49 protein-coding genes and 2 pseudogenes (1 of these 51 running past the window's edge) are annotated in these 57,119 nt (G+C 67.8%); 31 read left to right on the forward strand and 20 right to left on the reverse strand.

The window, feature by feature from the left end:
- Window positions 1-296, reverse strand: partial view of a hypothetical protein gene (locus ACM6LU_RS18705; RefSeq protein WP_414938983.1) — the 5' portion only. 928 nt of this gene lie to the left of the window's left edge; the window shows 296 of its 1,224 coding nt (coding positions 1-296); it begins with the start codon at window positions 294-296; its stop codon lies off the left edge, out of view.
- The gene (locus ACM6LU_RS18710) at window positions 293-658 is read right to left on the reverse strand and encodes a hypothetical protein (RefSeq protein WP_414938984.1); all 366 of its coding nucleotides are present in this window, start codon (window positions 656-658) and stop codon (window positions 293-295) included. The genes ACM6LU_RS18705 and ACM6LU_RS18710 overlap by 4 nt, the downstream gene beginning before the upstream one ends.
- 106 nt (window positions 659-764) lie before the next feature.
- On the opposite strand from ACM6LU_RS18710, the gene ACM6LU_RS18715 reads away from it, so the two are divergent.
- From ACM6LU_RS18715 to mptB, 6 genes are all read left to right on the forward strand, one after another.
- The gene (locus ACM6LU_RS18715; protein WP_414938985.1) at window positions 765-2,561 is read left to right on the forward strand and encodes a hypothetical protein; all 1,797 of its coding nucleotides are present in this window, start codon (window positions 765-767) and stop codon (window positions 2,559-2,561) included.
- A 349-nt stretch (window positions 2,562-2,910) separates the two neighbouring features.
- Window positions 2,911-4,695 (forward strand): ABC transporter substrate-binding protein, encoded by a 1,785-nt coding sequence (locus tag ACM6LU_RS18720; protein ID WP_414939155.1) that lies wholly within the window; start codon window positions 2,911-2,913, stop codon window positions 4,693-4,695.
- An 8-nt stretch (window positions 4,696-4,703) separates the two neighbouring features.
- Entirely contained in the window at window positions 4,704-5,735 is a 1,032-nt protein-coding gene (locus tag ACM6LU_RS18725) for an ABC transporter permease (RefSeq protein WP_414938986.1), read from the forward strand.
- Window positions 5,732-6,637, forward strand: a complete 906-nt coding sequence (locus tag ACM6LU_RS18730) for an ABC transporter permease (protein WP_414938987.1) — start codon at window positions 5,732-5,734, stop codon at window positions 6,635-6,637. The genes ACM6LU_RS18725 and ACM6LU_RS18730 overlap by 4 nt, the downstream gene beginning before the upstream one ends.
- The gene (gene nikE / locus ACM6LU_RS18735; RefSeq protein WP_414938988.1) at window positions 6,634-8,283 is read left to right on the forward strand and encodes a nickel ABC transporter ATP-binding protein NikE; all 1,650 of its coding nucleotides are present in this window, start codon (window positions 6,634-6,636) and stop codon (window positions 8,281-8,283) included. Before ACM6LU_RS18730 ends, nikE begins: the two co-directional genes overlap by 4 nt.
- Window positions 8,284-8,366: 83 nt before the next feature.
- Entirely contained in the window at window positions 8,367-9,926 is a 1,560-nt protein-coding gene (mptB, locus tag ACM6LU_RS18740; RefSeq protein WP_414938989.1) for a polyprenol phosphomannose-dependent alpha 1,6 mannosyltransferase MptB, read from the forward strand.
- Between the two features lie 453 nt (window positions 9,927-10,379).
- Here mptB and ACM6LU_RS18745 read toward each other — a convergent pair whose 3' ends face one another.
- The 4 genes from ACM6LU_RS18745 to ACM6LU_RS18760 are packed head-to-tail and all read right to left on the reverse strand — an operon-like array spanning window position 10,380 to window position 14,310.
- On the reverse strand, window positions 10,380-10,796 hold the full coding sequence (locus tag ACM6LU_RS18745) for a TIGR03668 family PPOX class F420-dependent oxidoreductase (RefSeq protein WP_414938990.1): 417 nt from the start codon (window positions 10,794-10,796) through the stop codon (window positions 10,380-10,382).
- Window positions 10,797-10,810: 14 nt separating this feature from the next.
- Window positions 10,811-11,437, reverse strand: coding sequence for a class I SAM-dependent methyltransferase (locus ACM6LU_RS18750; RefSeq protein ID WP_414938991.1), 627 nt, complete (start codon window positions 11,435-11,437; stop codon window positions 10,811-10,813).
- 48 nt (window positions 11,438-11,485) lie between these two features.
- The gene (locus ACM6LU_RS18755) at window positions 11,486-12,373 is read right to left on the reverse strand and encodes a S66 peptidase family protein (RefSeq protein WP_414938992.1); all 888 of its coding nucleotides are present in this window, start codon (window positions 12,371-12,373) and stop codon (window positions 11,486-11,488) included.
- Window positions 12,370-14,310, reverse strand: a complete 1,941-nt coding sequence (locus tag ACM6LU_RS18760) for a S9 family peptidase (RefSeq protein ID WP_414938993.1) — start codon at window positions 14,308-14,310, stop codon at window positions 12,370-12,372. Before ACM6LU_RS18760 ends, ACM6LU_RS18755 begins: the two co-directional genes overlap by 4 nt.
- Before the next feature lie 133 nt (window positions 14,311-14,443).
- Between ACM6LU_RS18760 and ACM6LU_RS18765 the strand changes: the two genes are divergently transcribed.
- From ACM6LU_RS18765 to ACM6LU_RS18790, 6 genes are all read left to right on the forward strand, one after another.
- On the forward strand, window positions 14,444-15,019 hold the full coding sequence (locus ACM6LU_RS18765; protein WP_414938994.1) for a DUF3090 domain-containing protein: 576 nt from the start codon (window positions 14,444-14,446) through the stop codon (window positions 15,017-15,019).
- Window positions 15,020-15,023: 4 nt separating this feature from the next.
- Window positions 15,024-15,806 carry an SCO1664 family protein gene (locus ACM6LU_RS18770; protein WP_414938995.1) on the forward strand — a complete coding sequence of 261 codons (783 nt, stop codon included), beginning with the start codon at window positions 15,024-15,026 and terminating at the stop codon, window positions 15,804-15,806.
- 39 nt (window positions 15,807-15,845) lie between these two features.
- A complete protein-coding gene (locus tag ACM6LU_RS18775) occupies window positions 15,846-16,724 on the forward strand; it encodes an aminoglycoside phosphotransferase family protein (protein ID WP_414939156.1) in 879 nt (292 codons plus the stop codon).
- A gap of 50 nt (window positions 16,725-16,774) precedes the next feature.
- Window positions 16,775-17,590: a DUF3097 domain-containing protein gene (locus ACM6LU_RS18780; RefSeq protein ID WP_414938996.1), complete on the forward strand. Its 816-nt coding sequence runs from the start codon at window positions 16,775-16,777 to the stop codon at window positions 17,588-17,590.
- 95 nt (window positions 17,591-17,685) lie between these two features.
- Window positions 17,686-18,117, forward strand: coding sequence for an NfeD family protein (locus tag ACM6LU_RS18785; protein ID WP_414938997.1), 432 nt, complete (start codon window positions 17,686-17,688; stop codon window positions 18,115-18,117).
- 59 nt (window positions 18,118-18,176) lie between these two features.
- Window positions 18,177-19,526 carry an SPFH domain-containing protein gene (locus tag ACM6LU_RS18790; RefSeq protein ID WP_414939157.1) on the forward strand — a complete coding sequence of 450 codons (1,350 nt, stop codon included), beginning with the start codon at window positions 18,177-18,179 and terminating at the stop codon, window positions 19,524-19,526.
- Between the two features lie 50 nt (window positions 19,527-19,576).
- Here ACM6LU_RS18790 and ACM6LU_RS18795 read toward each other — a convergent pair whose 3' ends face one another.
- Complete coding sequence (locus ACM6LU_RS18795) at window positions 19,577-20,119, reverse strand: hypothetical protein (protein WP_414938998.1); 543 nt, start codon at window positions 20,117-20,119, stop codon at window positions 19,577-19,579.
- On the opposite strand from ACM6LU_RS18795, the gene ACM6LU_RS18800 reads away from it, so the two are divergent.
- Window positions 20,118-20,537: a hypothetical protein gene (locus ACM6LU_RS18800; RefSeq protein ID WP_414938999.1), complete on the forward strand. Its 420-nt coding sequence runs from the start codon at window positions 20,118-20,120 to the stop codon at window positions 20,535-20,537. The genes ACM6LU_RS18795 and ACM6LU_RS18800 overlap by 2 nt on opposite strands.
- 13 nt (window positions 20,538-20,550) lie before the next feature.
- On the opposite strand, the gene ACM6LU_RS18805 is transcribed toward ACM6LU_RS18800, so the two are convergent.
- Entirely contained in the window at window positions 20,551-21,087 is a 537-nt protein-coding gene (locus ACM6LU_RS18805) for a helix-turn-helix domain-containing protein (protein ID WP_414939000.1), read from the reverse strand.
- A 67-nt stretch (window positions 21,088-21,154) separates the two neighbouring features.
- On the opposite strand from ACM6LU_RS18805, the gene ACM6LU_RS18810 reads away from it, so the two are divergent.
- Complete coding sequence (locus ACM6LU_RS18810; RefSeq protein ID WP_414939001.1) at window positions 21,155-22,495, forward strand: M20/M25/M40 family metallo-hydrolase; 1,341 nt, start codon at window positions 21,155-21,157, stop codon at window positions 22,493-22,495.
- Window positions 22,492-23,802, forward strand: a complete 1,311-nt coding sequence (locus tag ACM6LU_RS18815) for an MFS transporter (protein ID WP_414939002.1) — start codon at window positions 22,492-22,494, stop codon at window positions 23,800-23,802. The genes ACM6LU_RS18810 and ACM6LU_RS18815 overlap by 4 nt, the downstream gene beginning before the upstream one ends.
- Here ACM6LU_RS18815 and ACM6LU_RS18820 read toward each other — a convergent pair.
- The 3 genes from ACM6LU_RS18820 to ACM6LU_RS18830 are packed head-to-tail and all read right to left on the reverse strand — an operon-like array spanning window position 23,780 to window position 26,189.
- Window positions 23,780-24,154, reverse strand: coding sequence for a MerR family transcriptional regulator (locus ACM6LU_RS18820; protein WP_414939003.1), 375 nt, complete (start codon window positions 24,152-24,154; stop codon window positions 23,780-23,782). The two genes, ACM6LU_RS18815 and ACM6LU_RS18820, sit on opposite strands and share 23 nt — an antisense overlap.
- Window positions 24,151-25,608 carry a DHA2 family efflux MFS transporter permease subunit gene (locus tag ACM6LU_RS18825; RefSeq protein WP_414939004.1) on the reverse strand — a complete coding sequence of 486 codons (1,458 nt, stop codon included), beginning with the start codon at window positions 25,606-25,608 and terminating at the stop codon, window positions 24,151-24,153. Before ACM6LU_RS18825 ends, ACM6LU_RS18820 begins: the two co-directional genes overlap by 4 nt.
- Window positions 25,605-26,189 (reverse strand): NADPH-dependent FMN reductase, encoded by a 585-nt coding sequence (locus ACM6LU_RS18830; protein ID WP_414939005.1) that lies wholly within the window; start codon window positions 26,187-26,189, stop codon window positions 25,605-25,607. Before ACM6LU_RS18830 ends, ACM6LU_RS18825 begins: the two co-directional genes overlap by 4 nt.
- 132 nt (window positions 26,190-26,321) lie before the next feature.
- Here ACM6LU_RS18830 and ACM6LU_RS18835 point away from each other — a divergent pair, with 132 nt between their 5' ends.
- The 3 genes and pseudogenes from ACM6LU_RS18835 to ACM6LU_RS18845 all read left to right on the forward strand — a co-directional run bounded on the left by ACM6LU_RS18835 (window position 26,322) and on the right by ACM6LU_RS18845 (window position 28,437).
- A complete protein-coding gene (locus tag ACM6LU_RS18835; RefSeq protein ID WP_414939006.1) occupies window positions 26,322-26,618 on the forward strand; it encodes a VOC family protein in 297 nt (98 codons plus the stop codon).
- Window positions 26,618-26,915: pseudogene (locus ACM6LU_RS18840) on the forward strand (metalloregulator ArsR/SmtB family transcription factor); the annotation flags it as partial. The gene ACM6LU_RS18835 and the pseudogene ACM6LU_RS18840, both read left to right, overlap by 1 nt.
- 751 nt (window positions 26,916-27,666) lie before the next feature.
- The gene (locus ACM6LU_RS18845) at window positions 27,667-28,437 is read left to right on the forward strand and encodes an SGNH/GDSL hydrolase family protein (protein WP_414939007.1); all 771 of its coding nucleotides are present in this window, start codon (window positions 27,667-27,669) and stop codon (window positions 28,435-28,437) included.
- Here the strand turns inward: ACM6LU_RS18845 and ACM6LU_RS18850 are convergent.
- Window positions 28,428-29,000, reverse strand: coding sequence for a TetR/AcrR family transcriptional regulator (locus tag ACM6LU_RS18850; protein WP_414939008.1), 573 nt, complete (start codon window positions 28,998-29,000; stop codon window positions 28,428-28,430). The genes ACM6LU_RS18845 and ACM6LU_RS18850 overlap by 10 nt on opposite strands.
- 309 nt (window positions 29,001-29,309) lie before the next feature.
- Here ACM6LU_RS18850 and ACM6LU_RS18855 point away from each other — a divergent pair, with 309 nt between their 5' ends.
- Window positions 29,310-30,236, forward strand: a complete 927-nt coding sequence (locus ACM6LU_RS18855) for a hypothetical protein (protein ID WP_414939009.1) — start codon at window positions 29,310-29,312, stop codon at window positions 30,234-30,236.
- A gap of 14 nt (window positions 30,237-30,250) precedes the next feature.
- On the opposite strand, the gene ACM6LU_RS18860 is transcribed toward ACM6LU_RS18855, so the two are convergent.
- Window positions 30,251-31,333 (reverse strand): SAVED domain-containing protein, encoded by a 1,083-nt coding sequence (locus ACM6LU_RS18860; protein ID WP_414939010.1) that lies wholly within the window; start codon window positions 31,331-31,333, stop codon window positions 30,251-30,253.
- A gap of 272 nt (window positions 31,334-31,605) precedes the next feature.
- Between ACM6LU_RS18860 and ACM6LU_RS18865 the strand changes: the two genes are divergently transcribed.
- On the forward strand, window positions 31,606-39,903 hold the full coding sequence (locus ACM6LU_RS18865) for a SpvB/TcaC N-terminal domain-containing protein (RefSeq protein WP_414939011.1): 8,298 nt from the start codon (window positions 31,606-31,608) through the stop codon (window positions 39,901-39,903).
- 692 nt (window positions 39,904-40,595) lie between these two features.
- Here ACM6LU_RS18865 and ACM6LU_RS18870 read toward each other — a convergent pair.
- Window positions 40,596-40,943 carry a VOC family protein gene (locus ACM6LU_RS18870; RefSeq protein WP_414939012.1) on the reverse strand — a complete coding sequence of 116 codons (348 nt, stop codon included), beginning with the start codon at window positions 40,941-40,943 and terminating at the stop codon, window positions 40,596-40,598.
- Window positions 40,944-41,028: 85 nt separating this feature from the next.
- Between ACM6LU_RS18870 and ACM6LU_RS18875 the strand changes: the two genes are divergently transcribed.
- A complete protein-coding gene (locus tag ACM6LU_RS18875) occupies window positions 41,029-41,151 on the forward strand; it encodes a hypothetical protein (protein ID WP_414939013.1) in 123 nt (40 codons plus the stop codon).
- 64 nt (window positions 41,152-41,215) lie between these two features.
- On the opposite strand, the gene ACM6LU_RS18880 is transcribed toward ACM6LU_RS18875, so the two are convergent.
- A complete protein-coding gene (locus ACM6LU_RS18880) occupies window positions 41,216-42,733 on the reverse strand; it encodes a nucleobase:cation symporter-2 family protein (RefSeq protein WP_414939014.1) in 1,518 nt (505 codons plus the stop codon).
- Window positions 42,734-42,886: 153 nt separating this feature from the next.
- Between ACM6LU_RS18880 and ACM6LU_RS18885 the strand changes: the two genes are divergently transcribed.
- From ACM6LU_RS18885 to ACM6LU_RS18895, 3 genes are all read left to right on the forward strand, one after another.
- Window positions 42,887-43,060 (forward strand): hypothetical protein, encoded by a 174-nt coding sequence (locus tag ACM6LU_RS18885; RefSeq protein WP_414939015.1) that lies wholly within the window; start codon window positions 42,887-42,889, stop codon window positions 43,058-43,060.
- A gap of 300 nt (window positions 43,061-43,360) precedes the next feature.
- On the forward strand, window positions 43,361-44,017 hold the full coding sequence (locus tag ACM6LU_RS18890; RefSeq protein ID WP_414939016.1) for a class I SAM-dependent DNA methyltransferase: 657 nt from the start codon (window positions 43,361-43,363) through the stop codon (window positions 44,015-44,017).
- A 41-nt stretch (window positions 44,018-44,058) separates the two neighbouring features.
- Complete coding sequence (locus ACM6LU_RS18895; protein WP_414939017.1) at window positions 44,059-44,202, forward strand: hypothetical protein; 144 nt, start codon at window positions 44,059-44,061, stop codon at window positions 44,200-44,202.
- A 14-nt stretch (window positions 44,203-44,216) separates the two neighbouring features.
- Here ACM6LU_RS18895 and ACM6LU_RS18900 read toward each other — a convergent pair whose 3' ends face one another.
- The 4 genes from ACM6LU_RS18900 to ACM6LU_RS18915 all read right to left on the reverse strand — a co-directional run bounded on the left by ACM6LU_RS18900 (window position 44,217) and on the right by ACM6LU_RS18915 (window position 50,745).
- A complete protein-coding gene (locus tag ACM6LU_RS18900; RefSeq protein ID WP_414939018.1) occupies window positions 44,217-45,857 on the reverse strand; it encodes a WXG100 family type VII secretion target in 1,641 nt (546 codons plus the stop codon).
- Window positions 45,858-46,020: 163 nt separating this feature from the next.
- The gene (locus tag ACM6LU_RS18905) at window positions 46,021-47,184 is read right to left on the reverse strand and encodes a serine hydrolase domain-containing protein (RefSeq protein ID WP_414939019.1); all 1,164 of its coding nucleotides are present in this window, start codon (window positions 47,182-47,184) and stop codon (window positions 46,021-46,023) included.
- 62 nt (window positions 47,185-47,246) lie between these two features.
- Window positions 47,247-50,372 carry a BTAD domain-containing putative transcriptional regulator gene (locus ACM6LU_RS18910; RefSeq protein WP_414939020.1) on the reverse strand — a complete coding sequence of 1,042 codons (3,126 nt, stop codon included), beginning with the start codon at window positions 50,370-50,372 and terminating at the stop codon, window positions 47,247-47,249.
- A gap of 34 nt (window positions 50,373-50,406) precedes the next feature.
- Window positions 50,407-50,745, reverse strand: a complete 339-nt coding sequence (locus ACM6LU_RS18915; protein ID WP_414939021.1) for a MarR family winged helix-turn-helix transcriptional regulator — start codon at window positions 50,743-50,745, stop codon at window positions 50,407-50,409.
- Between ACM6LU_RS18915 and ACM6LU_RS18920 the strand changes: the two are divergent.
- From ACM6LU_RS18920 to ACM6LU_RS18950, 7 genes and pseudogenes are all read left to right on the forward strand, one after another.
- A pseudogene (locus tag ACM6LU_RS18920) lies at window positions 50,736-50,930 on the forward strand (VOC family protein); the annotation flags it as partial. The gene ACM6LU_RS18915 and the pseudogene ACM6LU_RS18920 overlap by 10 nt on opposite strands.
- 319 nt (window positions 50,931-51,249) lie before the next feature.
- A complete protein-coding gene (locus ACM6LU_RS18925) occupies window positions 51,250-51,636 on the forward strand; it encodes a VOC family protein (RefSeq protein WP_414939022.1) in 387 nt (128 codons plus the stop codon).
- 50 nt (window positions 51,637-51,686) lie between these two features.
- The gene (locus tag ACM6LU_RS18930) at window positions 51,687-52,136 is read left to right on the forward strand and encodes an FAD-dependent oxidoreductase (RefSeq protein WP_414939023.1); all 450 of its coding nucleotides are present in this window, start codon (window positions 51,687-51,689) and stop codon (window positions 52,134-52,136) included.
- Window positions 52,133-52,771 (forward strand): TetR/AcrR family transcriptional regulator, encoded by a 639-nt coding sequence (locus ACM6LU_RS18935; RefSeq protein ID WP_414939024.1) that lies wholly within the window; start codon window positions 52,133-52,135, stop codon window positions 52,769-52,771. The genes ACM6LU_RS18930 and ACM6LU_RS18935 overlap by 4 nt, the downstream gene beginning before the upstream one ends.
- Window positions 52,771-54,012: a sensor histidine kinase gene (locus ACM6LU_RS18940; RefSeq protein WP_414939025.1), complete on the forward strand. Its 1,242-nt coding sequence runs from the start codon at window positions 52,771-52,773 to the stop codon at window positions 54,010-54,012. Before ACM6LU_RS18935 ends, ACM6LU_RS18940 begins: the two co-directional genes overlap by 1 nt.
- Window positions 54,009-54,674: a response regulator gene (locus ACM6LU_RS18945; protein ID WP_414939026.1), complete on the forward strand. Its 666-nt coding sequence runs from the start codon at window positions 54,009-54,011 to the stop codon at window positions 54,672-54,674. Before ACM6LU_RS18940 ends, ACM6LU_RS18945 begins: the two co-directional genes overlap by 4 nt.
- Before the next feature lie 394 nt (window positions 54,675-55,068).
- Window positions 55,069-55,191 (forward strand): hypothetical protein, encoded by a 123-nt coding sequence (locus tag ACM6LU_RS18950; protein WP_414939027.1) that lies wholly within the window; start codon window positions 55,069-55,071, stop codon window positions 55,189-55,191.
- A gap of 807 nt (window positions 55,192-55,998) precedes the next feature.
- Here the strand turns inward: ACM6LU_RS18950 and ACM6LU_RS18955 are convergent.
- Window positions 55,999-57,093 carry an epoxide hydrolase family protein gene (locus ACM6LU_RS18955; RefSeq protein WP_414939028.1) on the reverse strand — a complete coding sequence of 365 codons (1,095 nt, stop codon included), beginning with the start codon at window positions 57,091-57,093 and terminating at the stop codon, window positions 55,999-56,001.
- Between the last annotated feature and the right edge of the window lie 26 nt (window positions 57,094-57,119).

The following is a 57,119-nucleotide window of genomic DNA, read 5'->3' on the forward strand; positions in this document are numbered from 1 at the left end:
GCCGGAGCCGGGTTGGCGGCCGAACTGGCGGGACCGGCCGTGGCCATCGCGAGGAACCCCGCGAACAACACCACGCCGAGCACGCGCAAAGCGATCCGGGTGAAGGCGCTGGCGACGATCCGTTGCAGTGCGAGTGGGAGTGCGCGGCCGGCTTCGGCGCCGCGGAGCTTCGGTTCTTTCCAGAAAATCGTGAGCGCGAAGAACGAGATCACGACGGCCGCCGCGCCTGCGTAGAGCGCGAGCCACAGCGGGACCGGCAGATCGGACCGGCCGCCGAGACCGTGCGCCAGGATCATCCGCTCACCCGGAGCTTGGTCACCGCCGCGCCGCTCTTGTGCAGTTCCACCTCGAAGATCCCGTCGATGTTCGCGGTGAAGGCGACGGTACCCGGGACCCCGGGAGCCAGTTGGGCGGCCTTGTCGTAGCCGTGGACGTGCAGTTCGTCCGCCTGGTCGGAGGTGACCTCCAGCGCGACGTTCTCGCCGGTGCGCACCGCGACCTCTTCCGGGCCCGCCGTGCGCTTGCCCTCGGTGATCGAGAACTTCACGGTCCGGGGACCGGTGCCCGGCGCCGGTTCGGAACCGGTCGATCCCGAACAGCCCGTCACAGCCAGCAGCGCGGCCACGGTGATCCCGCAGATCCCGCCGATCCTCCGCATCGAGGTCCCTCCAAGTCGTACGCCCCGGCTTGCCTGGCCGGGACCTTGCCCCTATCGTGTTACCCCAAGGTAACAGTTACTGAGGTTAGCAGGAAGGCGAACAACGGTGTTCTTGGCTCAGGAGAGCCCGCCTGCGGGCGGTGCGCAATTCGGGCAGATCGTCATCGCGGGCCTGATGTTCACCGCGGTCTTCCTGCCTTTGGCCGTATTCGTCCTCCGGGAGCGCGCGGGCAAGAAGACCGTCTTCGGTCGCGTGGCCGACTGGATGGGTGACTTCAGCGGTCTGCCGCGCTGGGCCGCGCTGCCGATGTTCGTCGCCTTTCTCTCCGGGATGTCGGCGCTGATCGGCGTCTACTGGGACGTGCCGATCCACATGGAACTCGGCCGCGACGAAGGCCCGCTCGCGAATCCGTCGCACTACCCGATCTACTTCGGACTGATGGGTATCTTCGCCAGCGGCGTGCTCAGCGCGACCCTGGCGACCGAGAACCTGCCCAAGCGCACGTTCAAGATCGGCCCGCACTGGCGGGCGCCGATGGGCTCCATCCAGATGATGGCCACCGGTCTGGTCGGCATCGCCGGCTTCCCGCTCGACGACGTCTGGCACCGGCTGTTCGGCCAGGACGTCACCGAATGGGGCCCGACGCACGTCCTGATGATCGGCGGCGGGGTGTGCGTCGTGCTCGGCTTGCAGCTGCTGCTCGGTGAAGCACGGCAGGTCGGCGCGACCGGACCGATCGTGCGTCTGCTCGGCCCGGTGCTCGCCGGTGCCTGGATGATGGGTGCTTCGGCGTTCCTCATGGAGTTCGACCTCGGCGTCCCGCAGTTCCCGATGCTGTCCCAGGTCGTGCTCGTCGGCCTGATCGGCGCCTGGACGCTGACTTATGGGCGGTTGTCCTGGGGCCCCGGCGGCGCGCTGATCGTCGTCGCGGTCTTCCTCGCCACCCGTGCTTCGTTCACCATCATTCCGCTGTTCGCGGACCTGCACGTCGCGTCGCTGCTGCCCTACGTCGCCGAAGCGGTGATCATCGAGGTCGTCGCCTTGGCGATGCGCAACCGACAGGGTTACTCGTTCGCCGCTGTCGCCGGTCTGCTCGTGGGGACGGCCGGGATGCTCGCCGAGGCGGCGCTCACCCACTGGTTGATGCCGAACCCCTGGCCCACGGCGCATCTGCCGTTGTTCATCCTGTTCGGGACCGGTGCGGCACTCGCGGGCGCGTTCATCGGCGTCTGGCAGTTCCAGCGGGTCGAGGAGACGGCGACGCTGGAACCCGCGGCCGGTCCCCGGCACCGGATCGGGCTCGTCGGTGCGCTGGGTGCGGTCGCCCTGATGTCGGCGGTCGCCGTCCCTCAGGATCCGGAAGCGGGGTTCACCGCCGACATCAGGCTGACCGAGGCCGCCACCGGGCTGCCGATCTCGAACCCGCACGGCGGCGGCACGCCCCGATGGGTCGACGCAACCGTCACGATCTCCCGGCCGGACCTGGCGGGCGACGCCGTGTGGCTGAACGGCTTCGCTTGGCAGGGCGGCGATTTCTTCACCGCGCCGCTGGAGAAGATCGGTGACGGCGTGTACCGCACGGCGCAGCCTCTGCCGGTGTTCGGGCAGTGGAAGACCGGGATCCGCGTGCACGTCCCGAACCGGATGATGGGGCTGGCCCCGATCTACGCGCCCGCAGACCCGGCAGCGAACGCACCGGCGATCGACGCGGCGTCGGGTTCGCGCGCGTTCATGTCCGAGATCGAGTTCCTGCAACGGGAGCGGAAGTCGGAAACGCCCGCCGTGCTGTGGACGATCGCGTACGCCACCGTCGGACTTATTTTCGCGGGTATGTGGGCCCTGTTCGCGTGGCTCTACGCGGCCGCCGCCACCGCGCGGCGCCGGGAGGTCTCCGTCGGCTGAGACGGGACGGTTACGCGGCGTCACTTTGCTCGCGCTTCGCCGCTACGTATCGATTGAGCATCATCGCGCGCAAGTCTTCTGCAAGCCCGGTTCCCTTGAATACCCAGGACAGTGCACGTGTGCCCAGCTCACGCGCCGGAGTGGTGACTCAACGCTACTGTTTTCGAACGTAAAGTAGCAGTCGACCACGCGACGACATCCGCCGTGCACGATCGGTATTGGCGAGTCATTGCGCGGTTACCGCGACATGTGGTTACTTTTCCGCTTCGGGGGTTGGGCACAGCGAGTTTTCGATGGGGTGGTCTTCGTGCGCACAGAGCGTTTTCCCAGGCGACGGCGCGGTATCCGCGTGGTCGCGGTCCTTGCCGCTTCGGCGGTCGCGGCGGTGCCTTTCGTGCCGGCCGCGGCGGCGCAGCAGCAGGGCAAGGTCCTCCGGGTGGCGCTCACGACCGGTATCGACCACCTGAACCCCTTCACCGCCCAGCTGGCGGCGTCGACGCAGGTCGGCCGGTTCAACTACGAGTTCCTCACCCTGCCTTCGGCCGAGGACACCCAGCCCACTGGTGGCATCGCCGAATCGTGGAAGACGTCGGACGACAAGCTCACCTGGACCTTCACCATCCGCCAGGGGATGAAGTGGTCCGACGGCAAGCCGATCACCGCGCAGGATCCCGCGTACACCTTCCAGCGGATGCTCGACGACGAGAACGCCCGCACCGCGAACGGCAGTTACGTCAGCAACTTCGCGTCGGTTTCAGCGCCGGACGACAAGACGCTCGTCATCAAGACCAAGGCCCCGCAGTCGAGCATGACCTCGCTCGACGTCCCGATCGTGCCCAAGCACATCTGGGAGCCGATCAAGGACCTCAACGCCCCCTCGACCGACGAGATGGCCGTGGTCGGCGTCGGCAGCGGCCCGTACCTGCTGACCGAGTACAGGAAGAACGAGTTCGTGAAGTTCAAGGCGAACAAGGACTACTGGCGTGGCGCGCCCAAGGTCGACGAACTGCAGCTGCTGCAGTTCAAGGACGCCGAGGCCGCGGTCAACGCGCTCAAACAGGGCGAGGTCGACGTCATCAACCGGCTCACGCCGACGCAGTTCGACGCGCTCAAGAGCGAGAAGAACATCACCACGAACAAGGCTCCCGGCCGCCGGTACAACGAGCTCATCATCAACTTCGGCGTCAAGAACGTCCTCGACCAGCCGATCGGTGACGGCAACCCGATCCTGAAGGACATCCGGGTCCGCAAGGCGATCGCGCAGGCGATCGACACGGAGACCATCGTCCAGAAGGTGATGAACGGCTACGGCCAGCCCGGCACCGGTGTCGTGCCCGCGATCTACAAGGCCTACACCTGGAGCCCGTCCGAGGCCGAGAAGGCCAAGTTCGACATCGCGGCCGCGAACGGCACCCTCGACCAGGCGGGCTACCCCAGGGGCGCGGACGGCATCCGCGTCGCCCCCGGCGGCGCGAAGCTGGAGTTCCGGCTCGCCGGCCACGCGAACCGGCCGTTCGACCAGCGCACCGCGCAGTTCGTGAGTGGCTGGCTCAAGGACATCGGCATCGCCGTCAAACAGGAACTCGTTTCCGACGACGAGGTGGACGACCGCACCACCGCGGGCAACTACGACCTCGCGATCTCCGGCTACGGCACCTCGCCGGACCCGGACTACGCCCTCAGCCTGAACACCTGTGCGGGCCGTCCGAACGCGGAGGGCAACGGCGGTACCTCGTCGACTTTCTTCTGCGATCCGCGCTACGAAGACCTGTACAAGAAGCAGCTGACCGAGTTCGACCCGGCCAAGCGCGCCGAGCTCGTCAAGCAGGCGCAGGCCGTGCTGGCAGGCGAGTACGTCGATGTCGTCCTGGACTACGACAACGTGCTCGAGGCCTACCGCTCGGACAAGTTCGCCTCGTTCGCCAAACAGCCGCAGCCCGACGGCGCGATCCTCGAGCAGTCCGGCTACTGGGGCGTCTACGGCGCCACCCCGGTGGACGCGGCCGCGGCGAACCCCGAGGAAAGCACCAACACCGGATTGTGGATCGGCATCGGCGCGGTCGTGCTCGTGGTGCTCGTCGGCGGCGGCGTGCTGCTCGTGCGGCGCGGCAAGTCGGCCGACGACCGGGAGTAAGGACCGCGTTGACCGAAGCACTCAGTTCCCTCGACCAGTCCCCGGCGCTCGTCGATCCCGACGAGCGCCGGGGCGGGACCGGCACCGCCCGGTTCGTGCTCTCCAAAATCGGCGGTGCGCTGGCGAGCCTCGCGCTCGTCGTCGTCCTGGGGTTCTTCCTGTTCCGGACGCTGCCCGGCGACCCCGTTCGGTTCATGGTCCGCGACCGGCCGACCGACCCGAAGATGATGGCCGAGCTCCGGGCGCAGATGGGCGTGGACAAGCCGCTGTTGCAGCAGTTCTGGGACTACATCGTCGGCCTGCTCCAGGGCGACATGGGGGTTTCGTACCTGCAGCGGCGCCCGGTCTTCGACATGGTCGGCGAGCGACTGTGGCCGACGATCCTGCTGGTCGGCAGTGCGACCGTGCTCGCGGTCGCGTTGGGACTGTGGCTCGGCATTCGCGCGGGGTGGCGCCGGGGGAGCAGGTTCGACAAGGTCCAGACCGGGATCGCGCTGACCCTGTGGTCGGTCCCGCAGTTCTGGCTCGGGCTCATGCTGCTGGTGGCGACCAACGGCCTCTTTCCCAGCCGCGGCATGCATTCGCCGGATGTCGAGCTGGGCTTCTTCAGCGAAGGGCTCGACGTCCTGCACCATCTGGTGCTGCCGTGCGTGACCCTGCTAGTGGTGTTCTACGCGCAGTACATGCTGGTCATGCGGTCGTCCCTGATCGGCGAGATGAACTCGGACTACCTCACCACCGCGCGGGCCAAGGGGCTGCGCGACGACCTCGTCCGCAAGCGGCACGCCGTGCCCAACGCCCTGCTGCCGACGGTGACGCTGGTCTTCATGCAGTTCGGGATGGTCGTCTCGGGCGCGGTCTCGGTCGAGGCCGTGTTCAGCTGGCCAGGGCTCGGGCAGCTGCTCTACGAAGCGCTCCGCGGCCCTGATCTGCCTGTCCTGCAAGGAGTCTTCGTCACCCTCGCCGGCGCGGTGGTGCTGATGAACCTGCTCGCGGAGTTGCTCTACCGCGTGCTCGACCCCAGGGTGCGGACGGCATGACCACAGCGGAGAAACCCGGTTCGATCGTCTGGCGGCGCCGTCGCGCGGCCGTGGCGAAGCATTGGCACGAGTTCACCACGAACAAGGCGGGCGTTTTCGGGCTCGCGTTCCTCGGGCTCATCACGGTGCTGGCCATCCTCGCGCCGGTGATCTCGGACGAGTCCGGGCTCGACGTCACCAAGGCACAGGGCGGTTCGCTGACCCCGCCCAGCGGTGAGTTCTGGCTGGGCACCGACATCGACGGCCGTTCGGTGCTGCTGATGACGTTCTGGGGTGCGCGGATCTCCCTGCTCGTCGGGTTCTCGGCGGCGTTCCTGTCGGTGCTGATCGGTACGATCATCGGGATCGCGGCCGCGCATTTCGGCGGCTGGCTGTCCGGGTTGTTGCTGCGGTTCACGGACTTTTTCCTGGTGCTGCCGTCGCTCGTGCTCGCGGTGGCACTGGCCTCGGTGCTGGAGCAGGGCGCCATGACGGTGATCGTCGCCATCGGCGTCACCGCGTGGCCGAGCACCGCGCGACTGGTCCGGGCGCAGACCCTGACGATCGAGGGCCGCCCGTACATCGAGCGAGCGAAGGCGCTCGGCGGCGGTCACCTGCACATCGTCGGCAAGCACGTCCTTCCCGGCGTCATGCCGCTCGTGCTGGCCAACACCACACTCGTCGTCGGCAACGCGGTCATCGCGGACGCGACACTGGCGTTCCTCGGCGTCGGAAACCCGAACACCATCTCCTGGGGAGCCATGCTGCAGACCGCCCTGAACAACGGCGCGATCAGCAAGGGAGCCTGGTGGAACCTGCTGCCTCCGGGTATCGCGATCGTCGTGGTCGTTCTCGCCTTCACCCTCGTCGGACGCGCGCTGGAGACCGTGCTGAACCCGCGCCTGAAGGGACAGCACTCATGAGCCCCTTGCTGGAACTGAAGAATCTCGGCGTCACCTACGCCACCGGAAGCGGTGAGGTCGCCGCCGTCCGCGGCGTCGACCTCGTGCTCGAACCCGGCGACACCCTCGGGGTGGCGGGGGAGTCGGGGTCGGGGAAGTCGACCGTCGCGATGAGCGTGCTGCGGCTGCTTCCACGTTCGGCGAAGGTCAGCGGAGAGATCCTGCTGGACGGCGAAGACGTCACGGCCATGAAGTGGGGACGGCTGCGCGCGGTGCGCTGGGCCGAGGCTTCGGTCGTGTTCCAGGGCGCGATGCACGCGCTCAACCCGGTCCGCCGGATCGGAGAGCAGATCGCCGAGCCGATCCGCCTGCACCCACCCGGCGGCAAGGCGCTCTCGGACGCCGGCGTCCAGGCCAAGGTGTCGGAACTGCTCGAACAGGTCGACCTGCCGCCCGGCCGCGCCGGGGCGTACCCGCACGAACTGTCCGGCGGCCAGAAGCAGCGCGTCATGATCGCGATGGCGCTGGCCTGTTCACCGCGGCTGATCATCGCGGATGAGCCGACCACCGCGCTCGACGTCGTCGTCCAGGCGCAGGTGCTCGACCTGCTGGGCAGGCTGGTCGCCGAACAGGGGATCGGCCTGATCATGATCAGCCACGACCTGTCGGTGCTCGCCGCGACCTGCCGCCGGATCGCGGTCATGTACGACGGCGAGATCGTCGAGGAGCGGCCGAGCGCGGAACTGATGAGCGCGCCGCACCACGAGCACAGCAAGGCGCTGGCGGCCGCGTTCCCGACCGTCGGTGATCCGGAGTCCCGGTTCGCGCCCGCGACCAGTACCCCGTTGCCGCCGGAGCCGGAACGCACCGGAGAGCAGCCCGCGCTGCTGGAGGCCGAAGACCTGCGTGTCAGCTTCCGTGACCGCACCGGCAAACGGATCGACGCCGTCGCCGGGGTGAGCCTCCAGGTGCGCAAGGACGAGATCGTCGCGCTCGTCGGCCAGTCCGGCTCCGGTAAGACGACATTGGCCAGGACGCTGCTCGGGCTGCAGAAACCCGACTCCGGCGCGGTGCGCTACGACGGCAGATCCGTTCCGCTCGGCGGCGCCGGGCTCAAGGCGTACCGGCGGCAGGTCCAGCTGGTCCTGCAGGACCCGACCAGCGCGCTGAACCCGAACCACACGGTGTACGAGGCCGTCGCGGAAGGTCCCCGCATCCACGGCATGAGCGCGAGCGAACACGAGATCGTCACCAAGGCGCTCGAAGCCGCCGAACTGAGGCCTGCCGCGAAGTTCCTCGACCGGCTCCCGCACGAGCTGTCCGGCGGGCAGCGGCAGCGGGTGGTCATCGCCGGTGCGCTCGCGCTGGACCCCAGTGTGATCGTGGCCGACGAACCGGTGGCGTCGCTCGACGCGTCGGTGCGGGGGGAGATCCTCGCGCTGCTGCTGCGACTGCGGCGTGAACTGGGTCTCGCCGGGCTGGTGATCACCCACGACCTCGGGCTGGCTTGGAACATCGCCGACCGCGTCGCGGTGATGTACCGCGGGAAGCTCGTCGAGGTCGGTACCGTGGAAGAGGTCCTGCTGGACCCGAAACACGAGTACACGAAATCGCTGCTCGCCGCGTTGCCCGGTGGCGTCGCCCAGCGTTCGGCGGTCGACCGCTGAGCGACGGAATTCCCGTGTCCGAAGCGGGAGACACCCATTGCCGCGCACTCGCACAGGCGCGGTGTGTAACCTCCAATCTCGAAATGGCGACCACGACAGACTCCCCGCAGACGCCCTCGGCCGGTTCGCTCGGCGAGCGGCTCCGGGTGCCATCCCGGTTCCCGTACCGCACGATCGCGATGGGAACCGTGGGCAGCACACTGCTGATGCTGGCCGCGCTCGGCGCGGGCGGCATCCTCATCCGTGACCCGATCCTCGGCCACGGACCGTTGTCGTGGATCCGCTACGGCCACGGCCGCGTCCTGGCCAACGTGATGCTTTACACCGGCTTCGCGTTGATCATCTGGGCGTGGGTGCGGCTGGGCCGCTACGCGCTCGCCGGCCGGATCGGCAGCCGTCCCATCGTGATCGCCGCGGCCTGCTGGATGGCACCGCTGCTGGTGTCGCCGCCGCTGTTCACTCGCGACGTCTTCTCCTACCTCGCGCAGGGCGCGCAGCTGCTGAACGGGCTGGACCCGTACGCCAACGGCCCGGCCGAGCTGGTCGTGCTGCCGGACGTCGTGCAGAACGTCCACCCGCTGTGGCAGACCACCCCCGCGCCGTACGGCCCGCTGTTCCTGCTGGTGGCGAAGGGGATCGTCGCGGTCACCGGCAACGACATGATCTCCGGAGTCATCGCGACCCGCCTGGTGCTGATGCTCGGCCTCGTCGGGATGCTGTGGTCGCTGCCGCGGCTGGTGAAGTACCTCGGCGGCAAGCTGCCGATCACACTGTGGCTCGCCATCGCCAGCCCGATGACGGTGATCCACCTCGTCGGCGGTCCGCACAACGACCTGCTGATGCTGGGCTTCCTCACCGTCGGCGTGCTCGCCGCGCTGGAGCGCAAGCACGTCTTGGCGATCGTCCTGGTCACCATCGGGATGCTGATCAAGCCCACCGCGGCCTGGGCGTTGCCGTTCCTGGTCTGGGTGTGGGCGAACCACCTGCCCGGCGACCGGAAAGGGGCCAACTTCTTCCGCGCGGGCGCCGCGTCGGTCGGGATCTTCCTGCCGGTGTTCGTCGCGGGCACCTGGCTCTCGCTCGGCTCGGTCAACCTCGGCTGGCTGACCGGCCTCAAGGCGCCGACGCTGATCGCGAACTGGATGAACTTCCCGACCGGGATCGGCGAGATCTTCTACTCGCTGGTGAACCTGGTGATCGACGTCGAGGTCTCGCCGTTCGTCACCGTGTTCCGGGCGATCGCGATGGTCGGCCTGTTCGTCTTCGCCGGCCGCCAGTGGTGGCTCGCCCGCGACGGTGGCAACCCGGCGATCCACCGGATGGCGATCGTCCTGCTGGCCGGTGCGATCGTGCCGCCACCCTCACTGCCGTGGTACCTGACCTGGGGTTTCGTGGTCCTGTCCGCCTTCGAATGGCGGCGCCGGAACCTCGCGGTCGTCGTCGCGGTCTCGGTGTTCGTGACGCTGGTGTACTACCCGACCGGCGAGCAGGCGCTGTACGACTGGTGGTTCATGGGCGGCGTCGTCGCTGTGAGCGTGTACGCGGCGGCTTCACTGCTGAGGCCGGACCCGTTGGGGATCGTCGCCGCTTGGCGGGGTAAGCCGGTGGAGCAGTTCCTGCCCGCCGAGGCTCCGCGCTCCTGAGGTTGGTTTTAGTACGTGAAGGGGTCCTTCACGTACTAAGGGGAGGGGGCTGGGTCCGAGAGTTGGGGTGAGTGGCGATTCGGGTTCCGGGGTGGGCTCTGTACTCGCTTACCCGCTGGCTTCGCTGATCCGGTCTGGCTCCGCAGCCTTGATGTCTCCAATGCCACCTTGGGGACATCAAGCCGAAGTTTTGAGACCGAAGCGCCAATCGCGACCTCTGGTCCGCGAAGTAGCGAAGGAGGCCTTCACGGTCGGGAAACGGCTGTGTAAGGGTCTTTGCGCGCTTCCGGTGTGAAGTTTGTGCTCCTGAGGCGATGCAAGGTCCGTGAAGGCCTCCTTAAGGAACCCAGAGTCCCTTAAGGAGGCCTTCACGGACTACCGCACCAAAACGTATAACGACCTATACGGTTCAGCGAAGGTGCTGTGCCTTAAACGGCACAGCGTAAGAAAACGCTAGGAAGCCCGCCACCCACTCCAAGAGTGAACCAACGTACTGACCACGGCGTGCGGAGGCGGCTGCGTCTCGTACTGCGGATACTTCTCCCGCAGCAGCCGCACCGGCAGCGCCTGCTCTTCGGGATCGGTCAGCACCCGGGCGACCCCGTCCGCCCGTGCCCACCACAGTCTGGCCCAGTCCTCGTCGTAGTGGTCGGTCAGGAAGCTGACCGCGGGGTTCTCGGCGATGTTCTTCAGCCGCCGCAACGCCGTCGTGCTCTTCGGCTTGTGATCAATTGCGAACGCGACGGAATCGCCCTCGACGACGAACGTCACCGGCACCAGGTGGGGCAGACCGTCCGAACCCGTCGTCGCCAGTCTCGCGATCCGCTCTGCCGCGAACCGGGCGCGGGCTTCCGTCGGCGTCGACCGCATGTCCGCAACGGTACCTAGGCCGAGCGTCGCACGCGGAGCACGTTGTCCGAACGTGTTCCCTGCTGTCCCTCCGGCCCCGGGAAGTCGCGGGTGATCACCTCTTGCACCTCGACGGACCATTCGCTGTCGGCGAGCGCCAGTGTTTCGAGTACTTCCGCGGGGGTCGGGAAGTGGAAGTGCTCATGCGGCGGCTCTTCCAGCCAGGTCGGCCAGCCCGCGTGTCCGGCGACCACCAGGGTGCCGCCCGGCGCCACGGCTTCGGTGGCGCGACGGAGTGCCTTGTCCCGTTCGCCGTCCTCGGCGACGGGGGAGTGGAAGAACTGCGCGGAGACGAGGTCGAAGCGTCCCTCCGGGAATGACTTCGCCAGGTCGTGGCGCTCCCAGACGATGCCGTCGACACCGGCCGAGGCCGCGTGCCCGGCGGCACGCTCCAGTGCGGTGTCCGAGATGTCGACGGCGGTGACGCGCCAGCCTTGCTGTGCGAGCCAGATCGCGTCGCCGCCTTCGCCGCAGCCGAGATCGAGTGCCGTGCCCGGCGTCAGCGTGGCGACTTCGCGCACCAAGAGCGGGTTCGCCTTCCCGCTCCAGACCTGGTCCTTGTCCCGGTAGAAGTCTTCCCAGAACTGCTGTGTGGAATCCATGACCGAAAGATGCCTTCAGTCCGGCTGATTCCGCCAGTTTCGTTGCCGTTATGGCAAAAGCAGGAGTGTGCCCGAGTCGGCGTCGAGAGTGGCCCGCGCGCCGAGGGGGATGGTCGGCGACGCCGGGACGTGCCCGAAGCCGAAGTCCCACACCATCGGCACCCCGAGTGGTCCCAGCCGGTCGAGCATCAGGTCGCGGATCGCCTCGGGAGCACCGCATCCGCTCCACGAGCCCAGCACGATCCCCCGGACGCCGTCGAGCCAGCCCGAACGCAGCAGCTGGGTGATCATCCGGTCGATCCGGTACGGGCTCTCGGTGACGTCCTCCAGCAGCAGGATCGCCTCACGCGCCGAGCCCTGTTCCGGTGTGCCGAGACCGGAGGCCAGCAGGGCGAGGTTGCCGCCGATGAGTGTGCCGGTCGCGGTGCCCGGGACCAGCGGCGACGCCGTCGGCGAGGCGATCGTCCGGATTTCCTCCGGCTCGAACAGCGACAGCCGCAGGTGTTCGGCGGCCACCGCGTCGAACAGTGTGGTCACGGGCAAGGGGGAGAACAATGTCTCCAGTCCCATGTGGACGTTCACGGCCCGGTGCAGCGCGGTCACATCGCTCGACCCGGCGAACACCTTGGGCCCGGCCTCCCGCAACGCCGCCCAGTCGACAAGGTCGAGCATTCTCTGCGAGCCGTAGCCGCCACGGGCGGCGAGGACACAGGTCACCCCCGGATCCAGCCAGGCCCGCGTGAACTCGGCGGCCCGCGCCTCGTCAGGTGCCGACAGATAGCCCGTGGCGGCCGCGCGGACGCACTCGCCGACACTGATCTCGACACCCCAGTCATGCAGCACCGGCAGTGTCTTCTCGAGAAGCTCCGCCGGAACCGGACTCGCCGGAGCGACCAGAGCGATCGTGTCGCCCGGGCGTACCTTCGGCGGCCTCACCGGCTCAGCCGCAGCTTCGGCACGCCGGGCGTCTCGAAGCCGAAGACCTGGCCATAGAACGAAAGTTCCGCTTCGAGCGCGGCCACGATCGTCTCGGCCTTCCGGAAACCGTGCTGCTCTCCCTCGAACCTCAGGTAGGCGTGGTCGATGCCCCGCCCCGCCAGCCCGGCCACGAACCGGTCCGCCTGCTCCGGCGGGCAGATTTCGTCCTCCAAGCCCTGCAGGAACAGCAGCGGGCCGGCGAGGGTGCCCGCGTTGTTGATCGGCGAGCGCTCCCGGTAGCGCTGCTCGCTCTCCGGCAGCGGCCCGATCAGCCCGTCGAGGTAGCGGGACTCGAAGTCGTGCGTCTCGCCGCCGTCGCCCGTCCACTGGGTGAGATCGAGGATCGGGTACATGACGGTGCCCGCGCGGTAGGTCGTCGTGGTGGTCAGCGAGGCGGCGGAGGTGTAGCCGCCCGCGCTGCCACCGCGGATCGCCAGCCGGTCGCCGTCGACGGTGCCTTCGACGGCGAGTGCCTCGGCGACGGCGACACAGTCCGCGACGTCGACGACGCCCCACTGTTCCCGCAGCCGTTCGCGGTAGGCGCGTCCGTAGCCGGTCGAGCCACCGTAGTTCACCGTGACGACGGCGATGCCACGGCTGGTGAAGTAGGCGATCTCGAAGTCGAGTACCGCGCTGTCCCGGCCGGTGGGCCCGCCGTGCGGGTACACGAACAGCGGCGGCAGTTCCCCGTCCGGCGCGGCGAAGTCGGCGTTCGCGGGCAGATAGAGGAAGGCCGGGACCTGGTCGCCGTCGTCGGTCTTGAAGATCCGCTCGACGGGTGTCGACAGGTACGCGGACGAAGGCGGTTCGGGCGTCGTCGCGAGATCGGTGACCGTCCCACTTTCGAGGTCGACCTTCACGACGGCGCCTTCGCGTTCCGGGCCCGCCGCGACGCCGACGACTCCACCTTCGTGGACGGCGAAACCGTTGGTGGACCACGCGGTCAGGTCGGCGGCGGTCGGCACCGGGGTCACTTCCCGGGCCGCTTCGTCGAGGATGGCGAGCCTGCCCGACGCGAGGACGGCGAACCGGCCGTCCCCGAGCGGCGTGAACCAGCGTGTGCCGAGTTTCCACTGCGCGCCGCCGATCTCCTGCTCCGTCGGCGCCAGGTTCGTGAGGCCGCCGTCGAGCCCGACGCGGTGCAGATTCCACCAGCCGTCCGGGTCGAGCAACGCCAGCAGGCTGGCCGCCGACTCCCATTCGACCTGGCAGACGGCGATGTCCGCCGCACCCGCGAGCACGCGGTGGGGTCCGAACGTCCCGTCTTCGCGGAGCTCGGCGACGCACAGTTCCGTGCCGTCCCAAGGCATCGCGGGGTGGTCCCAGCCGATCCACGCCGCTCGCGCGCCATCGGGCGACAGCTGGGGCGCGGTCAGGAAGTGGTGGCTGGCTGCCAGGACCCGTTCCGGGCCACCGTCGAGGGGAACCGCGATGAGGTCGCGGGCGATATCGACGCGCCTGGTGCCGGTGCTGCGTTCACGCACCAGCCACACTTCGCCGTCACGGCCGGGCCGGAGGTCGCTGTAGCGGATGCCGTGCCGAGTCGCCGGCTCCGGTGTCAGGGGTGTCGTTTCGCCGGTGGTCAGGTCACGGCGGTAGACGCGCTGATCCGTCCAGTGGGTGAAGACGAGGACGTCGCCGAGCACGAGCCAGGGACGGCCGCCGTACTCGTGGACGCGGTTCCGGACGTTCCAGGGGGCGGGAAGGACGTCTTCGACGGTGCCGTCGGCGCGTGACCTCACGAGGGTGACGCGGCCGCCTTCACCGGTTCTCGCTTCGGCCCACCAGACCTCGTCTCCCACCGTGTCGAGCCATTGCGCGCTGACTCCCGACGCCGCGACATCCGCGGCCGACAGGGGAGACGTCCAGGTGCCGTAAGGGGCGATCTCAACCACGGTTGAAGACTAGGATCGCCCCTTTGCTTGCGGTGGCCCGGGGCACACCTGGCCCCGGCCGAGTTTCGCCCTTGGCTGAACCGCGGGGCGGTGGATGCCGATCATGGGGCCGTGGCCTAGGGTCAACGGTGCCATGTCTCGCGTAATCCACGTCTTCCGCCAGCCCGACCGGTTCGTCGCAGGAACCGTCGGTGAGCCCGGCGACCGCACGTTCTACCTCCAGGCGTCCGAGGACGTCCGCACGATCAGTGTGACGATCGAAAAACAGCAGGTCGTGGTGTTGGCCGAAAGGCTCGGCTCGCTGCTGGAAGAGGTCGCCAACCGGTTCGGCGCGGACGTACCGGACGACGCGCCCGACGAGCTACTCGACGTCGACCCCTTGACCGTTCCGGTCGAGGAGGAGTTCCGCGTCGGCACGATGGGCCTCGGCTGGGACGCAGACAGCAGTGCCGTCGTCATCGAACTGCTCGCGATAACCGAGGGCGAGGTGGACGAAACGGTCGTTCTGGACGACACCGAGGAAGGGCCGGACGCCGTCCGTGTCTTCTTGACCCCTGGCGCGGCGCGCGCGTTCGCCGAACGCGCCGACAGGGTGGTCAACGCCGGTCGCAAGCCGTGTCCGCTGTGTGCCGAGCCGCTCGACCCGGCGGGGCACATCTGCCCGCGGCAGAACGGGTACCGGCGCGACGTCGACGTCCTCGAGGACTGACCGGGTGGCGGAGACTTCGCTGGAGCTGGTGGCGCGCGGCAAGATCGACGTCGAAGGCAGGCTCGTCGACGCCTCCAACGTCACCCTTTTCTGCGCGATCGAGCTCGACGGCGTGACCGGCAAGGTCGTGTACAAGCCGGTTTCGGGGGAGCGGCCGCTGTGGGACTTCCCGGACGGGACGCTCGCCGGCCGCGAGGTCGCGACGGCGATGGTCGCCGAAGCCTCCGGACTGGGCGCGATCCCGCCGACGGTGTTGCGCGACGGGCCGTTCGGGCCCGGCATGGTGCAGCTGTGGATCGAGACCACCGAAGAGGAACTGGTCGACGTCCGATCCCCGGAGAGCCTGCCGGACGGCTGGCGTGTCGTGCTGCACGCGCACGATCGTGACGGTGAGCCCGCGGTGCTCGCGCACGCGGATCGTCAGGGGATGCGGGAACTGGCCGTGCTCGACATCGTCGTCAACAACACCGACCGCAAGGGCGGGCATCTGCTCGACGGCGCCGACGGCCGGATCTACGGCGTGGACCACGGGATCTGCCTGCACACCGACCCGAAGCTGCGGACGGTGCTCTGGGGCTGGATCGGCGAGCGGCTCACCGAGGCCGAGGTCGGCAAGCTGCGCGGCTTGCGCGAACAGCTGGACGGCGAGTTCGGTGAGGCGCTGAGCGAGCACCTCACCGGGTTGGAGATCCGCGCGCTCGCCGAGCGCACCGATATCCTGCTGGCGGAGGGTGTCTTCCCAGCGCCGGGGGATGACTGGCGTGCCATCCCGTGGCCGCTGTTCTGACGAATTGATCGATCGCTGGGGGCGACGGTGACCGAGGTGATGGACGATCAGGCCCGTGAGCGCCTGATCAAGCGATTCGGTGAAGACGTCGCGAGCTGGTGCGACGCTCTGCCCGCACTCGTGGCGCGGCTGGCGAAGCAGTGGGGTCTCACCGTCGTCGACGCGAAACCGGGCAACACCGGCCGCACGCTGATCTGCGTCGGGGACGACGGTGCCAAGAAGGTTCTCAAGCTGACCCCGGAGCTCACGATCGCCGAGTCCGAGGCCGCCGCGCTGCGGGCGTGGGCCGGCTGCTCGCGGGTCGTGCGGGTCCTCGCGACCGAACTCGCCGACGGGGCGATCCTGCTGGAAGGCATCGATCCCGGCACGCAACTGCTGGAGGTGGGAGCGAACGTCCCGTGGGCCGAGGTCGGTGACCTGCTGACCCAAATCCACTCGGTGACCCCACCCGCCGGCTTCTCGACACTCGAAGAACGCGTCGCTTTCATGTACGGGCTCGCGGAGCGGGAGCTGCGTGGCTCGGTGGCCGAAGCCACCCTGTCTCTGGAGACCCTCGAGCGTGCCCGGCTGCGGGCGCTCGACCTCGCGGCCAGCGGGGGAGGGAAGTCGATCGTGCACGGTGATCTGCATCCGGGCAACGTCCTCGACGGCGGACCCGGCAGGGGAGCGGTCGCCATCGATCCGCGCCCGAGCGTCGGTGACCCGTCGTTCGATCTGCCCGACTGGGTCACGCTGCCGATGACCGAGGGCGGCACGCTCGAAGACGGGCTCGACGCCATCGCGCCGCACCTGCCCGGGTTCGACGCCGAGCGTGTCCGGGCGTGGTGTGTCGCGCTTTCGCCGCTGTTCGTGATGCGTCCGCTCGAACGCGGCGAACGGACCCCGTTCGTCGAAGCGATGCTGCGGATGACAGCCTGACCGGCGTGGCGGGGAGACGCTGACCCCGGCCACCGCTAGCGTCGTCCGCCGTGCGCTCCCATTCGTACGACGACGTGCTGTCCGGCCCGCGCAAGCGGAAGATCCCCGAGGTGCCCGCCGAACCGGGGCTCGTGGTCGAAGACCCGGCCAGCGGGTACTGCGGTGCCGTGGTGAAGATCGAGTATGGCAACGTCGTGCTCGAAGACCGGCACGGCAAGCACCGGGTGTTCCCGCTGAACCCCGCGGGCTTCCTGCTCGAAGGTAAACCGGTCACGCTGGTGCCCGCGAAGGCGGCTCCCAAGGCGACTGCCCGGCGGATCTCCGCGTCCGGGTCAGTCCAGGTCCAGGGCCTCAAAGCCCGGGTCGCGCGCGATTCGCGGATCTGGGTGGAAGGCAAGCACGACGCCGAACTCGTCGAGCGGGTCTGGGGCCACGACCTACGGGTGGAAGGCGTGGTGGTCGAACCACTCGATGGGGTGGACGTACTGTCCGATCGCATCGGCGAGTTCGGTACCGGACCCGGCCGCCGCCTCGGGGTGCTGGTCGACCACCTGGTCGCGGGTAGCAAGGAGTCCCGGATCGTCGACGCGATCCACGACGAGAACGTGCTGATCACCGGGCATCCGTACATCGACATCTGGGAGGCCGTGAAGCCGTCGGTCGTCGGGATCCGAGCCTGGCCGAAGATCCCGCGTGGCACGGAGTGGAAGCAGGGCATCTGTGACACGCTCGGCTGGGGCGAGCCGTACGAGGGCTGGCAGCGGGTCCTCGCGGCGGTCGGCAGCTACCGGGACCTGGAAACGCCGCTGATCGGAGCGGTGGAACGGCTCATCGACTTCGTCTCCGACCCGGGCGATGAGTCCTGAATGTCTGCTTTGCGTGAGGTCACTCAAGGTCACGCGTCGGTCACGTCGGTTTCGCTTCTCCGGTATGAATCGGCGCGATCTGGGAGCATGAACGCATGACAGGCGCTCTCATCTGGCTGATCGCCGGCATCCTCTTGATCATCGCCGAGTTGCTCTCGGGTGACTTGTTCCTGCTCATGGTCGGCCTCGGAGCTTTGTTCGGGGCAGGCTCGGCCGCGCTGACCGGGAACCCGTTCATCGACGTCGCGGTGTTCGCCGTCGCCTCGGTCGGGATGCTCGCCCTCGTCCGCCCGGTCCTCAAGCGCCGGTTCCTTTCGGGGCCGGACATCAAGACCAACACCGACGCGCTGATCGGCGCGCGAGCGATAGTAGTGTCCACTGTGGACGTCGAAAGCGGCCAGGTGAAGCTGGCGGGCGACGTCTGGTCGGCACGATGCATGATCGACGGAGAACCGATCGCCCCGGGCACATCGGTGACGGTCGTCGAGATCTCGGGCGCCACCGCGGTTGTTTCGGCCGCGTGGTGAGCCGGGCGACCGTACCGCAACAGGTTTCTACGTAAGGGGAAAGGTAGTTGTCAGAGACAGTGGTATTCATCGTCGTCGGACTGCTCGCGTTGTTCGTGGTCGTCGTCGTGGTCAAGGCGATCATGGTGGTGCCACAGGCCCAATCCGCCGTGATCGAACGGCTGGGCCGGTTCCGGACGGTGGCTTCTCCCGGCCTGACGTTTCTGGTGCCTTTCCTGGACAAGGTGCGGGCGCGGATCGACCTTCGTGAACAGGTCGTCTCGTTCCCGCCCCAGCCGGTGATCACCGAGGACAACCTGACCGTGTCCATCGACACGGTCGTGTACTTCCAGGTCACCGACTCGCGGGCCGCGGTCTACGAGATCTCGAACTACATCGTCGGTGTCGAGCAGCTGACCACCACGACGCTGCGAAACGTCGTCGGTGGGATGAGCCTCGAGCAGACGCTGACCTCGCGTGACTCGATCAACAGTCAGCTGCGTGGCGTGCTCGACGAGGCCACCGGCCGCTGGGGCATCCGCGTCGCGCGAGTCGAGTTGAAGGCGATCGACCCGCCGCCCTCCATCCAGGACTCGATGGAGAAGCAGATGCGTGCCGACCGTGAGAAGCGCGCGATGATCCTGACCGCCGAAGGTCAGCGTGAGTCGGCGATCAAGACCGCGGAAGGTCAGAAGCAGAGCCAGATCCTCGCGGCCGAAGGTGCCAAGCAGGCCGCGATCCTGAGCGCCGAGGCCGAGCGGCAGTCGCGCATCCTACGGGCGCAGGGTGAACGAGCCGCCCGGTACCTGCAGGCGCAGGGTCAGGCGAAGGCGATCGAGAAGGTCTTCGCGGCGATCAAGGCGGGGCGCCCCACTCCCGAGGTCCTGGCGTACCAGTACCTGCAGACCCTGCCGCAGCTGGCACAGGGCGACGCGAACAAGGTCTGGATGATCCCGAGCGACTACGGCAAGGCACTGGAGGGCTTCGCCCGCGCGCTCGGTGCCCCCGGCGACGACGGTGTGTTCCGCTACGAGCCGCCGAAGGAAGACCCGGTCGAGAAGCCGGACCTGGAGGACGAAGAGGTCCAGGGCTGGTTCGACACCTCCAGTGACCCGAAGGTCGCCGAGGCTGTCGCGGCCGCGGAAGCCGTGGCACGCAAGGAGGTTCCGGCACTGGGTGTCGCGACGCCGCGGCAGGAGCCGCCGGCTCCGCGTCAGGTTCCCAAGGCCGCGCCTGCTCCCGAGCCGGAGGCCGCCCCGGAGCCGCCGCGGCAGCAGGCTCCGCCGCCCTCGCAGTTGCCGCAGCCCCAGCCGCCCGCCGGTCCGCAGGGAGGCCCGTATCAGGGGCCGCCGTCGCAGGGGCCGAGCAATGGGCCGTTCCCGCAGCAGGGTCCGTTCGGCGGGCCGCAGGGCGGGCCACCGCAGCGCTGATCCCAGAGCCGAAAAGAGGGCCGTCCCGTCCGGGGCGGCCCTCTTTCGTTCTACGGAGTCCACGTCTCGCCGCCGAGGTCTGACGGTTTCGCCGGTTGAGCGTCACCGCCGAACGCTTCGGCGGCGGCGTGGGCACGTAACTCTTCGATTTCGTCGATCTGCCGCCGGGCCCGCTCGAGCAGGTCGTCGAGTCGGCCGGCGTCGATGCGTGGGTCCCTGTCGGCGCGCACCCGCAGGGTTCGCCACCCGGCGGCCTTGCCTTCGACGCCCAGCCGTAACGCTTCGAACTCCACGACCCTGCTCAGCGGGGATCTGGACACGAGCCGCCCGTTCGGCTTGAACCGCGCCGCCTTCTCCGCCGCCCAGGCCGCGACTGCCTTGTAGCGGCGGACCGGGATGTCCAGCGCCGCCATCACCGTCAGCAACGCGGCACGGTCATCCGCGATCTCGTGGGCCAGTTTGCCGAGCACACCGCTGGGATCCCGGTCGCTTTCGGCGACGCGCTTGGCGAGTTCGGTTCCGGCGATCGCGCCCGCCAGATGGTCGTTGAGGTAGATGCCGAGCAGGGCCGAGTCGGGGGAAGAGGTGTGCATGACCGACGCGTACCCGATCCGCAGGTGTCGAAACCGGGCGTGGTTCGTGGCCGAGGAGCGCAGGCTCTGGTTCCACACTCCGGTGTCCGACGACCGGCCGACGCCGTTCCTCGACGCGGCTCGGGGCAACCTTGAGGTCGCTGTCATGGTCGCGACGTTCGACCCGCCCGATGACGTCCGCCAGGTGCGGATGACCGGGCCCGCGAGGCTGGAGACCAAGGACGTGGCGCGGGTCCGCCGCAGCTACGAGCGCTACCTCCCCGGCTGGTCCTCTGGCTGGGAGGAGCACGCGGCGTCGCCGGACGCGCTGCTGTGGTCGATGTCCCCGGACCGGGGGATGGCCGTGACCTACCCCGCCTTGGAGAACCGGCCGGTGTTCCGCTGGGCGAACGCGGCGGAAGGACCGTTCGACTCCTGAGGAGTCCGCGAGGCTATTCGGGAGATTCGTGGCGTTCGGCGGCGTTCCACAGGATGGCGATGGGTGCCTGGCCGGGCTTCTCGCGTCCGGCGAACTCGTCGATGAGCGCGTCGATCCTCCTGTTCAGCTCGGCCTGGTCGCCGGGATCCAGCCGCAGAACGGCCCGCCGGGTGTGCTGGGGGACCGAGGGGTCGTTTTCGCTGATCTCCGCGCGGTGTGCGTCGAGGATGGCGAGGTCGACTTGGGCCGTGAGGTGACGATCGTTCGGCGGCTCGAGGTTGAGCCGCCAGGTCTTCTTGGTCGCCCGGTAGGGATGTTCCCAGGCTCCTTTGTCTCCGCGCCGTGGGGTCTCGGCCACGAGAAATCCCGTCGAGGTCAGTGCTCGCAGCCTGCGCAGCAGCGTGGCCGGTGCGACGTCGAGGCGTTCGGCGAGTTGCTGGTTGGTCCAGGCCGTGTCGACACACAACCGCAGGATGCGCCAGCTCAACGGGTGGGAGAGCGCGCGCAACTCTTCAGGCGTCGCGGCTGGTTGCTCGGGCTGTCCGGCCATTGACAGGAGTGTAATCGATTCGCATACTCAAAATCAATTTCATGCAGTGAAATCGATGGGAGTCGGCGTGGACTCGGTCAAGGAATACGTGCATCGGCACCGGTTGCGGCATGAGCGGGAGCTCACCGACTGGGTCGCGGTACCCAGTGTGAGCGCCACAGGAGAGGGCATGGAACGTGCTACGCCGTACGCGCGGGAGTTGCTGGAACGCAGCGGGCTGAGCGCGCGGGTCGTGGACACCGGAGGCTGGCCGATGGTCGTCGGGCACGCGGCGGGTCCGGCGGGCAGCCCGCATGTGGTGATTTACGGGCACTACGACATTCAGCCGGCGGGGCCGTTGGACGAGTGGCACAGTCCGCCGTTCGAGGCGAGCGTCCGCGACGGCCGGATGTACGGGCGTGGCACCGCCGACAACAAGGGGCAGCACCTCGCCCAGCTCCTCGCTCTCCGCGCACTGCGCGAGATTCACGGGGGACTGCCGTGCTCGGTGACCGTCGTGCTCGACGGCGAAGAGGAGATCGGCAGCCCTCATCTGACCGGCACACTCGCGGCGATGCGGGAGGAGCTGGGCGCCGATCTAGCGCTGTGGAGCGACGGGCCGGTGCATGACAGTTACGAGCCGACGGTCATGCTCGGAGTGCGCGGGGTGGTGGCCTTCGAGATCACCGTGCGCGGCGCGGACAGCGCGCTGCATTCCGGAAACTGGGGCAACGTCGCGCCGAACCCGGCCTGGGAGCTGACCTGGTTGCTGTCCACCATGCGCGCACCCGACGGCCAGGTCACCATCGACGGCTACGACGCGGGCGCGACGCCCTTGACCGACGCCGAAATCGATGCGGTCCGAGCACTGCCGATCGACACCGCCGCGATGCTGGCGGGGGCGGGACTGGACCGGATGGACGTCGGCAACGGACACGACGTCAACGAACGTCTCGCGATGCCGACGTTCACCATCAACTCGTTGACCTGCATGGACAACAACGAGCATCGGACGGTCATCCCGTCGGTCGCGGTGGCCCGGTGCGACATGCGGCTCGCCTGCGGGCAGCGGGCCGAGACGGTCATCGACGCGGTCGGCGCACACGTCCGCAAGCATCTACCGCACGCCGAGCTGCGGTTCGGGGCGACCATGGAGGCGTCCCGCACCCTGCCGGACGCGCCGTATGCCGATCTCGTGCTGCGTGGAGTGACCGAGGCACACGGGAAGCCGGCTCTGGCCGTCCCGGCGCTGGGCGGCAGCCTGCCGATCGCGGCCCTCACCGACGGTCTGGCCCTGCCCTGCTACGGCATCGCGCTGGCGAACGTCGACGAGCGCAACCACGCGCCGAACGAGAACTTCGAACTCCATCGGTTCCACCAGGGCATCGCGACCGCGGCCAGTGTCCTGTCCAGCATCGGCCGCCGATGAACGCGACAGTACGGCTCGTCGCGGCCGCCTCGACCGGGAACATGCTGGAATGGCTGAGCTTCACCGCCTACGCACTGGTCGCCGACCTCATCGCGCGGCAGTACTTCCCCTCGGCCGACCCGATGACCTCGTTGATGTTGGCGCCGGGTACGGCCGTGGCCGCCTACCTGGTCCGGCCGCTCGGCGCGGTGGTGCTCGGTGTCTACGCCGACCGGGCCGGACGGCTGGCTGCCCTGACCATGGCCATCCGGCTGATGACCCTCGGTTCGTTCCTGATCGTGGTCCTGCCCGGCTACCAGGAGATCGGCGTGTTCGCGCCGATCGGGATGCTCCTCGCGCTGGTGATCCAAGGATTCTCTGCGGGCGGTGAGTTCGGCTCCGCCACCGCACTGCTCGTCGAAAGTCACGCCGGGCGGCGTGGCTTCATGGGCAGCTGGCAAACCGCCAGCCAGGCGTTCGCGGTCCTGCTCGCGACCGGACTGCTCGCGACCACGAGCAGTGCCCTGAGCCCGGCGCAGTTCGACGCGTGGGGCTGGCGGATACCGTTCGTGGTCGCCCTGCTCCTCGGCCCGGCCGGCTACTACATCCGCACCCGGCTTCGAGACTCGCCCGAGTTCACCACCGCGCGCGCCGCGCCCGCGTCCGGACCACCGCGCCCACTTGCCGACCTCCTGCGGAACGACAAGGCGCGGGTTCTGCTGGTCATGGGCATGATCGCGATCTCGACGGGATTCTCCTACCTGATCACCTACATGCCGACGTTCGCCATCCGGCAGCTCGGCATGTCACCGTCGACGAGTTTCACCGCGACGTTCGTGACCGGTGTCGTCCTCACCGTGCTCACCCCCGTCGCCGGACATCTCTCCGACACCGTGGGGAGAACCCGGATGCTCACCGCGGCCGCCGTCGTCATCGCGCTCATCAGCATTCCGTTGTTCCTGCTCATCCGTGCCGTACCGTCTTTGGTCGTCCTGGTATCGGCCTTGGCGCTGATGGGTCTGGTCAAAGCCTGGTACGCGGGACCCCTGCCCGCGTCGATGGCCGAAATGTTCCCGGTCGGCACCCGGGGCACCGGGCTGTCGATCAGCTACAACCTCGGCGTCATCCTCTTCGGCGGACTCACCCCGGTGGCCATCACCCTGCTGATCTCGGCCACCGGGTCCACGCTCGCGCCCAGCTATTGGATCACCGCGCTCGCGGTACTCAGCTGCGCCTGCGTGGTGCTCGCCCGTCGATACCGGCAGCCCGCTCCCGCCGCCGATGAACCCAGGGTCACCCCGGAAGTCAAGGCTCCCTTCGACTCCTGAGGAATTCGAGCGTCCGGTACTCGTCGACCACCGCGGCGAGTTCGGCGATACGGGCCTGCCCGGCCTCGATGAGCCGTTGCCCGGCGGCCGTCCACCGTTCGAGGTCGGGGGACATCGGCGGGATCTCGGCCAGGATCTCCGCGCTTTCGGCGAGACTGAGCCCGACCCGCCGGGCGGCGACCGCGAGCCGAATCCGGCAGATGGCGTCGACCGTGAACCGGCGCGCGTTGCCCGCGGTGCGCTCGGCGGTGATGACGCGGTAGCGCTCGTAGTACCGGACGGCGTTGGCCGAGACCCCCGCCTTGCTCGCGACCTCGCCGATGGTCAGCGTGGCGTCGATCCGTGTTGTCATACCGCACTCCGTACCGTGGTGGGTTCCGTCATCGGGACGGCCGGGGCGGGCCGGGTCCTCAGCCTGACCACCAGGGCGATCACCATGACCGCGAGGACTCCGGCGAGGGTCACACGGTACCCGGAGACGACCTCCGCGATGAGTGTCGTGCCCGCCCCCGGGTCGCTCAGCGCCGCGAGACCTCGCCCTCCGGTGGCCGCGGCGGTGAGCCCGGTGAACACCGCGCTCACCGCCGCGGTGCCGACCGCGGTCGCGATGGTGCTGGCCAGGGGGAGGATCGCGGAGCCGGACGCGAGATCCGGACCGTGCAGGTTCCGGCCGGCGCTGACGATGGTGGGCATCATGATCGCCCCGGTGCCCGCTCCTTGGAACACTCCCAAGATCGCCAGCACCGTGTACGGCGTTTCCGGCGTGAGGACGAGCATGGTCAGTCCGGTCGCGGCGATCGCCAGGCTCAGCCCGGTCCCGACGATGATCCGCGGGCCGAACCGTTCCAGGACACGGGCGGCGAACTGGATGCTGAGGCCCATCCCGATCGTGGCCGGCACCATCATCAGCGCGCTGACCAGGGTCGAGTCGCCACGCATGAGCTGGATGTAGGCGGGCATCAGCAGCATCGAGCCGAAGTACGGCGCGGCGTACAGGACGAGGACGACGGTGTTGCGCCCGAAGGTCCGGTCACGCAGCAGACGGATGTTCAGCAGTGGCGCGCGATGGTGCCACGACCGGCGCGCGAACACCGTCATGAGCGCCAGTCCGGCGGCGACGATCGCCACCCGGGCCACTACGCCGGTCGTCTCTTCGCTGAGGCCGTAGGTCACCGCGACGACACCGGGGACGAGCAGCAGGCCGCCCACGAAGTCCATCGGGGTCCGTTCGGCCGACGGCGTCCCGGCGGGCACCCAGCGCAGCACGCCCACGACGGCGAGCAGGGCGGGCGGAACGGTGATGAAGAACAGTGCCCGCCACGACAGGCTTTCCAGCAGGACGCCGCCGAGCAACGGGCCGAGGATCGGCCCGATCAGCAAGGGCAGCCCGGTGATCGTGGTCATCCGGCCCCGGCGTTCCGGGGCCACCGCGCCGAAACCGATGGTCATCCCCAGCGGATTGATCAGACCGCCGGCGAGGCCCTGGACCGCCCGCGCGGCGATCAGCCACCCGAGATCACCGGCGGCTCCAGCGGCCGCGGACGCCGCCGCGAACACCAGCAGCGCGATCAGGTACACCCGGCGCGCTCCCCAGCGTTGCGCGAAGGTCGCGGCGAGTGGCATCGCCGCGACCATGCCGAGCGCGTAGGCGGTCACGATCCACTGGATCGTCGTGAGCGACGCGGAGAAGGTCGTCATGAACTGCGGCACCGCGACGGCGACGATCGTGGTGTCGAGAACGGCCATCAATCCGCCGAGCGCGATCACCGCCGCGATGCGCAGTTCCTGTCCGGTCAGCCGGTTCATGCCGCACTCGCCTGTTCCGCGACGCGGCCGGCGCGCAGGGTGCGGGCCCACCAGTCCAGCTCGGTCATCGTCGCGGTCAGCGCGCCGCGCTCGCCTTCGGTGGCTTCGTACCCATTCGGACCGAGACGGGTCCACGGGGCGTTCAACAGCACCGCGTCGCGGGTGGTGGTGGCCCTCAGCTCGGGGAAGATCAGCCGCAGCTGCTCGATCGCGCGGATGCCGCTCGAGCCGGCGCCGTAGCCGACGAACGCGACGGGTTTGTACGCCCATTCCTCGAAGTGCCAGTCGATCGCGTTCTTCAGCGCGGCCGGGAAGCTGTGGTTGTACTCCGGGGTGACGACCAGGTAGGCGTCCGCGGCGTGCAGCCTGCCGCTGATCGCCGTCTCGGTGCCGCCGGGCCGCGTTCCCCGCAGCGGGAGATCGACGTCGGCGAGATCGATCGGGTCGACCTCCAGGTTGTCGATCGCGGCGAGTTCGGTCAGTAGCCAGCCCGTGATGGCGTCGGCGAACCGCTCGTGCCGGACGCTGCCGATGATCACGGCGAGGCGAAGTGGGGACTGTGCGGTGGTTTCTGTGCTCATGTCGATGACGCTAAAAGCTCGTCCATAGGCGAGCTCAAGCCGTTGCGGCCCTGGTCACGATTCCTGGACCTCTACAAAGGTCGAAGTTGTAAGGGTTGACATGTAGGGAAATGCCTACGTACTGTGCCGGGTATGAACATCGACCGGATCCAGTTCCTCACCGTGCCCGTTTCCGATCAAGCCAAGGCGCGGGACTTCTACGTCGGCAAGCTCGGTTTTGATCTGCTCATCGAGGTCAGCGGGCCGTTCGTCCTGGCCGACCGGCCCGTGGGCGATCTCGACCACGACGCGTGCGTGCATCTCCAACCGACCACCACCGACGTCGATGTCGAGGAGATTCCTTGGGGGCGTGTGACGTCCCCGAAGGATCCGGACGGCAACGGGATCGGGCTGCTCGAAGCTTCGAGCTACAGGAACCGGCCGCGCTGATGCCGGTCAACGACGACGTCTTCGCCGCACTCGCCCATCCGGCCCGGCGCGAGGTGCTGGGCATCCTCCTCGAAGGCCCTCGGGCGGCGGGGGAGATCGCCGAACGCTTCGACATGCGGCGCCCGAGTCTGTCGGAACACCTTCGGGTGTTGCGGGAGGCAGGCCTCGTCCGAGAAGAGAGGCAGGGCCGCAATCGCGTCTACTCCCTGGAAGCCGCGCCGCTGCAAGAGGTTTCCGACTGGCTTTCGCCGTATGAGCGGTACTGGCGCGGCAAACCGGGGCAACCTGCGTGACCTGCCCGAACCGGACCTGCTCGAACGCCGGCTGCGGATGCCGAACGACATCGAACCGGTGGTGGGCCACCGGTTCGCACTGCTCGCGGATCCGGTGTCCGCCGCGGGTTTCGCGGGCGGCCCGATCGCTTGCGAAGTGCTGGCCGTCGAGCCGGAACGGCTGCTCGGCATCAGCTGAGTGAACCGACATCTTCTTGCCTGCTCGGCGACACACTCACGCGTCCCCTGGTCCGCCTTCCGATGGGTGCGGCCGGGGTGACGGTCCGAGGACGCGCGACAAGTCCGTTGTGGTCGCTGGCCATGGCAAATCACGGTAAGTCCGGTGGCTGTCGTTCGGTCACGACCAAGTCCCGACCGATGCCGATGACGATCTCGCCTACCGGTCCGACGCACACCGCTCCGAATGCGTCGGCGTATTGGAGGACCGTGGTCTGTTGAGAAGCAGAAAGGTCCCACACACGCACTGTCCCGTCTTCGCGGTGGGCGTTACAGGACCTCGCCCGCCGACGCAGAGCGAGTTCGAGTTAGTTCGAAGCGACGCCGATCGGGCATTCAGGTGAGGCGACGAGCCCGGTGTACGGGTGCCGCTCGGCGGGCTGAGGGCGCTGACGAGATGAGACGAGGGAACGCGTGCTGGCCAACGCCCACGTCCACACGGCGAGCAGCCAACGCCCTGGGCAAGGGGGCCGACCAGGCCAAGCGCTTCCATCTGGGTAGCATCCGGGTATGTCATCACCGTTTAGGGGACCGATCTCGTGCTCCGTGCTACTAGCTACCGCTTAGTTTGTCTTGGCGATTCCTTCACCGAAGGGGTCGGCGACGACGATCCGTCGTTCCCCAACGGCGTCCGCGGCTGGGCCGACCGTGTCGCGGGCCAGCTCGCGGGCAACTACCGGGACTTCCGCTACGCCAACCTCGCGATCCGCGGCAAGCTCCTCGGGCAGGTCCTCACGGAGCAGCTCTCTCCCGCGCTCGCGCTGAGCCCGGACCTCGTGACGCTGTACGCCGGCGGCAACGACCTGATGCGACCCAAGGTCGACATCGACGCTCTCCTCGACGACTATGACGCCGCGGTCGGCACGATCGTCGCCACCGGAGCGCGCGTCGTCCTCTTCACCGGTGTCGACGGGGTCGAAGACGCGCTGTTCCGCAGGATCCGGGGCCGCGTCGCGATCTACAACGAGCATGTCCGGGGCATCGCCGCACGGCACGGGGCGCTGCTCGTGGACATGTGGGCGATGCGACAACTCCGGGACCGGCGTCTCTGGGCTCCCGACCGCCTGCACCTGAACTCGTCGGGGCACAACGAAATCGCCATCGCCGTCCTCGACGCGCTCGGCGAACCACACAAGCTGACATCCGCCGAGCTGGGGTCGCGGTTGCCGCTCAGCCCGCAGGCGCGGCGCACCGAGAACCTTCAGTGGGGCAAGGAACACGCCGTGCCATGGATCAAGCGCCGGCTACGCGGTGAGTCCTCGGGCGACGCGCTCGCGCCGAAGCGACCGACGATGGACCCCTACGCCTGACGCGGCCGGAGCCCGTCGAAGAGGATGCAGATCGTCCGGGTCCGTAACTCGGGCCCGGCGTGCTCAGCCGCCTTCGCCGTCCCGATGATCACCGGGATCAGTGCATCGACGCCGAGGTCCTTGCGGACGTCGCCGGTGTCCTGCGCGCGGCTGAGGAGTATGCCCAGCGCGTCCTTCAGGCGGACGCCAATAACCGATCCTGCCGACGGCACGCTGACTCCGGCCGCTGACAGAGCTTCGAAGTAGGCGTTCTTGGCGTCTGCCATCTTGATCCAGCCGGTCAGAAACCCGAAGAACGCCGCGCCCGGATCCGGCGATTCGGCGGCGACGGTTGCTTCCGCTTCGTCGGCGAAGCGGTGCAGACGCGCGTAGAGAACCGCCTCCAGCAGGGCTTCTTTCGTCGGGAAGTGCCGGAACACCGTGCCGACTCCGACACCTGCTTCGCGGGCGACTTCCTCGGTCGGCGCACTGGTGCCCTTGGCCGTGAAGACGCGCTCCGCGGCCTCCAGCACCCGTGTCCGGTTACGGCGGGCATCGGCTCGGAGCGGTTTCTCGTCCGTCACAGCGGGGATCTTAGACCTGAGGTCAACGGCCAGTCGGGCGGCTGGGTCATGAGTGATGAGTCGCGTTCGAGCGGACAGGTATTTCGCCTACATCGTCACGGGTTCGCACCGCTCCAGCTCGAGCGGCACCGGATGACCGCCGGCACGGAGTCGCGTTCGCGGGTACCACCGTCACAGCCCGGAACGGTCCTTTTTGGACAGTAAGGCCAGGCTTATCCCGGAAAGTCCAAAGAAACATGCGCTCCGGCGGTGTTCTGAAGAGTTCGGACGACATTGCCGAGGGGGCGGTGATGTGTCAGCATCGTCGACATGACGGTCAGGGATGCCAGAATGGCCACTTTTGTCTTCCTGAGGGATCGAATCCACGGACTGCTGGCGTCCACTGGCTGCGGCTTCGACGTCTACCCGCATGGGTCCTTCATGAAGGGTACTCAAATCGATCCGTACGGCGACGTCGACGTGGTGGTCGAACTTTGTCACCCGGTCGTGCCCGAATGGCGGGGCGGCTTCGAGCCGGCCCCCGGTACACGGTTCGGCAAACGGGTGAAAGGCCGAACGCCCACTCCGGAGTTCCTGTGGTTCAAGGAAACCATCGCGCAAGCGCTGAGCTACGACTTCGAGATGATGTCGCCGGGCCTCGGCGCGATGGTCGCCTGGGGCAAGGTTCAGCGGGTGCTCAAGGTGGCGCCGGTCTTCCCCGGCCACGTCAACGCCGATCTGCTGGTCTGCCAGCGGTTCCTGGAGACGCCGCCCGTGTCCCTGAACACCGCCGATCAGGGAGTCATTTTCTGGGACGGATACGGTGAACTGCAAGTGAGTCATCCGAGGAAGTACATCGCGAAAGTCAAGGAAAAGGACATGCGCACCGACGGCATGTTCACGCAACTCGTCCGGCACTTGAAAGCGAACCACGTCGGTCTCAAGCATCATGGCGGCGGAGGCGGGCGTTCGTCCATTCCGGGGCAGAACGTTCCCATGGACTCATCGCTGGGAGTTTCCTCGGCGACGCTGGAAATGCTGGCGTACGGAGTTCCTAACGACCTTTACTCTTCCCGGAGCCTGAACGCGACACGGAAAAAGGTGAGAGCCCATCTTCGCGGTGTCGCCGAGACCGAACGCTCGCGTGAGTCCTTCGTGCCCTGGGATCTCGTCAACGACACGACCTATTCGCACTGGATCGAGTTCATGCACGGAGGATTCAGGATGCTGCTCTCGAACGAGAAGATGTGGGCCTGACGATCAAGCTCGCGTCAGAACGAGGCCGGGAAGGGAAACGGTTCGTAAGAGTTGCTCGTCGCGTCGAAGGTGAACGCCGTCCACCGGCCGTGCTCCGGCGACGCCAGCCGGGCACCAAGTGCGACCGCGATCGCGACCGGCCCGCTGAGGAAGATCGCGTGCCCGCCGGTGCGAGCGCCGGACGGCAGCGGCGCCTCCCGCCAGGCGCGGCAGGTCTGCTCCACCGCGCCGGTGAAGGTCGCGGTGTCCTCGGTCAACCGTGACGACGAAGTCCGGAGCCGCAGGAGGTAGCCGAAGCCGTGGCGGCGGCAGGACACCATCACCTGGTCGAAGAATTGGTCGCCGCGGCCCTGCAGGTCCATCGCGAGGGCTACCTTGTCCGGGTCGCCGCCATCGAGGGCTTCCAGCCTGTCGACGTCCAGCGGTTCGACGCGTGACTCGATCGCGCGCAAGGATGTCGCGGGGAAGTACGCAGGCTCGCCGTCGGCCTGCCGGATGGCGTGCACCAGCACCTCGCGGGCGTGGGTGTGGCCCAGCCGGGAGCCGAACCAGAACGCGACGTGCAGCGGCATGGTCGGGATCAGGTTGAGCCGGACGGCGTCGGGAGTCAGGCGTTCGGCCATCGTGGTGGCGGACAACGTCTCGTCGGCGAGGGCGTCGACCAGTTCGCGGTCCCAGGCGCCGTCACCGGCCAGCTCGAGGCCGACCTTCAGCGTGATCGTGCACGTGCTCTGACTGAACTTCTCCGCCTGTTGCCCCAGTTGCCGGGCTCGTGCCTGCCCACGCCGTCCGTCCGACGCGGTGACCACGATGCCGACCCGCACTCGGCGACGGGCCCGGTTCCTCGACCAGAGGCCCAAGGCGACCATGGCGAGCCCGGCGGCGAACGCCAGGACGAACCACCAGCGCCCGGCGGGCTCGCCTGCCAGGAACGATTTCGCGGCCTCGACCCCGAAGCCGCCCGCCGCCATCCCGCCAACGGTGAGTTGCGCCGTGCCGTCGGTGACGGCTGTCCACCGTCCGGTGGAGCCGCCGGAAGTGCCGCCGGAGCCGACGACCGTCAGCCGGGGCGAAACCGGCCGTCCTGAACCTGTCACCACGACCATCCGTTCGGTGCCCGATCGAATAAGCGGATCGGACCACTCTATTCGGCCGGGTGGCGGATGCCGCTGACTGACTCGCCGTCGCGCCGAAAGTCGAGGTGGTTCTCCCGGCCGGCGTTTCATCGGAATTTCATCGACGGTCGATACCGTCGCCGAGATCTCGGTTCTCGTCCGCGTCGCCACTCTATCCCTTGTGTGACAACGATTGTCGCTCTTCGACGGGACCGCCTGCAGCTGAATTCATCGATCCAGAGGGGGTCGGGGGCATGTCTGCCTTCGCGTGGGCTCGTCGTCCGGTTCGTCATCGCCAGAAGGCCGTGGTGGTGGCGTTGATCTTGACGTTGGTGGCGATGGCGGTCCCTGGGGCGGCACCGCCGCCGTCGGTACGCGGGGCGGGGCAGGCCTCGGGCGCGGACGGAGCGGTGGCGGCTCCGGAACATCCCGAGGGGACGTCATTCGACCCGAATCGGATCAAGGACATCAAGGCGGCCGATCCGGGAGCCGGGGTGAACCTGATCGGGCCGCCGTCGGCGAACAACCTGGGTGACGCCCGGTTGTCGTACCCGCTGGAAGTGCCGAAGGGACGGGCGGGCCTGGAGCCGAAACTGGCGGTGGCCTACAACTCCTCGGGTGCGAACGGCTGGCTGGGGATGGGCTGGGACGTGTCCTTGCCGTCCATCACGGTGGACACCCGCTGGGGAGTCCCGCGATACGACCAGAGACTGGAGACCGAGACCTACCTTCTGAACGGTGAGCAGCTCACACCGGTCGCCCACCGGGGCGAATTGCCGAAGCGGACGGCGGAGAAGGTGTTCCACGCCCGGGTGGAAAGCCGGTTCGACCGGATCGTGCGACACGGGGACAACCCGGCCGGTTACTGGTGGGAGGTCACGGACAAGGCGGGTACCCGCACGCTGTTCGGCGGGGCGGCCGACACGATGTTGACCGACAAGGCGGGCCGCGTCGCCACCTGGGCGGTGCGTGAAGTCCGTGACACCAACGACAATGTCATGCGCTACCGCTATGCCAGGGTGGACGATGGCGGGACCGAGAAGTCGACCGTTCCGGGCAGCAACCTGTATCCGCGGGGGATCACCTACACCGGCCGCGGCGACGCCGAGGGCAAGTACTCGGTGACGTTCCTGCGCGACCGGGACCGGGGTGAGCCGCGTCGCGCGGACGTGCAGATCGACGCCAGAGGCGGGTTCAAGAAGGTGACCGCGGACCTGCTGCGGCGGGTCGAGGTCAAACTGGAAGACCGGCTGATCCGGGCCTATGAACTCGACTATCGGACCGGTGCGTTCGCCAAGACGCTGCTCGCGTCGGTCTCGCAGTTCGGTGCGGACAACCGCCTGTTCACCACGCACTCCATGGACTACTTCGACGATGTCCGTGACAAGGACGGCAACTACGACGGGTTCGCCGGGGCCGCGAAGTGGACGGTCGCCGATGACGATCTCGGGGTGAACGTGCGCGAAGGTGAGGCGTCGGCGTTGTCGGCGTCCACGTCGGTGGGGGCGGGCGGGCACCTGTACACGGGTTACAACCCGGCCTTGCCGATCAAGTCGGGTTCGGCCGGGGTGAAGATCGGTGCCAACGCCGGTGTGTCGGACGGGCTGCTGGCGCTGGCCGATGTCAACGGCGACAACCTGCCGGACAAGGTGTTCCGCAAGGACGGCGAGGTCTGGTACCGGCCGAACCTGGCCGCACCGGGCGGTCAGCCGAAGTTCGGTGACACCCCGATCAAGCTGACGGGGCTGCCCGCCATCTCCTCGGAGTCGACGCTGTCGGGCACGATCGGGGTGGAGGCCTACGCGGGGGTCGCGGCCCAGCTGGATCTGGTGTCCACGATCACCACGTCGGACCGCTACTTCTCCGACGTCAACGGCGACGGGATCACCGACCTGGTCAACAACGGCGGTGTACTCTTCGGATATCTGGACGCGAACGGGCAGCCCGCCTACAGCGAGGACAGCAAGCGGACGCCGGTCCCGGTGGGCGGCGGAGTGGCGTCGGGGAAGTTCGTCGGTGATCAGCGGGCGGCGTTCGACCGCGCGGTGGACACCTCGCCGCTGCTGGACAGCGTGCGCCGATGGGTCGCGCCGTTCGACGGGAAGGTCCGGGTGGACGGGCGGGTGCGGCTGGTGCCCGACACCAGCCCGGAACGGGCCGCCTATGACAAGGCCGACGGCGTGCGGGTCACGATCCAGCACAAGGACACCGAACTGTGGGCGCAGCGGATCGGCCCGGCCGACCACATGGAGTTCGCGCCCACCGGCGTCGACGCCGTCCAGGTGCGCAAGGGTGACGCGATCTACTTCCGCACCCAGTCCATTTTGGACGGTAAGTACGACACGGTGGCGTGGGACCCGACGATCACCTACGAAGGGAACGCCGGGGTCGACGTCAACGGGTTGAGTAACACGGTTTTCCAGGCGTCGAAAGACTTCACCATGGCCGGGCGGCAGTCCAACGTGACCGCGCCGCTGACCGGGACCCTGCGGCTGACCGGCGACGTGGTCAAGGACAAGGCGACCTCGGACGAGGTCACCGTGGTGATCAGCCACAAGGGCAAGGACGTCGTGTCCCAGAAGCTGCCCGCCGCTTCCACCGGGACCACGCCGATCGATCTGTCCGTGCCGGTGACCAAGGGGGACAGTCTGTCGTGGCGGTTGCGGGTGGATTCCTCGATCGACCCGACCGTGGTGAAGTGGGTTCCTCAGGCGCATTACACGCAGGCCGAGGGCGTGGAGTCGGTGGTGGACCACGCCGGGAAACCGACGATCGTGATCCACCCGCCGTTCGAACTGGACCTGTATCCGGTGTCGGACGGGACCAAGCCCCAGCAGTCGTGGAAGGCGACGAAGACCGGTCAGCTGACGGTGGCGCCGAAGATCGAAGCCGCCCTGACCAACAAGGACAAACACAAGGTCGCGGTCACGGTCAAGAAACGTGGCGGTCAACTGGTGGGCAAGACGGTGATCGAGGTCGACGGCTCGATCTTCCTGCCGACGCTGCCGCCGAGGTTCACTGTGCCGGTCACCGCGGGCGATGAGCTGTTCTTCGATTTCGCCACGCTGTATCCGATCGCGCCGACGGAGAAGTTGACGGTGTCGGCGACGGTCAGCGACAACGGGTGGCTGTTCACCCCGGTGCCGACGGCGTGGCACGCGACCGCGCCGCAGGGCGCGTTCGCCCAGCCCCATCGCGGCTGGGGCGTCATCGGCTACCAGGGGCAAGGGGACCGGGCGACCAAACCCATCGTCGAAACCGATCTGGTGCTCGACGAGAGTTTCAAGAACTCCCTTCCCAAGGCACCCAAGGAAGAAGACGTACCGGGCTTCAAGGCGAACCCGAAGGTGGACACGCCGCGTATCGCGGTGTTCGCGCCGCTGCCCGCGCAGGGGAGATGGGCGGGTGCCGACGAGGGCACCTTCGTCGGCGCGGACGCCGCGGCCAGTTCCCGCTACGGCAGTGACACCATCGACGTACTCGCCGATTCCGACGTGGCGGGGGCGAAGGGCGTGCCACGGCGGGGGATGAGCGTCCAGGTCTCCACCACGCTCGGCGTCGGGCCGGTCTCCGGCAGCCTCGCCGGTGGTATCACCGCCGGTGGTGTCGACTTCCTGGACCTCAACGGCGACCGGTTCCCCGACGTCGTCGGATCCGATGGGATCCAGTACTCCGACATGGCGGGCGGCCTCGGCGGGACCAGGGGTGAACTCGACGGGCCGGTGCGTGACTCGAACTCGATCGCGGTGTCCGTGGCGGCGAGCGCGGGCAGCCCCGCGCACACCAAGGGCACCGCACGGGGCACCGACGCCCCGACCGCCGAAATCGGCGCCGCCACCGCCAGAGCCGGACTCGAGATGCCCGCACTCGGACTGGGCGGCAGTATCGGCGGCGGCGAGTCGGCGGCCAGACTGGAACTGCTCGACGTCAACGGCGATGGTCTGCCCGACAAGGTCTACGCCGACGGCGATGTCGCGCTCAACCTCGGCTACTCCTTCGCCGAACGTGAACCCTGGCCCACCGGTCCGGTCAACACCGGGCAAACCGCCAACGTCGGCGTCAATCTGGGATTCAACCTCGACAACTACGGCTTCGCCGGCGGGGTTTCGGCGACTCTGGGCACGTCGACGACCAAGGCGGGCCTGACCGACGTCAACGGGGACGGCCTCGCCGACCGCGTGTTCACCGGCGACGCCGGGCAGCCGATCTCCGTGGCGATCAACACCGGGAGCGGACTCGCGCCGCCCGTGCCGTTCCGCGGCGGGTTCAGTGAGGTCGCGGTCGACAAGAACGCCACCCTCGCCGGCGGTGCCTACTTCACCTTCGGCTTCCCCATGCCCTTCGGCGGCTTTCTGGTGTTCAACCCGGGTGCCGACGCCTCCACCGGCATCGGCCGCAGCGAGATCGGCCTGCGTGACGTCAACGGTGACGGGCTCGCAGACCACGTCAAGTCCACCCGCGACAACGAATTGCTTGTCTCGGCCAACCAGACCGGCCGCACCAACCTGCTCCGCGGCGTGACGCGGCCGATGGGCGGGCGGATCGACCTCGACTACACCCGCACCGGCAACACCCAGGCCATGCCCGAATCCCGGTGGGTCCTGTCCCGAACCGGGTTGTCCGACGGCCGACCCGGCGACGGCGCCGATACCCAGCTCACCACCTACCGCTACGAGCACGGCAAGTACGACCGGCTCGAACGTGAATTCCAGGGCTTCGGCAAGGTCGTCACCGAACAGCGCGACCCCGGCGCGGCCGACGCGCTCTATCGCTCGACCACTGACGAATACCGCACCGACAGCCCGTACACGCGTGGCTTGCTCACCCGCACTCTGGCCACCGACAACGCGGGACGGCCGCTCACCGAAACCGTCAACACCTACCAGCTCCGTGACACCGCCGACGGCGGCGGCACGGGGAAGCCGGCCAGTGTGTCCCCGCAGCTGACCAAGGTGGACAAGCACTTCTTCGAAGGCACTGCCACACCGGGAAAGTCCACCCGGGTCGAGATGTCCTACGACGCGTACGGGAACCTGATCCGGTCGTTCGACGCGGCCGACGACGGCGCCGCCGACGACGTGGAAACCAGCTACGGCTACAGCGCGTCCGACCAGGCCTGCCGGGACCGCAACATCGTCGGCACCGCCAACCTGGTCAAACAGCGCGGCAGCGCCGTCTCGCGGCATAGCGAATCCACAGTGGACTGCAAGACCGGAACGGTCCGGCAAGTCCGCCAGTACCTCACCGACACCGTCTCGGCGGACATCGACCTGGAGTACTTCCCGGACGGGAACCTCAAGTCGGTCACCAAACCGGCCAACCGGACCGGTCAGCGGTACCGGCTGGAGTACGGCTACGACACCGTCGTCGGCGTGCACATCGAGTCCATAGTGGACAGCTTCGGATTGCGGTCCAGCGCGACGCATGACCTCAACTACGGGCAGGTGGCCAGTACCACGGACCAGAACGGTCAACAGGTCCTGCACGGCTACGACAGTGTCGGACGCTTGGACACGGTGACCGGACCCTATGAGATCGGGTCCGGCAAGGCCACGATCGATTTCGACTATCACCCCGAAGCCGTCGTCCCGTATGCCACCACCCGGCACCTCGATCGCAACGCCGCCGGCGTGCGCGAGGACACCATCGACACCGTCACCTTCACCGACGGGCTCAAACGCGTCCTGCAGACCAAAAAGGACGCGACGGTCGCCGATCGGGCAGGGGACACCCCTGCTCCGGTCATGACCGTGTCCGGCCGCACGAAGTTCGACTTCCTCGGCCGGGTGGTGGAGCTGTATCACCCGGTCACCGAACCCAAGTCCGGCGACAACGCCACGTTCAACACCGCCTTCGACACGGTGAGACCGACGCGGATGTCGTTCGACGCGCGGGATCGGCTGGTGAAGACGGTCTCGCCGGATGAGGTCACCGGCACCGTCGCCTATGGATTCGGGCCGGACCGGGCCGGGGTGACCAGGTTCGAAAGGATCGTCACGGACGGGAACGGCAAGCAGAAGCGTGCCTACCAGGATGTCCGCGAGCTGACCACCGCGGTCAAGGAATTCAACCCGGCCGGCGGGCAACCGGTCATCTGGACCGGATACGACCACGACCCGTTCGGGCGGATCATCGCCGTGACGGACGACAAGGACAACGTCACTCGATCCGAGTACGACGCCCTCGGCCGCCGCACCGTCCTGGACAGCCCGGACGCCGGCCGCACCGAGACCCGCTACGACCTGGCGGGGAACCCGACGGCGAAGATCACCGCGAATCTGCGGCAGGGCGACAAGGCGATCGAGTACGACTACGACCAGAACCGCCTCAAAGCGGTCCGTTATCCGATCTTCCCGGCGCACGACGTCACCTACACCTACGGCACACCCGGTGCACCCGACAACGCGGCCGGCCGGATCACCGAGGTCCGCGACGCGGCGGGCACCGTGACCCGCGGCTACGGTCCGCTCGGGGAAACCACCCGCGAAACCCGCACCGTCAAAACCACCGGGCAGGCGGATCGCGCGTACACCACCAAGTGGCGCTTCGACGCGTTCAACCGAGTTCTGCAACTGACCTATCCGGACAGTGAAGTCCTCACCTACACCTACGACAGCGGTGGGCAGGTCGTTCGCGCCACCGGAACAAAGAACGACACCGACTACACCTATCTCAACCGGCTGGACTACGACAAGTTCGGCCAGAAAGTCCTGCAGGAGGCCGGGAACGGGGTACGTACCACCTACACCTACGACGAGGCCGACCGCAGGCTCGCCACTCTCAAGTCGAAGACGCCGGGGGACGCCGAGTTCCAGAATCTCGGCTACAGCTACGACAAGGTCGGCAACGTGACGAAGCTGACCAACGACCCGCAGCAGAACTCGGCGATCGGCGGTCCGAGCAGCCAGACCTACGGCTACGACGACCTCTACCGGCTCACCTCGGCCAGCGGCCGGTACACCACCGAAACCAACCAGGAGAACAAATACACCGTGGCCCTGAGCTACGACTCCATCCACAACACCACTACCAAGACCCAGCACCACGAGATCACCGAGGGCACGACCCCGCCTGCTCAGGACGAAGCGGACACGGCGTCACTGAACCGAGGCGGCGGGGCGGGCGCGGCGTCGTCCGGACCGTTGTGGTCCGGGCCGATCGAACCGGTCGAGGATCCGGCCAACCCGCCCGGCATCCAGGACAAGACCAGCTACGACTATCGATACGAGTACGGCGGCGGTAAACCGCACGCGCCGAGCAAGGTCGGGCCGATCACCCAGGCCTACGACGCGAACGGGAATCTCACCGACACGGTGAACACCACCGCGGACGACGGAAAACGGCGTCAGTACGTGTGGGACGAGGAAAACCGGCTCGTGTGCACCCAGGACACCGCTGCCGCGACGGTTTCGCAATCCCCGGCGGGTTGCCAGGGCGCCACCGTCAGCTTCACCTACGACGCGGCCGGTGAACGTGTGATCAAGAACGGCGACGGCAGATCCCTCTACCCCAACCGCGCCTACAGTGAACGTGACGGCACCGGCTACAAGCACGTCTTCGTCGGCGACAGCCGCCTCACCACCAAAACGGTCGCGGCCGACGGCGATGAGAACGACCAGTCCTTCTTCCACGCCGACCATCTCGGTTCTTCCGGCTACGTGACCGACAACCAGGGCAAGGTCACCGAGCATCTCGAGTACCTGCCGTTCGGGGAGACCTGGGTCGAAGAGAAGGCAGGCCAAAGCGGCACGCCATACAAGTTCACGGGCAAGGAACTCGACGCCGAAACCGGGCTCTACTACCACGGCGCCCGCTACTACAACCCCAGAACCCAGCTGTGGGCGAGCGCGGACCCCGCCTTGCCCGACTATCTGGATTCCGGCGTCGCGGGTGGCATCGGCGAACCCCGCAACCTCGCCGCCTACACCTACGTCCACAACAATCCCGTCAAACTCACCGACCCCACGGGGAAGTTCCCGGTGGTCGACGACCGGACCATGGCGGAAATGGAGGTCCAGTACAAAACGAGGACAACGGGCGCGGGCGCGAAGGTTCTGTTCTCGAAACTCGGCCAAGAAAAGATGGTCACCCCCGATGAAAAAGCCATCTTCGATCGAACGAGTCTCCTCGACCTGAACTTGATGAACAACCTCGCCGAAGACGCGAAGGCCAATGCGGCCGGGCACTTCGGCGGCGCCCAGGGTAACGGCGAGGACGCGACGCGGGACGGGGATATCGGCAACGCGCACCAACACGCGTTGTGGAACGCTTTGCTGACGAAATACTTCGGCAGGGACAGGGCGAAGGAGCTCACCGACGCTCACGAGGCGACATCGGAGAACACGAACCGCCCAGCCGAGTTGATGGACCTGTACAACAACCGCGTCGGCCGGGACGTCTACAGCGAGCTCGCCGACAAACTCGGCCGCGAACCCAGCGACACGGAGGTCGCCGCCGCGGTCAAGGACGCGGTCATCAGTGGGAGAACGGTCATGATGGTCGACCCGGGTAACCCGCAGAGCAAGCTCCAGTGGACGGGGCCGAAACAGTGACGGCCGATTCGGAATGGAGTGAACGCGGCGTGGTGATGGCGCCAGGGTGAGGCTCGTGAGTGTGAAAGACGGCTGAAACCGTCGGTCCCTGTCGCGCGGTCGCCCACCCCCAGTACAGGAAAGCCCACTGGGGCGACCGGCCGAGTGTTCCGAGTCCGTGAAGGACTCCTTGAGGGACTCTGGGTCCCTCAAGGAGTCCTTCACGGACCGCGATCCTGATACTCACGACGCCGTCTGCCGTTCATGAGTGCGTGTCCGGCGATGGGTGGTGACTGAGGACCTTGGTCCGGACCCGTAGGCGTCGTCCGCAGGCCGCATCCCAGGCCGGTGAGCGGCAGATTTCGAGTGCGCAAGGTCGGCACGACGTCGGGTGGCGAAGCGGTCTCGTTGCCATGTGGATCAACGGTCCGTCAGTCCACGGAATGGTGTCGTCGTCGGCGTCGGCGTCGGCGTCGAGGTCAGGCCAGCGCCCGACCAGTTCACCGACGTAGTTCCCGAACGAAGTGGTCGGCGGGATGTTCCGGCCCCCCATAGGTTCGGCGTGGAGGGATACGAACGTCGCGCTTGCTGTCTCGTCGTCGGCAGGCATCGGGCCTTCCCAAACAGCGAGGTGGTTGCTCATGAACTCGGTCTTCCCCCGGTGCCCACGGTGCTGCCTCGCGGCCGCCCAGGCGTTCCGGCCGTCTGAGTAGTCACTGTCCGTAGATCACGACGACGTTGCCCCAGGGATCGCGTGCCACGGCGCGGACTTCGTGCGGGCCACGTTCCGGTTGCCGGATCACGTCTCCGCCGTGCTCCACGATGGCGGCCAGGGCCGCGGCCACGTCGGGAACCTTGAACGACGCCGCGGGCACACCACCGGTGACGTCCTCGGCGGGACCGGCGAGAGCGAGAGTGGTGCCGCCCGCGTCCAGGGCCGCGTAACGGTCACCGTCCACGAATTTCGTGGCCAGGCCCAGAGCCGCGGAGTAGAACCGCACGGCGGCGTCGACGTCGGCCACCGGGTGCAGCACGTTCCCGATCCTCGCGTTTTCGTTCATGGGACGACCGTAGCAAAACGCTGGCACGGCGAGGTTTCCATTGTCAGCCGGATGCCACCTTCGCCAGTGGGAGAGGCCTAAGCGGATGCTGGCGGCTCAGGCCGGCCGAGCGAGGGGAAGCGGTCTGGAAGCGGTGGCCATGGTGATCGTGGTGGCGGCATTGGCGAAAGCGGAGATGGGCGGGATCACCGGGTGGCAGCGGCGGTGACGATCGACGGCCGCGTCGCTGGTGGCGCCGCGATCGAACGCCGTGGCGACTCCGAAGACACTCGTCAGTGTCCTTCCGGTTCGGTGCCGATCCGGTAGTGCACGGGGCGGCCATCGGCGTCCCGCACCGGGACCGGTTTGCCGTCGGCGTCCACGATTTTGCCGTCGACGATCTTGTCGCCGTTCTCCAGCTGGGAGAAGGCTTTGAGGTCGGAGTAGTCGATCACCCGGGTCGCTGTCGCGAACACCGACGGGTCGGTGCCCGCCTTGCCCGGTTTCAGATGGTTGAACACCAGGTTCAACACGACGGCCATGAGCGCGGCGGAGCTGATCCCGGAGTGGAAGATCGTGCCGACCCATGCCGGGAAGTGGTGGTAGAAGTCCGGCGCGGCGATCGGGACCATGCCGAAACCGACGGAGGCCGCGACGATGACAAGGTTCAGGTTCCTGTTGTAGTCCACTTTGGACAGTGTCTTGATGCCGGCCGCCGCGACCGTGCCGAACAGCACGAGACCGGCGCCGCCCAGGACCGGGTACGGGATCGCGGCGACCACCCGGCCGAGTACCGGGAGCATCCCGAGGACCAGCAGCACCACTCCACCGGCGGTCACCACGAACCTGCTCCTGACCCCGGTGATCGCGACCAGTCCGACGTTCTGGGCGAACGCGCTCTGGGTGAACCCGTTGAAGATCGGAGCGATCGCCGAGGACGCCATGTCGGCACGCAGGCCGTCGCCGATCCGGCGCTTGCCGACCCGCGTTCCGACGATCTCTCCCACCGCGAGGATGTCGGCTGTGGTCTCGGTGAGGGTCACCAGCACGACGATGAACATCGACACGATCGCGGCGATGTCGAAGGTCGGTGCTCCGAAAGCGAACGGGGTCGGTATCGCGAAGATCGGGCCGTCCCCGACCTCGGAGAAATCGGCCTTGTCGAGGACGGCGGCCAGCACGGTGCCTGCCACGATCGACAGGAGGATCGAGAGCCGGGAGATCGCCGGGACGGCGACCTTGCTGAGCACCAGCACGATCGTCAGGGTCAGCGCGGCCAGTCCGATGTTGGACACCGAGCCGAAGTCCGCCGCCTTGGTGTTGTTGCCCATCGCCCACTGTGCCGCGACCGGCATCAGGCTGAGCCCGATCACCGTGATCACCGTCCCGGTGACGACCGGCGGGAAGTACTTCACCAGCCGCGAGAACACCGGCGTGATGAGCAGGCCGAGCAGCGTGGAGGCGATCACCGCTCCGAACACCGCGGGTAGTCCGCCATCGGCCACGATCGCTGTCATCGTCGCCACACCGGCGAAGGAAGTGCCCTGGACCAGCGGCAGCCGGGAGCCGAAGAAGGGTACGCCGTACGACTGCAGGATTGTCGCCAGTCCGCCGATGAACAGGCACGACGCGACGAGAAGCCCGATTTCGGCGGGCGAGACGCCTGCGACGCCGCCGATGATCAAGGGTGGCGCGATGATCCCGCCGTACATCGTCAGGACGTGCTGGATGCCGTAGGTGAAACTCTTGCCGATCCCAAGCCGTTCATCCTCGGGCCTGCCTGCCTCTTCGGCCCGTGTCCTCTTCACCATGGATCCGCCTCTCGGTAGAAGCGAGCGATTCCAGCTAATTTCAATCTGCGGAGATTAGCTTCCGCATGGCAGAAGTAGCAAGACCGAATGTGGAGTCGCGGTCCGGCTATCGGAAACACGGGGGACGTCTCGAAGAACGCGATGTGCTCGACCGTGATCATCATGCTGACGCAGATCAGGTGTGCAGCAGGCAACCTCGACTGCGCATGCCGAGAGGCGATCGCGACGACGATGCCCGCCGCCAAGTGGCCGACCGCGACGGGCACAGCGAAGCCGGCGGCCGGCACCGCATTGACCGAGGGGCGTGGGCCCGACCACCGGTCGTGATCCGTGGTAGGCGACGGCACCCACCGCGGGGCGTCGTCGGGACTGTCGCGTCAAGTGCGTTTTCGGCCGTTCTCCCCGCGAGACAGTGGCCGAGCGGATGGCGGTGTCGTCGCCGCTTAAGGTTCGGCGTATGAGCCGGCAGATCCAATTCACCGACCCCAATTTCAAGCTCGCCGTCGTCCAAGAGCTGATGTACAGCGTATTCGTGCCGGTGGGAGGGGCTGACCGGGCGCCTGGCACAGGGGCTGGCGGCGGACTTCGTGGTGCTGGACCGCGATCCGTGGGACTACGGTTCCTGGAATGAGCTGGTTGACCGAAACCCGGAACTCCTATGACGCCGACGCGGCCGGTTATGCCGATGAGACCCGCGACCTGCTCGACAGGAAGCTCCACGTTCGCGCGGGGGTCGTGCTGTTCGCCGACCTGGTCCGCGCGATCGGCGGCGGGCCGGTCGCCGATGTGGGTTGCGGGCCGGGGCACACCACCGCGTTGCTGCGGGAGCTGGGCGCGGACGCGTTCGGCATCGACCTGTCACCCGCGATGATCGAGATCGCCCGCCGCGAGCACGCCGGCGCGCGGTTCGAGGTCGGTTCGATGACCCATCTGGAGCTCGCCGACGGCTCCCTCGCGGGTGTGCTCGCGTGGTGGTCGCTGATCCACATCCCGGACGAGGCGGTGCCGGGTGTACTCGGACAGTTCCACCGGGTTTTGCGGCCGGGTGGGGTGCTGGCCGCGGGATTCCACGTCGGTGACGAACCGGAAAACCGGTCGACCGGGGACGGCGACCGGTCCGTGCACGCGTATGGGTACCTTCGCCGACCGTCCCGTGTGGCCGATTGGCTCCGTGGGGCGGGCTTCACCGTTGAGGCACAGCACCTCCTGAATCCGGACGAGCCGAAACCGGGCGCGATCCTGTTCGCCCGCCGGTCCGCGGCATCGCCGATCAAGACGGGGTGACCTCTATAGCAATGTGAGTTTTCTGGGATCGGGCCGCGGTCGTGCTCGCCGAAGTCCTGGCCGGCCGGCGCGACCAGGACGGGATCGCCGGCGCCCGCCTGAGACCGGCGGTCCTCGCCGACGACGGCGAACGGATCATCCGCTTCGGCGAATACCTCTCTTACGAGTCGTACGGCGAAAACTGAACGGCCCGGCAGGGTCAGGGGAGGACTTCGCCAAGCTTGTCCAGTCCCTCGCTGATCCCGTCCTCGACGCGCCGGTACGTGTCGGCGCTGGTGACCAGGCTGTCCGCGACGCCGCCGATCGTTTCCGCGCCCGCCGTCAGCCGGTCGCCCGCCGCGGAGATGTGCTTGGTCAGCGCGTCGCTGAAGGTGGCGGCGGCGGGAACCTCGCCGAGCAGATGTGACACCAGTTGCAGCCGTGACACCGTGCCCGCCGCGGCGCTCAACGTCGACGTCGCCCCGTCAAGGACACCTGCGGCACCGACCAGCGAGTCGGGATCGGTTTCATAACCGGCGTCCCCTGGGGAGAGCGCACCGTCCGGGTCCAGGCCCAGCTCGTCAAGGGAGATCCTGGTCAGCTCTGGCTCGTCCCACTTCTCGCCCGGGTTCTTCTGGTAGCCGTAGGCGCCGGATTCGTGAGCCAGCACGATTTCCCCGTCGATCTCGACGGCTTCCTCGACACCGTGTGAGTCGTAGCCGTCTTCGTTGCCCGGCTCACCGCCCTTCAGCTCGATTTCTTCGCGATCGTTGAAGTCGAACAGTTCCGGCGTCCGGTCCTGCCGGTAGAACTTGCCGCTGTGCCCATCGGACGAGGAGAAGATGAACTCGTCGTCACGCACCACGACACCCTGGACGTTGTTCGGCGTCTCGATCGGTTCCCCGGCCTTGTCCGGCTCGGGTGAGCCGTTCTTGCCGACGGGGACTTCGTAAAGCCGGTTGTTGGTGTAGTCGCCCACGAAGAGCTTGCCCTGGGCGTAGGTGACATAACTGTGGGCAGGTGTGGGGACCACGTCGACGGCGTCGACCGGTGTGCCGCTGTCCTGTGCGGCGTCCAGCTTGGCCTTGTCGTAGACGTACACGTAGCCGTTGGACGACACCCAGACGTGTTCGCCGTCCGTCGCGACGCCACCGGTGTGCGTGGGCGCGCCTACTTCGCCGTTACCGTTGAGATAGACGTTGCCCGCTTCGTTGCCGGTTTCGTAGTCGACGTAGGTCAGCCGGCTCGGCGTCAGCCCTGGACCGATCGGGCTGTCGCCGTCCCCGTCCCCGTCCCCGTCGTGGTACGAGCCCACGAGCAGGTTCTCGCCGTCGTAAGCCAAGCCCTGGGATGTCCACGGTTGTCCCGGATCGACACCGCTGATGTGTGCGTTGCCCTCGTCGTCCCAGCCGCCGCCGTCGTTCGTGGCCGCCATCGCGTTCAGCTTGCTTTCATAGGCGTGCTGGGCGACGGTCAGCGCCCGGACGGTCCGCATGGCGATTTCCGGTGCTTCGGCGAGGTCGTTCAGACCGAGCTTGCGCCACGGCGCGATGGCAGTGTCGGCCGATGTCCGCAGCGTCGAGTACGCCTTGGAAGCGCCTCTGACGGCCGATTCGGCGGCGTGGAGCTGTTCGTATACCTCTGCGAGGGCCCGCGAGGACTCTTTCGCCTTGCCGACGAACTCCGCCGCCGCCGTGCCGCGCCATGACCGGGCCGCTCGCAGGGCGCCACCGGAGATCTCGTTCGCGACGGTCTGCAAAGAGGCCCTCGCGTCGGCGATGGTGGCGCCGACCTCGGCGATGCCCGCCGCGTCGCCCGACGTGAGCTTGGCGTAGAGCGGTTCGGGATCAAGGAACGGCATCGGCTCCTCCTCGAGCGGCGGGCACGTGAAGCTACCTTTGGCCCTGTTCGGGGTGAGGTGGCGAAGGGTCGTGAGCGGTAGCTCGCGTTCTGACGCCGGCAGGCGAACAACGGTTCCCGCGACCCTTCGCCACCCTATGCCGGCGCCGGCCCCCTGTGGACGGTCAGAGTTTCAGTGCCATGCCGGCGGCGCCGAACTCCGCTTCGAGGATGCCGTCGAGCAGAGGGAAGGTCGCCCAGTCGTTGTTGGTGTGGACGGCCAGCGTGTGGGAGCCGTCGGGTTCGCCCATCACAAAGGTGCACGTGCCGTAGCTTTGCCCGGTGCCACCACGGAGTTTCCTGCCGTTGGACAGGGTCAGTTCGTACAATCCCAGGCCGTAGCGTGTATTCGCGAGCCAGTGCGCACCCTCGGTGGAGACGGTGGTCCACATCTTCTCGTGCTGTGCGGGCGGCAGCAGGCTTCCGTCGATCATCGAGGTGAAGAACACGAGCAGCTCGTCGAGGGTCGACACCACGTTGGCCGCGCCCCATCCGGCGGAGGTGTTGACCTCGGTGACGTCGAAGGGCGGCAGTGCGGGGTCCTCCAGCATCGAGGGCCAGTTCTCCGGGGTGACCTCGTCCGGACGGACTCCCTCCCTGAGGAAGACCTTCGAGTATGCCCGGGGATGGCGTCCCCGGTAGCCGGTTTCTTCGCGCGGACGTGCGAAAGTGTGCTTCAGTCCCAAGGGGCGTACCAGGGTTCGGTCCACTTCGGACTCGAAGGTGTTCCCGGTGGCCTTCTCGACGATCGCCGCGGCGAAGCCGAAACCGCCGTTCGAGTACCAGAAAGCTTCGCCTGGCTGGTATGCCGGCGGCTCCGACACGGCGAGCTCCAGCACGTCCCCGGGCTCGAAGACTTCGAAGCGGTGTTCGTCGAAGGCGGACCGGACGTTGTATCGGCGCTGCACCTCCTTCGCCATGCCGGTGGCGAACAGGCCGCTGGTGTTGGACAGCAGCTGCCGGATGGTGATCTTGGTGCCGTCGTAGTCACTTCCGTCCATCGCGCCCGGCAGCCAGTGTTCGACGGTGTCGTCGATGTCCAGCAGCCCTTCGGCCTCGAGCTGGAGCACGGTGGCCGCGGTGAACGCCTTGGAGATGCTGCCGGTGTGCAGGTGCTCGCCGGGCACTCGCCGGGCGCCGGTCGTCGTGTCGGCCTGTCCGATGGAGCCGTACCACGTGCCGTCGCCGTCCTGGATCTGGACGACGACGCTGGGCGCGCCCAGCTCGCTCACCGCGCGGTCCATGGCCTCGCGCACCTTCGGGCGTCCCGTGCTTTCGACGTCTGTCATGACGTTTCCTCTCAGCTGGTTGTCGTACGCCTCAACGGTGACCGTCGGTGATGACAACCGGCTTACAAAGCGCTGACAGGGGCTGAGTGCGCTGTCAGCCTGGCGACAGCGTCGGCCCGGGTGAGCCGCGCACCCCTCTGGAACGCGTCGTCGTAACCGTGTCCGCCGAGCCGCCGGGTGAGCTCGGCGACCAGGTCGCGCAGCTCCGGGTCACCGCGGTCGAAGACGCCGCGAACGGCCTGGCTCAGGCCGAGCGCCGTCGCCGCGCCGACCGGGTCGCCCTCGAGGAAGAGCAGCCTCGCCAGCTGCTGGGCTGCCGGCGCAGGGGTTGCGTTGGCCTGTGCGGCGGCGAGCGCGGCAGGCAGCAGTTCGCGGGCACGATCCGCGTTCCCGGTCGTGAGATGAAGTGCGATCCTGGCTGGTGCCAGGATGTTCTCCACGTCCGGCAGCCGCTGCCGTCGCGCCAGCGCGGCCAGCTCGTCGAGTTCCCGTGCCGACTGCTCGAAGTCGCCGGAGCGCCGGTGGATCTCGGCGCGGCCCAGTCGGATTTCGAACTCCATGTACCGCAGGCCGAGTGCCCACGTCAGATCCTCGGCCGCGTCGATGTCCTGCCCGGCGCCGTCGAGGTCACCGGCGCGCATCCGCACCGCGGCCAGCCCGACCAAGTAGGAGACCTCGTCCTGCGACCCGGCTCCGGCGGACAACCCGAGGGAGCGTTCCAGTGCGGCGATCGCCGCGTCGTGGTCGCCGCCGACGGTGTGGACCTCGGCCAGGAGGGCCGTCGATACCGCCGTCCAAAGCCGGTCACCGGTCTCGGCGAACTCCGTCGCCGCCCGTTCGCGTGCGGCGGCGAGCCCGGCCCAGTCGCCACGATCCCCGGCCGCGGTGGCTTCCAGCAAGGACACGCAGGCCCCGGCCCAGGTGTCGGACCCCTTCCTCACCCTGGCGAACTCGCCCATGACGAGGTCCTCGAGGCCCATCTGCTGCGCCAAGGGGAGTGTCACCATCAGCAGGAACGGATACCGCTCGAAGGCGCCGGTTTGCGAACATCCGGCGATCAGGGCGCGCACACGGTCCGGATCGGTGCACGGCGCGTTCTCGCCGATCAGGGCGTCGATCGCGGTGAAAGCGGCGCGGGCGTCGTGGGGGAGCGCGTCGCCCAGAGTGAGCGCCTCGGCGATCGACAACTCCGCCCGTGCGTCGTAACGCACCGCGTACCAGTACCAGTGCAACAGGCCGAGCAGCCGGACCACGGCGTCCGCGTCCCGGCCATCGAGGGCTGACCGCAACGCGAACACCAGGTTGTCGTACTCGGCGGCGATGACCGCCAGCGAGGCCGGTTGGTGGTGAGACCGCGCGAGGGCTTCGTGTCCGGTGGCGAGCGCGGCGAAGTGGCCGACGTATCGGCCTCGGATCGTGTCCCGTTCGCCTGCTCGGGAAAGTTCTTCGGCAGCGAAGGCGCGGATGCTCTCCAGCATCCGATAGCCGTCGTCGCCGTGCTCCACGAGCGACTTGCCGACGAGCGAGTCGAGCACGTAAAGGGCGTCCGAGCACACCGCTTCGATCGCGTCGAAGGTGGCGGTAGCGGGGAAGAAGGCCAATCGTCGTGCCACGATCCGTTCGCGGTCGCTCAGCAGGTCCCAGCTCCACTCGATCACCGCACGCAGAGTGCGCTGACGAGGCAGGGCCGCCCGGTTCCCGGTGGAGAGCAAGCGGAACCGGTCATCGAGATGCCGTGCGACCTGGCCGATGCTCATCGAGCGCAGCCGCGCCGCGGCCAGTTCCAGCGCGAGCGGCAAGCCGTCGAGGCGGCGTACCACGTCCACCACGGAGTCCACGGTGGACTCCGTGAGGGCGAAGCCCGGCCGGACGGCGGCCGCGCGGTCGGTGAACAGCCGCACCGCGGTCGATTCGCCGGGATCGGTGCGCTCGCCAGGGACGTCGAGCGGGCCGAGGCGGCAGAGCGCTTCGCCAAGGACGTCCAATGGCTCCCTGCTGGTGGCCAGGATGGTCAGCCGCGGCCGGGATTCGAGCAGATACTGGGCGATTCGCGCGGCTTCGGCGATGAGGTGCTCGCAGTTGTCCATGACCAGCATGGCGTCATCCCCGCCGAGCAGCGTGGCCACGCGATCCAGGGGCTCGGCGATGCCGGTGGCGAGGCGCTCGCCGCTGAGTGCGCCGAGGATCGCATCGGCGACCCCCTCTGGACTTTCGACGCCTGCCAGCGGGACCAGCCACAGCCTGCCGCTTTCGTACGCGTGGTGCCGGGACGCTGCTTCCAAGGCCAGCCGGGTCTTTCCGACGCCACCGGGGCCGACCACGGTGACCAGCCGGGACCTCCGCACCAGGTCCGCGAGCAACGCGGATTCACCGGTGCGGCCGACGAACGACGTCAACCGCGACGGCAGCCTGCCCGGCGCGGGCCCCGGGCGGACCGTTGTCCCCTCCATCTCTCCGCGCAGCACGGCGACGTGAGTGCGCCGCAGTACGGCGGAGGGATCGACACCGAGTTCGACGGCGAGCCTGCTCCGGATGTCCTCGTACGCGGCGAGCGCCTCGGACTGGCGGCCCGCCGCCGAAAGCGCGCGCATCCGCAACGCGGCCAGGCGTTCCCGCAAGGGTCGCGCGGCGCAGGCCGCCTCCAGATCGGGCAGCACTCCGAAATGCCGGCCCAGCCGCAGCTCCGCTTCGAAGCGGTCTTCACGGGCCGCCGCCCGCAACTCCTCAAGGCGCGCACCAGCGATTTCGGCGTACGGAGCGGCGAGCACGTCCGCGAACGCGTCACCGTGCCACAGCGCGAGCGCGTCCCCGAGCGTGGCGGTCGCACGCTCGGGTTCGCCCGCCAGGAGCTCACGGCGGCCCCGTGCGGCCAGGACTTCGAACCGGTGCGCGTCCACGCTGTCGGCGGGCAACGCGAGCCGATAGCCCGCGGCGGGCGACTCCACCACTCCCGGCTCCGGCAGCGCCCGTCGAAGACGGTGTACCAGCGCGTGCAAGGTGTTCGTGGTGGCCGCAGGGGATTCCGTTCCCCAGATGTCCTCGATGAGCGCGCCGGCTGACACCGCCTCGCCCGCCGCGAGCGCGAGCCTGCCCATCAACATCCGAGGCCTCGCACCACCGATATCGACCGGTTCGCCGTCATCGCCGAAGACCCGCACCGGCCCCAGCACCATCACCCTCAACCCCACGACGGGGAGCCTAATCTCGAGGCCGAGCAACGAGCTATGCGCCGTCGTTGCCATCACGCAGGGAATGGATCATGCTCTGCAGGCTCCGGAACGCGCCTGACTGCTCGGTCTCGGTCATGCCGGCCGGCATTCTGACCTCGACGGACCGGACCGCTAAGGTCGCCTTCTCGAGGTTTCGTCGGCCTCGAGGCGTGAGCCGTGTGGGAAGAACCTTTCCGACGGGTGCCGCGGCGGGCCTGGTCACGTGGCCCTCTCGGTCCAGTGTCTGGAGCAGTACGTTCACCGTCTGGCGTGTCACGAACGCGCCCCGTGCGAGTTCGGAGTTCGACAAGCCCGGTCGTTGAGCCAGCAGTTCGAGGCAGGAGTAGTGCATCCGTCGCCCAGCCTGGCATCGGTGCCGCGATCTGGCTCCACGCGACAGACGTCCAGGCCATTCACGATGCGCTCGTCACCGACGGCCACACCATCGTCTCCGCACCGATCGAAGGCCCCTTCGGTCGGACATTCACCTTCGCCGACCCCGACGGCTACCAGGTCACTCTCCATGACCGTGGCTGAGGCGGGCACCCTGGTCACCCGAAACGATCACCGCCGTCGGACGGAATCAAGTGTGTCTCGGTGGGCTCGCTTCCGCCGGGTTCCGCACTGCCGCCGTCGATCTGTCGGATTCGGACGGCGACCTGAATCGCCTTGCTCGGCACGAGTCGGTCATTGAGGCCGCGAAGAACGCGAACGCCCGACATGTCTACTACACCAGCGGAGTTCGAGCCGACGACGACCGATTCGAGAACAATGCGGACCACGTCGAGCCGGACGTGATCTACGACGGCGGCAACGAGTTGACCTCTACCAAGCTTGAGGTTCTACAGTGCTTTCCATGACGGTACAGCTGAATCACACCATCATCAACGCTACCGACCGGGCCGCCACGGCGGGCTTTCTGGTCTCGATCCTCGGGCTGCCAGAGCCCGCTGAATTCGGCCCGTTCCTGGTGGTCCAGACCGGCAACGGGGTCTCGCTCGATGTCATGCACAGCACCGAGGAGTTCTCCAGGCAGCATTACGCGTTCCTGGTCGAGGAGGATGAGTTCGACACGATCTTCGGGCGGATCCGTGAAGGGGGCCTGCCGTACTGGGCGGGGCCGGGGCACCGCGGCGCCGGCGAAATCAACACCAATGACGGCGGCCGGGGCGTGTACTTCGACGACCCCGACGGTCATGTGCTGGAGATCCTCACCCGTCCATACGGATCCGGCGTCTCCTAGAGGGAGGGGCGCGGTCGCCTCGGCTTGCTGAACGGGCGGAAGGGACGACGATGCCCGCTCGGCAGCACGTGCTCCGCTGGCGTTTCGCCCGGCGCAGGGCGACCACTGGTACGCCCAGGCAGCCGAGCGTGATCGTGGTCAGGATGACGATGTTCAAGCTCCCGCACGACCAGGCTTTTCCCGACCAGTTCCACGGCCTGGCCATGGGAACTTCGCGTGAAGTCCCCGCTTGGAGGCCGAGCCGCGTCACCTTGCTCGGAGACGCCATCCACGCGATGTTGCCCACCAGGGCCTCAGGGGCCAGCTCCGTCCTGCAGGACGCGCGCCGCCTCGCCGACGCGATCCTGTCCGTGCACGTCGGCGCCCAGACCTGGGAACCCGCGATCGGTGGCTACGAGGTCCTGCTCCGACACGACGGTTTCGAGGCGGTGCGGGCGTCGTTGAACGGTGTCCGTGAGTTCGACGAAGATCTCGCGACCGCCGGTAGGCTGCGGCGATGACAATCCGGGAGCGGCAACGCCGGGGTCCTGTCCGAAAGGAACATGTCGCGGTCGCGGCCTTGACGGTTCTCCTCGATCGAGGCTATGCGGGTACGTCGATCCGGGCCATGGCCGAGGAGGCGGGCTGCTCATTGGAAACGCTGTACCGCCACTTCGAAAACAAGGAAGCCCTGTTCCTCGAACTCGTCGATTCCTTCCGGAAGCGGATAGTCGAGCCCTTGCGGGACGCGGCCGCCGTACCCACGACCGACCGCGATCTCGAAGCGGCGCTCACGAGTGCCGGTACCTTGCTCTTAGACGTTCTCACCAGCGACGAAGGCCTCGAAATGCGATGCCTGACGTTCGCCGAATCGGTCCGGTTCCCCGAGCTGGGGCGACTCGTCTACGACGAAGGGATCAGGCCTTTCGACAACGCTGTCGCCGCCATCCTCGGTGACGCCGCCGAGCGTGGCCTTCTGCGGTGCCCGGACCCGCTCGAGGCGGCACGCCTGTTCAGCGGCATGGTGTTGTTCGACCCCCGTGAACGACTGCTCCTGGGGATCGGACAAGCGGAATCGCTGGGCAGCCGTTCCGAATACCTGGAACGCGTCGTCGCGTTCTTCCTCGCCGGGCTTCGCGGCTCGTCGGGAATCTGATGATCGAGCGACAGCGCCTGCGCATTTGGTGGGATGCCCTGCGCTATACGGCATTCACCGGAACCGACGCCCCGCCGAAGCGATCGGCGGGGTTGCGCTGGCTGCGTGGGCTCGCGATCGTCGGATGTGGCCTGTGGGCGGGTTTCGTCACGTTCTCGACGATTTCGGTCTCTCCGCCCGCGAAGACGTTCCACGTGCTCATCACCGTGCTTCCTTGCCTGCTCGCGGTGCGTTCGCCGCTGTGGGGTTGGCGCACGGTGATCGTCGGCTTGGTGAGCACGCCGGTGACGTTGCCCGGCATGTCCGCCTCCTGGGGCTGGCCGTGGGCGCCGGGCTTCGCGCTGACGACGGCGCTCGTCTTCTACCTCGTGGGGGAGAGCAACGATCAGGCCGAACTGACCTGGGCGGGGCTGATCTCGTTCGGCGCCGCCGCACCCTTCGTCCGGGACTGGCGTGACGCGGCACTGCTCGTGTTGCTGGGCGGAATGGTGTTCTTCCTCGGCAATACGGTCCGTCAGCGCAGACTCGCCGAAGAGGAACGCGCGGCACAGCAGGAACGACGGCTCGCCGAGGAGACACGCGCGGCTCTGCTGGAGGAACGCGCGGGCATCGCACGGGAACTCCATGACGTGGTCGCGCACCACATGTCCGTGCTCGCGTTGCGAGCGGACTCGGCACGGTTCCGGTTCGCCGATACTGCCAAGGCCGACCGCGAAGCCGAGATCTGGCGGGAGTTCGCGGACCTCGCCGGAACCGCCCGGGAAGGACTGACCGAACTGCGCAGGCTGCTCGGAGTGCTCCGGTCCGAGGATCGCGCTCTCCTGGTCGCTCCGCAGCCGGGGCTGGCCAAGGTGGTCGAGCTCGTCGAAGGGGTCAAGGCCGCCGGCACCACGTGCGAACTCGAACTGCGCGGCGACCTCGACGCTGTTCCGGTGGGGGTCGCGTTGTCGGTGTTCCGGATCGTGCAGGAAGCACTCAGCAACGCGATCCAGCACGCGCCCGGGGCGTCGATCTCCGTCGAACTCGTGACCGGGCCGGGTTTTGTTCGCCTGGTCATCGAGAACGGTCCCGGGCCGGATCCGAAAAGGGCCGGACAGGCAGGCGGCGGGCACGGTTTGGTGGGGATGCGAGAGCGGGCGGCTATGCTCGCGGCGGATCTTGAGGCAGGGGAGAGGCCGGGCGGTGGTTTCCTGGTCGCCCTGACCGTTCCGCTCGATCGTGAAGGGCAGCCGCAACCGTGATCTCTCTGGTCATCGCCGACGACCAGACCATGGTCAGGCAGAGTTTCCGGGCGGTGCTCGACGCGCAGGCCGACATGCACGTGGTCGGGGAAGCCGCGGACGGCACCACCGCCGTCGCGTTGTGCGCCGAACTCGAACCGGACGTCGTGCTGATGGACGTGCGCATGCCCGAACTCGACGGTCTCGAGGCGACCCGGCGGATCGTGGCAGGGCGGCAAGAGGTCCGTGTGTTGATCTTGACCACCTTCGACATCGACGACTACGTGTTCGGTGGGCTGCGGGCGGGCGCCAGTGGCTTCCTGTTGAAGGACTCGCCGCTGGACGACCTGGTCACGGCGGTCAGGGTGGTGTCCGCGGGCAACGCGCTCTTCGCGCCGACGATCACCAGGCGGCTGATCGGCGAGTTCACCCGTACCCACGCGTCGGCACACGCGGGTCACGCGCTCGTGGCCGAGTTGACCGCGCGTGAAACCGACGTGCTCCGGCTGATCGCGCGTGGCCTCTCCAACACGGAGATCGCCGAAGCGCTGGTGATCGCGGAACAGACCGCGAAATCCCACGTCAGCAGGGTTTTCGCCAAGCTCGGTGTGCGAGATCGGGCGCAAGCGGTCATGGTCGCCTACGAAGCCGGGCTCGTCGTGCCGGGTGACACGGCTTATTGAGGGGTTAGGCAGAGGTGTCGGGTTCGAGCGCGGTTCCGCTGCCGGACCGCGTCTCTCACTGTGTGAATTTTGGGACGTCAGATGACCCCAAATTTGCACAGTCCCGCACGAGGAGTCCCCATGACGACCGGATCCGAGGGGGTGTGTGGAAATAGGGACACTCAACCTCCCTATTTCCACACACCCCCTCAGACGGCTTACCCACGACCAGGCGAAAGTCCCGGGAGGCCGTCATCGGCAACGCGCATTTGATCGTTCCCCTCGTCGCTGGCCACTCGACTCCCCCGGTGTATAACGCCATATAAGTTCGGAGTGGGTGAGTAGTATTCTTCCGTGTCCGGCGCGTTCTCCCGCCCTTCCCGCGTATAAAGCAAAGAAACACAGGACGCCCGAGATGACACAGACGAGGAACGCGAACAGGCAGGCGCGGGTCGCGGCCAACAAGATCCGATACACGGTGATCACGCTCCAGCAGCCACAGCACGCCACGCCGAACAGCAGGGTGGGCAACAGGTAGTAGAGGACGACCGGGACGAAGATCCGCAGCCGCTCATCGCCGCCCGGGCGGACAATCCGTTCCTGGAGAAGGCATACCGGTCGCTCGGGGGAGAGGTGCAGCGGTTCAGGTTCTTCGCGAAGCTCGGATCCGCCAGGGGAGCGCCCGGACTGGTGGCGGGGGAGCGGGACGAGACGGTGGCACGGATGCGTCGGCACATCAAAAACGCCAAGCAGCGCGTCCTGAAAAACCGGAAGTCGATCACTGTCCTTTCTTCAAGTGTATAACCTCATATACATTGGTGCTGATTCTAAAACATTATTATTCATTGACAAAACCAGCTACGACTCCGGTAACACATACACGCGCCGTCCGGCGTGCGCAACCCGCGATCTTGTCCGGTTGCTCCGGCTCGTAGTGCATCGGTCGTCGAGGATTTCGGCGGCTGTTGCGGATTGTTTCGGGTCCATCGCGGCGGGCAGGAACACCGCGTCGAACGGGCTGAACCAGCGCGCGATGAGCCATCAGAAGCCATGGAACATCCTGTCGCCACCGTGGAAGACCCGCTGCCCGTCAGCCTGCACCACCCCGGTTCAGCTGCGGGTCGCCCAGTCCGTCGGCCAAGGTGTGGTCGCGCTGACAGGAACAGTTGCGGGCGGACCGACCGCGGCGGTGGACAACGGCGAACTGCCAACCGGGTTCGACGTCGACCAGGCGCTGTTCGTGATCGTCGCCGCCGGGCCGGCACCGAACGCGGCCATGCAGCTCCAGCACGACTGGGCGGCGGTGGGCCGGTCCCGCCGCGCGATCGAACGGGCGTGTTGGCGCCTACCCCTCGGCGAGCAGGTTGAGGAAGAAGACGCGGATGTCCTCGGCGAGCAGGTCCGGCACCTCCATCGCGGCGAAATGCCCGCCGCGCTCGAGCTCCGACCAGTGCCTGATGTCGTACAGCCGCTCGGCCAGCGGTCGCACCGACTGCGTGATGTCGTACGGGAGCACCGCCACGCCGAGTGGAACCCGGCACGGTTCGATCCCGCCGCTCGGGATGGCGTCGTGGTGCAGCCGTGCCGAGGAGGCCGCTGTCGCGGTCAGCCAGTACAGCGAGATGTCGGTGAGCATCCGGTCGTCGCTGACCGGCGAGCGGGGATCCGTCCACTGTGCGAAGCGCTCGGCGATCCAGGCCAGCTGGCCGACCGGCGAGTCGGTGAGTGCGTAGCCGATGGTCTGTGGGGTCGCGACCTGCAGGGCCTGGTAGGGCGGGCGATTCGCCATCAGCTGCCGGATCCTGTCCAGCCGGGCTTCGTCCTTTTCGGACAGTTCGACGTCAGCGTCCGGATCCGGTCGGGTCGGCAGGTAGTTGACGTGTACACCGACGACCTGCTTGGGGGCCGTCGCGCCGAGTGCTGTCGAGATGCCCGAGCCGAAGTCGCCGCCCTGTGCGCCGTAGCGCTCGTAGCCGAGCCTGTGCATCAGCTCGGCCCAGGCTCGCGCGATTCGGACGATGTCCCAGCCGCGTTCGTGGGTCGGTCCGGAAAACCCGTAGCCCGGGATGGACGGGATCACCAGGTGGAAGTCGCGTGACAGTGGCTCGATCACGTCGAGGAACTCCAGGAACGAACCGGGCCAGCCGTGGGTGAGGATCAGCGCGAGCGCGTCCGGGTTCGCGGACCGGACGTGGACGAAGTGGATGTTCTGACCTTCTATCTCGGTGGTGAAGTGTGGAAGCTCGTTGAGCTCGGCTTCGTGTGTGCGCCAGTCGTAGCCGGTGCGCCAGTGCTCGGCCAGTTGCTTGAGGCGTGCCAGCGGGAAGCCGTAGTCCCAGCCCGCGTCGGTGACCTCGTTGGGCCAGCGGGTGCGGGACAAGCGGTCATGGAGATCGTCGAGGTCGGCCTGGGGGATGTCGATGCGGAAGGGCTTGATCACGGTCTTGACTCCCGGTGACTCATTCG

It is taken from the genome of Amycolatopsis sp. cmx-11-51, assembly GCF_047608665.1.
Classification (GTDB): Bacteria; Actinomycetota; Actinomycetes; order Mycobacteriales; family Pseudonocardiaceae; genus Amycolatopsis.

What these genes read in the sequence shown, in the direction of transcription:
- ACM6LU_RS18710 (WP_414938984.1), bottom strand. Translation starts at nt 658, where the DNA reads ATGCGGAGGATCGGCGGGATCTGCGGGATCACCGTGGCCGCGCTGCTG.
- ACM6LU_RS18730 (WP_414938987.1), top strand. Translation starts at nt 5,732, where the DNA reads ATGACCACAGCGGAGAAACCCGGTTCGATCGTCTGGCGGCGCCGTCGC.
- nikE (WP_414938988.1), top strand. Translation starts at nt 6,634, where the DNA reads ATGAGCCCCTTGCTGGAACTGAAGAATCTCGGCGTCACCTACGCCACC.
- mptB (WP_414938989.1), top strand. Translation starts at nt 8,367, where the DNA reads ATGGCGACCACGACAGACTCCCCGCAGACGCCCTCGGCCGGTTCGCTC.
- ACM6LU_RS18745 (WP_414938990.1), bottom strand. Translation starts at nt 10,796, where the DNA reads ATGCGGTCGACGCCGACGGAAGCCCGCGCCCGGTTCGCGGCAGAGCGG.
- ACM6LU_RS18750 (WP_414938991.1), bottom strand. Translation starts at nt 11,437, where the DNA reads ATGGATTCCACACAGCAGTTCTGGGAAGACTTCTACCGGGACAAGGAC.
- ACM6LU_RS18765 (WP_414938994.1), top strand. Translation starts at nt 14,444, where the DNA reads ATGTCTCGCGTAATCCACGTCTTCCGCCAGCCCGACCGGTTCGTCGCA.
- ACM6LU_RS18775 (WP_414939156.1), top strand. Translation starts at nt 15,846, where the DNA reads ATGGACGATCAGGCCCGTGAGCGCCTGATCAAGCGATTCGGTGAAGAC.
- ACM6LU_RS18785 (WP_414938997.1), top strand. Translation starts at nt 17,686, where the DNA reads ATGACAGGCGCTCTCATCTGGCTGATCGCCGGCATCCTCTTGATCATC.
- ACM6LU_RS18800 (WP_414938999.1), top strand. Translation starts at nt 20,118, where the DNA reads ATGACCGACGCGTACCCGATCCGCAGGTGTCGAAACCGGGCGTGGTTC.
- ACM6LU_RS18795 (WP_414938998.1), bottom strand. Translation starts at nt 20,119, where the DNA reads ATGCACACCTCTTCCCCCGACTCGGCCCTGCTCGGCATCTACCTCAAC.
- ACM6LU_RS18805 (WP_414939000.1), bottom strand. Translation starts at nt 21,087, where the DNA reads ATGGCCGGACAGCCCGAGCAACCAGCCGCGACGCCTGAAGAGTTGCGC.
- ACM6LU_RS18815 (WP_414939002.1), top strand. Translation starts at nt 22,492, where the DNA reads ATGAACGCGACAGTACGGCTCGTCGCGGCCGCCTCGACCGGGAACATG.
- ACM6LU_RS18820 (WP_414939003.1), bottom strand. Translation starts at nt 24,154, where the DNA reads ATGACAACACGGATCGACGCCACGCTGACCATCGGCGAGGTCGCGAGC.
- ACM6LU_RS18825 (WP_414939004.1), bottom strand. Translation starts at nt 25,608, where the DNA reads ATGAACCGGCTGACCGGACAGGAACTGCGCATCGCGGCGGTGATCGCG.
- ACM6LU_RS18830 (WP_414939005.1), bottom strand. Translation starts at nt 26,189, where the DNA reads ATGAGCACAGAAACCACCGCACAGTCCCCACTTCGCCTCGCCGTGATC.
- ACM6LU_RS18835 (WP_414939006.1), top strand. Translation starts at nt 26,322, where the DNA reads ATGAACATCGACCGGATCCAGTTCCTCACCGTGCCCGTTTCCGATCAA.
- ACM6LU_RS18855 (WP_414939009.1), top strand. Translation starts at nt 29,310, where the DNA reads ATGACGGTCAGGGATGCCAGAATGGCCACTTTTGTCTTCCTGAGGGAT.
- ACM6LU_RS18865 (WP_414939011.1), top strand. Translation starts at nt 31,606, where the DNA reads ATGTCTGCCTTCGCGTGGGCTCGTCGTCCGGTTCGTCATCGCCAGAAG.
- ACM6LU_RS18870 (WP_414939012.1), bottom strand. Translation starts at nt 40,943, where the DNA reads ATGAACGAAAACGCGAGGATCGGGAACGTGCTGCACCCGGTGGCCGAC.
- ACM6LU_RS18875 (WP_414939013.1), top strand. Translation starts at nt 41,029, where the DNA reads ATGCTGGCGGCTCAGGCCGGCCGAGCGAGGGGAAGCGGTCTGGAAGCG.
- ACM6LU_RS18880 (WP_414939014.1), bottom strand. Translation starts at nt 42,733, where the DNA reads ATGGTGAAGAGGACACGGGCCGAAGAGGCAGGCAGGCCCGAGGATGAA.
- ACM6LU_RS18890 (WP_414939016.1), top strand. Translation starts at nt 43,361, where the DNA reads ATGAGCTGGTTGACCGAAACCCGGAACTCCTATGACGCCGACGCGGCC.
- ACM6LU_RS18900 (WP_414939018.1), bottom strand. Translation starts at nt 45,857, where the DNA reads ATGCCGTTCCTTGATCCCGAACCGCTCTACGCCAAGCTCACGTCGGGC.
- ACM6LU_RS18905 (WP_414939019.1), bottom strand. Translation starts at nt 47,184, where the DNA reads ATGACAGACGTCGAAAGCACGGGACGCCCGAAGGTGCGCGAGGCCATG.
- ACM6LU_RS18915 (WP_414939021.1), bottom strand. Translation starts at nt 50,745, where the DNA reads ATGCACTACTCCTGCCTCGAACTGCTGGCTCAACGACCGGGCTTGTCG.
- ACM6LU_RS18925 (WP_414939022.1), top strand. Translation starts at nt 51,250, where the DNA reads ATGACGGTACAGCTGAATCACACCATCATCAACGCTACCGACCGGGCC.
- ACM6LU_RS18930 (WP_414939023.1), top strand. Translation starts at nt 51,687, where the DNA reads ATGCCCGCTCGGCAGCACGTGCTCCGCTGGCGTTTCGCCCGGCGCAGG.
- ACM6LU_RS18935 (WP_414939024.1), top strand. Translation starts at nt 52,133, where the DNA reads ATGACAATCCGGGAGCGGCAACGCCGGGGTCCTGTCCGAAAGGAACAT.
- ACM6LU_RS18940 (WP_414939025.1), top strand. Translation starts at nt 52,771, where the DNA reads ATGATCGAGCGACAGCGCCTGCGCATTTGGTGGGATGCCCTGCGCTAT.
- ACM6LU_RS18950 (WP_414939027.1), top strand. Translation starts at nt 55,069, where the DNA reads ATGACACAGACGAGGAACGCGAACAGGCAGGCGCGGGTCGCGGCCAAC.